We start from the raw sequence: 55,463 nt of genomic DNA on the forward strand, positions 1-55,463 counted from the left end.
GCCCCCGCCCCCGACGCCCGGTCGGCTCCTGCGCCGCGCCGGCGCCACGGCCCGAGCCCGTGGCTGATTGTGGTGGTGCTCGCGCTGGTCGCGATCGCCGTCGGGCTCGCGATCATCCTGATCGACGCTCCGCAGTCGCCTTTGCCGCAGGTCGACGGCGAGCTGGGCGACCATCTCCGCCGGCTGCGCGAGAGCATCCGCTCATGAGGGGCCTCCGATGGCGGGCCGCCGGCGCCGTGCTCGCCTCAGTCCTGGTGCTGAGCGGATGCGCCTCCACGCCGCAGGGGATCGACGAGGGCACGGCGCAGACCCTCGACAACGCGGTCGTGGCCGTCGCCGAGAAGGCGTCGGCCGACGACTACCAGGGGGCGCTCACCGAGCTGGCCAGGCTCCAGGCAGCCCTCGACTCCGCCCTCGCGGCGGGCTCGGTCAGTTCCGATCGTGCACAGACCGTGCAGGTCCAGGTCGATGTTGTCCGCAGTGATCTCGAGGCCCTGATCGCCGGAGCTGCCGAGCCGACGCCGGTCGAGACGACCAGCCCGACGCCCGAGGAGTCGACGCCGGTCGAGGAGGAGCCGGAGGACACTCCCTCGTCCGTCGGGCCGGAGGACGACCTCGTCCCCTCGCCGGACGAGTCGGAGCCGGAGGAGACGCCGACCGAGCCGGCCGAGCCGACGCAGGGAACTTCTTCTGCCCCGAGCAGCGACACCCCCGGCACCGGCGGCAACGCTCCGGGGAACGGGGGGAACGACGGGACTGCCCCGGGGAACAGCGGGAACAGCGGGAACGCCCCCGGGAACAGCGGGAACGCCCCGGGAAACAGCGGGAATGCTCCCGGAAACAGCGGGAACGGCCGGGGGAACAACGGGAACGCTGGAGGGAATAGCGGCAATGCTCGGGGGAACAGCGGTAACGCCCCCGGAGCCGGTGGCGGCCGCTGACCCACGACTCCCGCGTCGAGAGCATCACGGACGCGGCATCCACGTGTGTGCCGCGTCCGGGGGAGGCGCCCTCCCGGGCTCGACGAGCGGGCTCCCCCGCAGTCCCCGCGGGTATCCGGGGCGGCGTTGAAGCCCGCCTGAAGCGCTCACTCCGCCCGGAGGGGAGGGGCGCTCATTCGTCGCGGTCCGTGTACTCCCCCTCGTCCTCGCCCTCAGTGCTGGCCGTGCCCGTGTCGACGTAGCTGCCCTTCACCGAGGTGTCCTCGTCGTTGCGGGATGTGTCGATATAGCTGCCCTCTTCGCTTGTCGAGGTGTGCGAGACGCCCCCGGTCGAGGTGTACTCGCCGCCGGTGCTCTCCTCGGTGCTCGTCCCCTCGGTGCTCGTCCCCGCGGTGCTCGTGCCCGCGGCGATGTGGCGGCCGCTCCCGGCGGCGTGCTCGTCGTGACCCTCGTGCTGCTCGTGACCCTCGTGCTGGTCGTGGTCGTGGTGGGCCATTGCGGCCTCCTCGCTTCGTCGCGTCGGTGCGCGGTCGGATCGGCCGCGCTCGATCCGAGACTTCTGCATCCCGGGCGGCGGTGCAAGACGTGGCGCCTGCACATCCGTGCCGCGCAACTCCTATCGCCGCCCGTTCCGCCCGCCTACCGTGTCGGAGATGAGCAGCTCCCCTCGTACCCGCTGGAGCGTCATCGGCCAGCTCGGACCGGTCTTCGACGACGGCGGACCGATGCTGCTGGTCGAGGCGCGGTCGTCGTTCGGACGCCGCCCGATGCACCGCGCGAAGGCGCAGCTGCTGCTCTCGGCGCTGCGTCACCGCGCCCGCGAGCTCGGCGACCGCGCCGAGTACGTCCGCGCAGAGACCTTCGGCCAGGCCCTGGCCGGACGCGACGACCTCGAGGTGATCGACCCGCCCACCCGGGGCGGCCGCCGCCTCGCCCGTCGGCTCGGCATGAGCATCCTGCCCAGCCGCGGCTTCATCACTGCGGAGGAGGACTTCCGCGAGTGGGCCCTCGCCCGCTCCGGTAAGCGCCTGCTACTGGAGGACTTCTACCGCTGGAGCCGCGAGCGCACCGGCGTGCTCATGCGCGGCGACCAGCCAGAGGGCGGCCGCTGGAACTACGACCACGACAATCGCCAGCCGCCGCCCAAGGGTGCCTCCCGTCTCGGCCTGCCCGATCCGTGGTGGCCCGAGGAGGACGACATCGACGAGGAGGTGCGCGCCGATCTCATGCGATGGGAGGCGGAGGGAGCGGTCCGTCTGGTCGGCGCCGACGGCCCGCGCCGCTTCGCCGCGACTCCGGCGGAAGCGGAGGCGGCGCTCGCCGATTTCGTCTCGTCGCGCCTGTCCGACTTCGGCACCTATGAGGACGCGATGCTCTCGGGCGACTGGACGATGGCGCACTCGCTCCTCAGCGCCCCGATGAACCTCGGCGTGCTCGATCCGCGTGCCGTCATCGACGCGGCCGCGGCCGAGTACGCCGCCGGCGGCGCGCCGATCGCAGCGACGGAGGGATTCGTCCGTCAGATCCTCGGCTGGCGCGACTACGTCTGGAACCTGTTCTGGCACCTCGGCCCGGAGTACCGCGACCGCAGTCGGGCGCTGGGCGCCTCGACCCCGCTGCCCGCCGAGCTGCTCGCCCTGGATCCGAGCGGCATCGAGGCGAACTGCCTGCACGAGACCCTCGACGACGTCCACCGGCACGGCTGGGCGCACCACATCCAGCGGCTGATGGTGCTCGGCAACTGGGGGCTGCAGCGGGGGTGGGATCCGGCGCAGCTCACTGACTGGTTCGTGGACGTCTTCGTCGACGGCACGGAGTGGGTGATGCCGGCGAACGTGATCGGGATGTCGCAGCACGCCGACGGCGGCGTCGTCGCGACCAAGCCGTACGCCTCGGGCGGCGCCTATATCAACCGGATGTCCGACTACTGCGGCGGCTGCCGCTTCGACCCGAAGGTGCGCCTGGGCGAGAATGCCTGCCCGGTGACCGCGGGTTATTGGGCCTTCCTCGACCGCGCCGAGCCGGTCCTGCGCGGCAACCACCGGATGGCCCAGCCCCTCGCGGGCCTGCGCAGGCTCGCCGATCGGGCCGCCGTCGTCGACCAGGAGCGCCTGCGCGAGACGTACTGACGCCGGGGCTGCACGGGGCGTCCGCCGCGCGGGCTACCCGGTCCGCACGAACCGCGACACCGTCACCGCGACTGTCACCGCCGTCGTTCCCGTCACCCCCGCGAGCTGCGCGTCGAGCACGTCCGGATCCACGTGGTGCGCGCTCGGCCCCATCAGAACCTCCGCGCGCAGCTCATCGGCGCTCATCCGCACCGTGCTCTCGAGCTCGTCCCGCCCCCGGAGCGAGAGCCCGGCCAGCTGCTCGTCGAGCCGCTCCGCCTTGCCCGCGTCGATGCTCAGCATCCCGAACCGCTCCCGGATCTCGTGCAGGTGCCGCTCGCGCGGGGTGACGACGACCGCGACGCCGCCCGGCCGCAGCACCCGCCGCATGTCGGGGGCGTTGCGCGGAGCGAAGACAGTGAGCAGCGCGTCGGCGCAGGAGTCCGCAAGCGGGAGTGGCTGCCACAGATCGGCGGTCGCCACCACCGCGCGCGGATGAGCGCGGGCGGCGCGGCGAGCGGCCGGAGCCGAGAGGTCCAGGCCCAGTCCGTCCGCCTCGGGGTGCGCGTCGAGCACCGCTGCGAGGTAGGCGCCGGTGCCGCAGCCCAGGTCGACCACGAGCCGCGCGCCCACGGGCACGGCCGCCGCCACCGCGTCCTGAATCGTCCGGTAGTGGCCCGAGCCGAGCAGGTCGGCGCGGGCCTGCACCATCGCCGCCGTGTCGCCCGAGGTCGCGTGGCGCCCGCGTAGCAGCGAGGCGTAGCCCTGGCGCGCGATGTCGGCGCTGTGCCCCAGAGAACAGCGGAGCGAGGAGGGGCGCGGCAGCGCGTCGGGCGCCAGTCCACCGCCGCAGACCGGGCAGGCGAGCGCGGCAAGTACCGTCGATCCGGGTCGAGCGGCCGGATCGAACGCGCTCACTCCGCGCCGGGCGCGCGCGCCCGCATGGCCGTGATCGCCGCATTGAGCGTCGCGATCGTCGGCACCGCGAACAGCGCCCCGGCGAGCCCCGCCACCTCGAGCCCGGTCGCAACTCCGAGCACCACGGCGAGCGGATGCACCTTCACGGCGGTCCCCAGGATGAGGGGCTGGAGGACGTGCCCCTCAAGCAGGTGCACCACGATCACGACGCCGATCATCGCCAGCGCGGCCACCGGCCCACTGAACAGCAGCGCCACGAGGGCAGCCAGCGCTCCCGTCACGATCGCGCCCAGGATCGGCACGAACGAGCCGAGGAACACCACGATCGCGATCGGCACGACCAGCGGCAACTGCAGGGCGAGCGCCCCGATCCCGATGCCGACGGCGTTGATCCCGGCGACGCCGAGCTGCGCGCGCACGAACTGGCTCAGCGTCTGCCAGCCGGCGGCGCCGCCGCGCTCCATCCCGGGCCGGGCACGGCGGGGGAGGAGACGGAGGAACCATTGCCAGATCCGGCGGCCGTCCAGCAGCAGGAAGATCAGCGAGAAGAGCGTGAGCAGCGTCCCGGCGAATACCTCGGCGAGCTGCGAGCCGACGGCGAGAGCACCGGACGCGATGGTCGAGGCCTGCGTGTCGGCCCAGGTGATCGCCCGCTGCGCCCAGTCGCCGAGCTGGACGTCCGAGAAGGACAGCGGCGGTCCCTGGAGCCAGGCCTCGACCTTATCGACCGCGTCGAGAGCACGCTGACCCACTCCGCTGAAGCCGGAGCGCGACTGCACGATCACCAGAGCGATGAGCCCGGACAGCAGCAGGAGCATCGCCAGGATCGAGACCAGGACCGCGAGCGGGCGGGGCAGCCGCAGGCGCTCGAGCCGGTTCCGCAGCGGAGTCAGGAGCGCGGTGAGCAGCAAAGCGATCAGCACCGGCACCACGATCAGGGGCAGCAGCGAGACGAGACGGACGAGGAGGTAGAGCAGCGCCGCCACGGCAAGGAAGCGCCACGACCAGGCGGCGGCGATCCGCATCCCGATCGAGACGTCGCCCGACGCGTCGTGGGGTGAGTCGGAGGGGACCGGAGCGATGTCGGCCGGCGGGGTCACCGGACTCCCGTGCCGCTGCTCGCGCACTCGCCGTCCCCGCATGACCCCTCCGATCTTCTCGCAGTGTACGGCGAGGCGGGCGTCCGAGGCCGGGAGGATGCGCGGGCAGGGGTACCGCCTGTTCAGTCCCGGCTTGTCACGATCCTGTGGAGTACCGGCCTGTCATGATCTTGTGCTGCCCCGCGCCCGAGCGTCTCGGATCGCGCCGCCTCCGCATCGTTCCCCGCCTGCGTCGTGTCCGGCCGATCCGCGCCGGTAGCGTCCTGCGGGCAGGAGCCGAACGAGGAGGCGATGGATGCTGGACGTGATTCTCGCGGTCGCCGGGTGGTGCGCGGGTGCAGTGCTCGTCATCAGCGGAGCCCTCAAGCTCGGCCGCACGGCGGAGTTCCGCGCGAGTCTCGCGGCTCTCGGCGTCCCGCTCGTGCTCCGGCGCCGCGGCTGGTTCGCCACCGCTTTCCCCGTCGTCGAGATCGTGCTGGGTGCCGCGGTCGTGCTGTCGCCCGCCCCACTGCACCGCGCCGCGCTCGTGCCGGTGGTGCTCCTCGACATCGTGTTCCTGGTCGTTGCCGTCCGTGCGGTCCGTGCGAGGGAGGACGTCGACTGCGAATGCTTCGGCGGGCTGGGCTCGGCGCGGATGACCGGGCGCACCGTCGCGCGCAACGCCGTGCTGCTCGTGCTGGCGCTCGCCGGAGTCCTCGGCGGGCTCGCCCCCTCGGCCCTGCTCGCGGGCGGAGGCGGAGTCGCGGCGGTCGCCGCATCCGGCCTCGCAGCGGCTCTCGCCGCGGTCTCGCTGGTGCTGGTGCGCGATCGTCGTGCCGGATCCTCCGTCGCCCACGCCACCTCCGCGGCCCAGGCCACCTCCGCGGCCCCCTCGCCCTTCGCGTCCCCGGCGGACCCGAACCTCGCCCTTGTCACCGCCGCAGGGGAGCGTCTGACGCTCGAGGAGCTCTCCCGCCCCGCGACCCATCTCGTCTTCTTCTCGCCCTCGTGCACCTCCTGCCACCACCTCGTCGAGCGCTTCCGCTGGTGGCCGAACGGATTGCGCGAGGGGGAGGAGCTGCTGCCGGTTTTCCTCGGGAACCGCGACGAGTTCGCCGCGTACGAGGTGTACGCGCCCCTGGTCGATCACGCCCTCTACGACCCCGTCGGACAGGTCGCCGCGGTCCTGGGCCGATCCGCCACTCCCGGCCACGTCCTGATCACCCCCGAGCGCCCGCTCGGCGACGGCTGGACTTCGGGGGGCCTCGCCATCGAGGCCCGCGTCCTGCGACCGGACTTCATCGCGGATGTGGAAGCAGGCGTGCTGATCCCGGCGTCGCGCATCGGTTGATCGATCGCCCTGCGGCTCCCCCTCGTGACCGGTGCAGGCGTGCAGTGACCGGGTCAGTCGTGTAGTGACCAGGTCAGTCGTGCAGTGACCAGGAGTGAGCGGCCACCTCGATGCCGCCGACGGTCGCGGTCTCGTCGCTCAGGTTCAGGGCGAGCCGCGCGGTGCGTCCCTCCGGCCCCTCCGCTACGAGCAGCGCGGCCGTGTTGGACAAGTCGACGGTGCGGATGCTCGCGCCGACCAGCCAGGGATTCCGGCGGCGGAAGGCGATCACCTCCTGGTGCGCGCGGTAGGCCTCCCCGCCCGGCCACTGGGCGGGGTCGGCCGGAAACTCGGGGCGGATCGCGTCGTCGCCGCCGGCTCGCTCCTCCTTGACTCCGCGCAGGCCCCGTTCGTCACCCGAGTAGATGCTCGGGACGCCCGCGACGAATCCGAGGAGTGCGGTGGCGTGGCCGTGGTGGCGCTCGTCGCGGATTGCGCTGGCGATCCGGGTCACATCGTGGTTGCCGACGAACGTGAGCGGGAGGAACTCGCGGACGAAGCCGTCGTGGCGTTCCAGTGACCAGGCCAGCTCGAAGAGGTTCGCCTCCTCGATCGAGTTGCGGACCGCCTTCCAGAGCTCGTACTGCGTCACGGAGTCGAGCCCCGACTCGCGCACATAGGCCGCGTAGTTGCCGTGAATGACTTCGCCGACGAACCACGCCTCGGGGAAGCGCTGCCGCACCGGATCGATCGCCGCGTGCCAGTCGGCCGGTGCGACCGCGTATGCCGCGTCGAGGCGCCAGCCGTCGATGCCTCGCTCCAGCCAGTGCGCGAGCACGGACGAGACGTACTCCGCCACCTCCGGCTGCGCGTTGTCGAGTTCGACCAGGGCGTCGTGGCCCTCGAACACGTCCACGCGGAGTCCATCGACCTCCCGGGAGCCTTCGCTCCGGGAGAAGCGCGCCGCCTCGCGCGAACCCTCTCCCGCCGCCACCGCTGCACGCCACCAGGGGTGCTCGCGGCCCACGTGGTTGAAGACACCGTCGAACAGCACCCTGATGCCGCGCTCGCGGCAGGCCGCGATCAGCGCGTCGAGGTCGGCCTCGTCGCCGAGGCGCGGGTCGACACGGAAGTGGTCGACCGTGTCGTACCCGTGCGTCGAGGAGGCGAAGACCGGCCCGAGTAGGAGCCCGTTGCAGCCCAGCGCCAGCAGGTCGTCGAGCCAGGGCAGCAGCGCACGGAGGCGGTGCGTCGGCTCGTCCTGCGGACCGGGGCCCTCCGCGGCGCTCGCTTCGGCCCCCGTGAAGCCGAGCGGGTAGACGTGCCACCAGATCGCCGTCGAGATCCACCTGTCCGCCTGCGCCATCGTGGCCGTCCCTCCGGCGCGCTCGGGCACGCGCCCTCGCCACTGTAGCGACGTGGCCTGGGCCGCGCCCGCTCACGGACCCGGCCGCGAATCGGCGATCCAGGCCAGGACCGCGAGTCCCGCCCGTGCAGCGGCGGGCGCGGTGACGGAGCAGACGAGTAGCGCGAGAGCCGCGCAGGCGAGACCGACGACCGCGTTCCTGCGCTCGCCCGCCCAGCGCAGCGCCCGTGCCGACAGGGCCGCGGCCACCGCCGCCACGGCGACCGCGGGCAGGGCCCAGAGCGGATGCACGGAGGATGCCAGCGCGAGCAGGCCCAGCGCCAGCGCGGTGAGTCCGGGTTCTTGGTGCCGGCGGGCCGGACGGCGTCGCCGCGGGCTTCGGGGGAGGGCCTCGGCGGGCCGAACGGAAGAAGGAGGAAGGAGTGTCGTCGTCATCATGAGCCGATCCTCGCCACAGGGCGGAGGCGGTGGGGAGGACATCAGCTGATCGGTGGAGAGACGCGCCAGGCACCTCCTGTGGAGGGACCACGGGGCGCGATCGGCGTCGTTCCGGGCATCCCGGGGCCGAAATCGCCGGAAATCCGGGACGGGGCTGGTAGGTTACCGACGGTCCGATCGGTCGAGGACGTCCGTCCCCTACCGAGGACGATCCACCACAACCAGCTGTTCCGACAGCGAGAACGTCCTGGGAGGACACTCCATGGCTGACAAGTCGCTCAACCGCACCGAGCTCGTCGCGAAGATCGCCGCCGACTCCGGCCAGAGCCAGGCCGCCGTCAACGGCGTCCTCGACTCGCTCTTCACCACCCTCGCCGACTCCGTGTCGAACGACGTGAAGGTCACCATCCCCGGCTGGATCGCCGTCGAGCGCACCTCCCGCGCCGCGCGCACCGGCCGCAACCCGCAGACCGGCGAGACCATCCAGATCGCCGCCGGCCACTCGGTCAAGGTCTCCGCGGGCACCAAGCTCAAGGCCGCCGCGAAGTAGTCGCTACCTCCGACACGGCCCCGGCACTGCGCCGGGGCCGTCGTCGTCCGCGGACGCGGCTGCCGACCAGCCGCGGAACGTAGGCTGACAGGGTGAATCGAACCGTCCGGATCGTCGGCCCTGCGCTCGTGCTCGTCGCCGCAGCGCTCGTCGCCCTCCTCGCGGCGCTGGCCTTCGGTGGAGGTGCCGCAGCTCAGCTGCTCAACGACCCCGGCCCCGTGGTCCGCTACGGTCTTCCGATCGCCAAGCTCGCCGTCAATCTGGGCGCCGCGGGCATGATCGGCTCGCTCGTGCTGACGCTCTTCGCGCTGAGCCCCCGCGCCGCCGCCGCGCGCGAGGCCCGCTCTGCGCCTCGCGCCTCCGCGCCTCGCACCTCCACCTCCGCGCCTCGCACCGTCGCCGCCCCCGCGCGCACGGCGGTCGCCGAGCCCGCCGCCGAGCCGCGCACCGAGTTCTCGGTGGCCCTCGACGTCGCCGCAGCCAGCGCTGCTTTCTTCGCCGCTGCCAGCGCGGTGACCGGCTTCCTGACCTTCCTCAACGTCACGCAGACACCGCTGAGCCTCGACCGCGACTTCGGCACCAAGCTCAGCTACTTCATCGGCAGCATCCCGGTCGGGCAGGCTTGGCTTGCCACGACACTGCTCGCCGCCGTCGTCACCGTCCTCTGCTTCGCCGTACGCAATCAGACCGCCCTCGTTTTCGTGACGGCCCTCGCCCTGCTCACGCTGTTGCCGATGGCGCAGCAGGGGCACGCGGCAGGAGCGAGCGGCCACGACGCCGCGGTCACCGCGCTGGGCCTGCACCTCGTCTTCGCGGCGATCTGGTTGGGCGGCCTGATCACGATGGTCGCCCTCCGGCCGCTGCTCGGTGGAGCGCGTCTGCTGCCCGTGATCGAGCGCTACTCCAGTCTCGCGCTCGTGAGCTTCGTCGCGGTCGCCGCCTCCGGATACGTCAGCGCGGAGCTGCGGCTCGCCACCCTCGACAACCTGCTCACCGGCTACGGGATCCTCGTGCTGGTCAAGGTCGCGGTGCTGGTCGCGCTGGGGCTGTTCGGTGTCCTGCAGCGCCGGTTCCTCATCGAGCGGATGAGACGGGCCGGCGGTGTCGGCGGCCGCAGCTTCTGGTGGCTGGTCTGTGCCGAGCTCGCCTTCATGGGCATCGCCTCCGGAGTCGCCGCGGCGCTCGCCCGCACCGCAACTCCCGTCGATCAGGTCGTCGCCAGCCAGCTCACCGACCCGACCCCGGCCCAGTTGCTCACCGGTGAACCGCTGCCCCCGCCCGCGAGCGCGATGAACGTCCTCACGCTGTGGAACGTCGACCTGGTCTGGCTCCTGATCTGCGGCTTCGCCATCGCCTTCTACATCGCCGGAGTCGTGCGGCTGCACCGCCGCGGCGACCGTTGGCCGCTGCACCGCACGATCCTCTGGATCGCGGGCATGCTGCTGCTGGCCTACATGACGAACGGCGGCGTCAACGCCTACGAGAAGTATCTGTTCAGCGCCCACATGCTCTCGCACATGGTTCTGACGATGGCGGTGCCGCTGCTGCTCGTCCCGGCGGCCCCGGTCACCCTGATCGCCCGAGCGGCCACCCGACGCACCGACGGCTCCCGCGGCGCGCGCGAGTGGGTGCTGCTCGCCGTGCACTCCCGCTTCGCTACCGCGATCTCGCATCCGATCGTCGCCGCGCTGTTATTCGTCGGTTCGCTCTGGGGTTTCTACTATTCGCCGCTGTTCCGCTGGGCGACCACCGACCACATCGGCCACGAGTGGATGATCGTCCACTTCCTGATCACCGGCTACCTCTTCGTCAGTGTGCTGATCGGAGTCGACCCGAGCGTGCACCGCGTGCCCTACCCGATGCGCCTGCTGCTGCTGCTGGGCACGATGGCGTTCCACGCCTTCTTCGGCCTCGCCCTGATGACGGGGGAGGGCCTCTTGCTTGCCGACTGGTACGGAGCGATGGGCTGGGGCACCTCCGCTCTCGCCGATCAACAGGCGGCCGGCGGCATCGCCTGGAGCATCGGCGAGATCCCGACCCTCGCCCTGGCGATCGTGGTCGCGATGATGTGGAGCCGCTCCGACGCCCGCGAGACCAAGCGCCGCGACCGCCAGGCCGACCGCACCGACGAGGCCGAGCTGACCGCCTACAACGACCGACTCGCCGCGCTCGAGAAGCGCGGCTGACCCGCGCCGTCCGCGGTGGACCTCGCGCAGGCCGCGGGTACAGTGGACCGGTGACCCAGCCCACCCTCTCCGACGAGCAGCAGCGGGTGTTCGAGCTCATCGAGAACACCCGCGAGCACCTGTTCGTCACCGGCCGCGCGGGCACCGGCAAGTCCACCCTGCTCAACCACCTGAGCTGGAACACCGACAAGCAGATCGTCATCTGCGCGCCGACCGGGGTCGCGGCGCTGAACGTCGGCGGCCAGACCATCCACTCGCTGTTCCGGTTGCCCATCGGCGTGATCGCCGACTCCGACCTCGACCAGCCGCCCGAGCTGCGCAAGCTCCTGAACACCATCGACACCCTCGTGATCGACGAGATCTCGATGGTCAACGCCGACCTCCTCGATGGCATCGACCGCAGCCTGCGTCAGGCGCGGCAGCGGCGCTCCGAACCGTTCGGAGGCGTGCAGGTCGTGCTCTTCGGCGACCCGTTCCAGCTCGCGCCCGTCCCCGGCGACCCGGAGGAGCGCGCCTACTTCGCCGACCGTTACCGCTCGCTGTGGTTCTTCGACGCGCTGGTCTGGCAGGAGGCGCCGCTGCGGATCGTCGAGCTCGGCCGGATCCATCGGCAGAGCGATGAGCGCTTTAAATGGATGCTCAATGCGGTCCGCTTCGGCATGGTGACGAAGGACATTGCCGACGTGCTCAACGCGGCCGGTGCCCGCACGCCCCCGGCCGACGACGCGATCACGCTCGCCACCCGCAACGACACCGTCAACCGGATCAACCAGGCGGCGCTCGCCCGGCTGAAAGGTCCGCTCAAGACGGCATCGGCCGAGATCAGCGGGGACTTCGGCGGGCGCGCCTACCCGGCGGATCAGAAGCTCGAGCTCAAGCTCGGCGCGCACGTGATGTTCCTGCGCAACGACTCCGATCAGCGCTGGGTGAACGGCACCATCGGCCGGGTGACGAAGGTCGCGGGCACGGTCTGGGTCGAGGTGGACGGGGAGGTGCACGAGGTCGCGCCCGCGACCTGGGAGCGCTACCGCTACTCCTACTCCGCGGCCACGAAGAAGCTGACCCGCGAGATCGTCGCGGAGTTCGCTCAGTTCCCACTCCGTCTGGCGTGGGCGGTCACGATCCACAAGTCGCAGGGCAAGACCTACGACTCGGCCGTGGTCGACCTCGGTCAGCGCGCCTTCGCGCCCGGCCAGACGTACGTGGCACTCAGCCGCATCACGAGCCTCGAGGGGCTCTACCTCACCCGCCCGCTGCGCCCGAGCGACATCATCGTCGACAAGGACGTGCTGCGCTTCATGTCGGAGCGGCGAGCGGAGCCGGCCGCCGTCGCCGAGGCGTCCGCGGACTGATGCCCGCCCGGCACGGGCGCGGTGTCAGGCCGCCGCGCAGGTGCGCGCGAGGTCGCGGAACAGCTCCGTCGTCAGCCGGTACGCCTCCGCGACTTCCGCGATGACCCGCTCGCGCTCCTGGTCGTCCCAGCCCGCCGCATCGAGCTGCTCGCGGTAGGTGGCGCGGAAGGCCGAGGGGGCGGCGATCTCGCCGTACAGGAAGAAGCCCACGCCGTTGGTCTCGAAGCCGAAGCGCCGCTGCAGCAGGGCCCTCACGATCGCGCAGCCGGAGAGGTCGCCGAGGTAGCGCGTGTAGTGGTGCGCGACGAATCCACCGCTCCAGCCTGCGGCAACGGTGCGGATCCGGTCGACGTACGCGCTGGTCGAGGGCAGCGGGCGGATGCGCTCGCGCCAGTCCTCGCCGACGAGGAAGCGCAGGTCCTCCGCGATCGCGGGGAGGCGGGTGAGCTTGGCCGAGAGGAAGGGCTGCGCGACCGGATCGCCGGCCATGTCTTCAGCGACGGCCTCGAGCGCTTCGTAGACGAAGTAGTGCTGCGAGATGAGCGCGATGTAGTCGTCGCGGCTGCCGGAGCCGGTCATCAGCGAGGTCATGAAGGCGGCGCCCTCGTCGTCGGCACCGGACTGGCCGATGCGCAGGCGCAGGGCCTCGGAGAACGGTACGACGTTCGACACGGTGGCCTCCCTCGACGACTTAGGTTGGCCTTACCTTAGCCGAGCGACGCCGCCGGGACCAGGGGGCACCGTGGGCCAGCGGGCCTGCGACCCAGTGTGCCTGCGTGTCAGTGCTGGTGGCCACCGTCGACGACCGAGTGCATCCCACCCCTCTCGCCGGAACCCCCTGAGGAGGCGGCCAACGCCGGAGTCGCCAGGGCCGAAACGGCCAGTGCGCCGGCCAGCAGGCCGATCAGGGCGCGCGTGGGCGAAACGGTGCGCTCCTCGGTCCGCGACGAGCGGAGCGAGACGGCGACCACGGCGGTGGCGGTCAGCTCGAGGACCGCTGCGGCGAGCGCGGGCATCGGCTCGGCGAGAGCGCCGGTCGCCAGGGCCAGCACGAAGGCGGCGAGAGCGGCGACCGCGACGACGAGTGCGGTTCGCGGCAGAAGGATCCGCCCGCGTGACAGAACGAGGACGCTCCAGAGGATCTCGACGGCGCCGAGCACACCGATCACGGGGGCCGGCACTCCCTCGCCACCGGCGGCGATCGAGAGGTGGACGAGGCCCGCACCCAGTCCGGAGAAGGCGGCGTTGCAGCGTGCCACGGTCGTCATGACTGCTCCGATCATGCGGTCTGGGACGGGTGGGGAAAGAAAGGAGGCCCCGGATCGACACACCGCATCGTGTCGTCCGGGGCCGTTCGGTCCGTCCGCCGCGGAAAACGGCGGGCCCGCGGCGGACGGAGTCTGGAGGGGCGGCGATGCCGCCCGGGTTCAGGCGGTCGCGGCGGTACGCGTCCTCGCCGCTTTCTCGGTACCGAGTCCGACTCCCAGGAGCACCAGCGCGCTGGCCAGGTGCAGGAAGTGGTCGGCGGTATTCAGCGCCAGCACATTCAGAGCGGTATCGACCAAGAAGAAGCCGACGATGCCCAGCAACAGGTACACCGCTCCGACCGTCGCGTTCACGCTCTTCGCCGCGGCAACGGTCGACAGGCCCGCGATCAGCAGCGCGCCTCCGATGAGCAGATGAGCGATGTTGTGCAACGGATTCACTTCGAAGATGCCGAGCAGGAGCCCGCCTTCGGTCGAGAGGAACTGCACGCCTCCGGTGACGACGAAGCCGAGAAGCCCGACGACGACGTAGACGGCTCCGAAGAGAGTCGCCAGCAGTCGATTAGGGGATCTACGCATGGTCTCTTACCTCCTTCGAGCAGCGCCTCTGCGCTGTACTCCCCCTCTTCGTAACCCGCGGCCTGCCGGTTTGGGAACGGGGTGGACCGCGCCGCCCATGAGGTGGATCGCGCCGATCACGATCAGGGCTGCGCCGGTCACTGGCAGCCACCGGTCACGGTCGGGACACGAATCGCGCCGGTGCGCAGACCGGCCGTCGCGGCCCGCCGACGCCCCCGTACAGTGGTGCCGTTCTCAGACGACCAGGGGAGTCGCACGGCATGGGGTTTCGCACACTGACGCGGACGGGGCTGCTCGTCGTCCCGGTCCTGGTGCTCGCACTGGCCGGATGCACGCCCGCCGCCGCCCGCGTCGCCGATGCTCCCGCGCAGCCCGCGTCGGAGGAACTCTCCGCCGCGCTGACCGGGCTCCTCGAAGAGACGCTCGGCATCGCCGGTGCGACCGGAGCGGTCGCCGGAGTGTGGTCGCCGTGGGGCGGCAGTTGGGAGGGCGCAGTCGGCTGGGAGTCGGACGAACGCACCACTCCGCTCACCACGGACGTCCACCTGAGGCTGGGGACCGGCGGCACCGAGGCGATGACGTGCGACGTGGTCGTCGCGCTGGCCGAGTCCGGCCGCGTCGATCTCGACGCCATCGGCGAGACCCTGCGCTCCCTTCCCGGCGTCGACGGCCTCACCCTGCGCCAACTCTGCGCGCACACCTCGGGCCTCGCCGATTTCCGTTCGCCGCTCTGGCCGACCGTGCTGCGGAACCCGGCGCGGCAGTGGCCGACGCTGGAGCTACTCGCCTCAGCCCAGGTGCGCGGGGCCTCGACGGCCCCCGGGGCGGTCTGGTCCGACTCTTCGACCGGGCCCCTGCTCGCCGGCCTCGTCGCCACGCAGGTCACCGGGCGCAGCATCGGCGAACTGTACGACCAGTACGTGGTGTCGCGGTACGGCCTGCGCAGCACGAAGCTGCCGGGCGGCTCCGAGGTCGATCTCCCCGCCCCGTCCCCGCGCGGCTACGCTGTCGCGCTCGACCCGGTCACCGGAGAGAGGCGCTGCGACGTGCGGCTCGACGTCACCGCCGCATCCCCGTCCGCACTCGGCGCGGCCGGTGGCGCCCTGACGGATCTCGAGGATCTGCGGCGCCTGGCCTCGGGCCTCGCCGCCGACCCCGCAGGTGACGCCGTGTGGCAGGACCCGATCGCGCAGGGCCAGGGCCGCGCCGACTATCTCCGCGCTGGACTCGGTGGACACGAGGCCGGTCCCCTCCGCGGCTTCTCCGGGGTGGCGCCGGGCTTCGTCACCGCCGCCTACTCCGACCCGGTCTCGGGACTGACGGTGGCCGTCTCGATCAACAGCTCGACGCCCGGCGGCGACTTCGCCGCGACCGTCGCACGGGCCCTGGCCGCGATCGCAGTCGAGCAGGGCGCGGCGGCCGGAGGGGACGGTCTCCCGCAGCTCCCGTGGACGGCCGACGGCGAACGCAGCGCGGTGCAGGAGACCTCGGCGCGCTGCTGAGCCCGGGGCGTTCTACTCTGGTGCCATGCCGATCACTCCCGACACCAAGGACTGGACCTGGGTCCTCGAGCGGCCCTGCCTCGAGTGCGGCTTCGACGCCTCGCTCGTCGACGCCGACGAGGTCGCCGGGCTCATCCGAGAGAACGCCGCCGCCTGGCCGTACGTGCTCGAGCGCGACGACGCCGCGGGTCGGCCGGACGATGAGACCTGGTCGCCCCTGGAGTACGCGGCGCACGTGCGCGACGTGCACCGGATCTACCGCACTCGGGTGCAGCTGATGCTCACGGGCGACGACCCGCTCTATCCCAACTGGGACCAGGACGTCACCGCCGTTGAGGAGCGCTACGACCAGCAGGATCCGGGCACGGTCGGCCGCGACCTGGTCGACGCGGCCGAGCGGATCGCCGAGATCGTCGACTCCGTCACCGGCGTCCAGTGGCAGCGCCCCGGCCGCCGCAGCGACGGCGCCTCCTTCACCGTCGAGACGATCGCCCGCTACTACCTGCACGACATCCAGCACCACCTGCACGATGTGCAGGGCTGAGGCTCAGGTGTCGATGAGCTGCGGATTCAGGAACGAGAGCGTCCGCGCGTAGGCGAGGGCCGCGGAGGCCGGGCTCACGGCGTCGCGCAGGGTGCCGTTCGCGAAGTGGCGCCGGGTATCCGGGTAGGTGTGCGTCGTGACCGGAGTCCCCGACTCCTTCAGCCGACCGACGAACGACTCCGGGTCATCGCCCGCGGGCCATTCGTCGTGCTGCGCGTAGTGCAGGAGTGTCGGGCACGGTACGAGCACGTGCTCCTCGGCGCCGAGGGTGGCGTAGTAGGCGACGACCGCGTCGACGAGGCCCGTGCCCGCCGCGAGCAGCCCGAGCCGACCGCCGAACCCGAAGCCGATGACGGCGCTGCGCTGCGCTCCTACCGCGACTCCGGTGTGCACCGCCTCGGCGACGACGGCGAGGTTTCGGTCCTGCGCCGCCATCGCGGCGAGGTCGCGCGCGTCCTCCGGAGTGAGGGTGGCCCAGCCGTCGTAGAGGTCCGGCACGAGCACGTGGTAGCCGTGCTTCGCCACTGCCTCGGCGAACGGCTCCAGCCACGGGAGGCGCCCGAACACGTCGTGCAGCACGACCACCACGGGCCGGCCGGGCTGCCCGTACTCGAGGGCGACGCCCGGTGACGGGATCTGCACGAGCTCGCTCACCCCTCCACCCTGCCCTCTGCGCTCCCCGATCCGGCGCCCTACCGCGGATCCGCCCGGCGTGTCGCGACGGAAGAGGGTCCGACGCCGCCCGTCCACCCGGTTACGACGCCGGTGAGGCCGTGCAGCACCCCGGGGTTGAGGAAGAGGTGGCCCCGGAGCAGAGAGCGGTCCCGCTCGGGCACGCGAGCCTGATCGACCGCGTCGTCGAATCCGTCGAGGACGGCCTCGACGATCCTCTCGACGACAGCGCGACCCTCCCGGAGGTCGAGTCCGTAGATGGGCGCGGTCTGGAGGAGGGCGGCGACGTTTGCGCGCCTCTCGCCGAATCGGCCGTACGCGAGCGCCTGGCTCGCCGTCTCACCCGAGCGGTTGCCCGGGGCGAGGTCGTACGCCGGGGTCAGGCTGAGGTGACGGCCGTCCCAGAACGCAGCGTGGTTCCTGGGGTGGTCATCGGAGTTGCTGATCGCCATGTTGAAGGCGATTCGCGCGAACAGCTCGGGACCCGGATCCACCCCCGCCGGTCCGTGCCGCCGCAGCACGTCCAGCACGTCGGGATAGGTGACGTAGCGTGCGGTCAATTCGCTCTCCCCGCTCAGGGTGAGCGCCGACACGACGTGGCGGCGTCGGCGGCCTCCGCGTTCACGACCTGGAAGGTCCGGTCGCTGCTCGAGCAGAACTTCGCGATGTGCTCCACCCCTGCGTCATCGACGAGGGTCGCCTTCGGCCTGGCGCCGCCGATGCTGGTGCCGCGCAGGAGCGCGGCGTCCAGCGCGGGCGAGAGGGCGAGTCCCGCCTCGAGCCGGTCGGCCGCCTCGTGCAGCTCGTCGAGGGAGGAACGGTCCTCCCGGGGGACGTAGTTCGTCGGAGACTCCTGGAAGTCGAGAGCTCCGAATCGTGAGGACCCCGACGCGATCAGGTACTGCAGCTCGGTCAGCCCGCGGTCTCCGGCTCCCCAGCGCTCGTCGATCACCGTGCGCCCCCAGCCGTCGGGGCTCCCGTCGCGCAGTGCGCCGGCGAGGACGAGTCCGTCGCGCGGCTCGATCGTGCCGTCGCGGAGCGGGAGCTCGGGTGTGTAGAGACTGATCGCGTCAGGGCGCGCGCGGTAGGAGGAGGCGTAGACGAAGGGGAAGCGGTCGCCGCGCTGCTCGAGCGCCCCGGCGACGACCGGCGTCTGGGCTCCGGGGAGCCAGGTCCAGACGTAGACGCGATCAGAAGTCATCGTCGAGATCGTCGCTTGTGCGGTGGCGGACACGCGAGGGGAGGAGCGCGAGCTTCTCCTCACCGCTCCTGCGGCGGCGGGCCAGCTCGAGCGGGTCGTCGATCCCGAAGATCGGAACGCCGACCAGCTCGGCGACGCTGAAAACCGTGGCGACGGCCGTGCCGGGGGCGCCGACCTCGATGGCGGCGACAGTGGGTGTCGAGACACCGGCACGCACGGCCAGTTCGTCCCGTGTCCATCGGCGGCCGAGTCGCGCTTCGCGGACGAGCTGGCCCAGGAGGAGCAGTGCGTCCGCGACGGCAGGGCGGGGCGGAGCGGAGCGCTGCGCCATCAGGGCCTCGTATTCTTTAGGTGAAGGCGGCTGAGTTAAACATTATCTTATGTGTCCGTTCTTCTCCACGGAGGTGACGCGCGGCCCCAGCGGCAGGACGACCTGCTCGCGCAGGTGCTCGTAGACGACGGAGGTGCGGACGTCGGCGACCTCGCGGCGCTGGGTCAGCTCGTCGATGACGAAGGCGTAGAGGTCCCGGTTGTCGCGGACGGCGACGTGGACGATGAAGTCCTCGGAGCCGAAGGTGACGAAGACACCGACGGTCTCGTCGAGGCCGGCGACCCCGTCGCGGAATGCCTCGATGATCTCGCGTCCTTCGTGGACGAGACCCGGGGCGAAGGGGCTGCGAAGAAGCAGCTCGGCCCGGTCTACGGCGCAATGGCGTGTCGCCGCTACGTCGAGCGAGCGAAAAGGAGTCTCGACGTCTCCGCCGGACTTCAGGTGTCCGCAGGGTGAGCAGCGAAGAGAGAGCGAGCTGTAGGAAGCTCTTCCCGCAGACGAGATCGTGCTCGAGTGGCACTCTGGCCGCTGAGCAGGTGTGGAGCGAGTGACGGGAATCGAACCCGCGCCATCTGCTTGGGAAGCAGAAGTTCTACCATTGAACTACACTCGCGCGGCGCCGCTCGGGCGCACCAGGACATCGTAGCAAGGGTCGCGCCTGCCCCAGGTCCGAGGTCGCCTCACGCCCTAGGATCGCAGCGTGCTCCTCTCCGACCGCGACATTTCGTTCGAACTCGCCTCCGGACGCGTGGGGCTCACCCCGCACGATCCGTCGATGCTGCAGCCGTCGTCCGTCGATGTGCGCCTGGACCGCTTCTTCCGGCTGTTCGACAATCACCGCTACCCCTATATCGATCCGGCCGAGGATCAACCTGAGCTGACCCACCTGGTCGAGACGCCGCAGGGCGAGCCGTTCATCCTGCACCCGGGCGAGTTCGTGCTCGGGTCGACCTACGAGGAGGTGTCGCTGCCGGACGACATCGCGGCGCGCTTGGAGGGCAAGAGCTCGCTGGGCCGGCTCGGCCTGCTGACGCACTCGACTGCCGGGTTCATCGACCCGGGATTCATCGGCCACATCACTCTCGAGCTGAGCAACGTGGCGACTCTGCCCATCACCCTCTGGCCGGGGATGAAGATCGGCCAGATGTGCTTCTTCCGCCTCAGCTCGCCCGCCGAGAAGCCCTACGGCTCGGCCGAGTACAGCTCGCGCTATCAGGGCCAGCGCGGCCCGACCGCCTCGCGCTCGTCCCTGAACTTCCACCGCACCGACGTCTACTCGGCCTAACGCCCGCCGCGAGATGCCACTTGAGTGCGCGACACGCCGACGAACGCCTACCTTTGTGGCATCTCGCGGAGGGGAGAGGGCGGGGGTCAGCCGAGCAGGCGGGGGAGCTGCAGGACGAGCCAGGGTGAGAAGGCCCACGGAGTCGCGCGCACGGCGGCCACCGTCGCCTCCGGGTCGACCCACTCGTAGTCCATGACCTCGTCTCGGCGCGGATCGAGCGCCTCCCGGCTCTCGAGGGTCGCCGTGTACACCGGGCAGATCTCGTTCTCGACGATTCCGGAGGCGTCGACCGCGCGGTAGCGGAAGTCCGGCAGAGCGACCTCCGGCGTCGCCAGCCGGGCACCGAGCTCGCGCTCGGCACGGCGCACGACGGCGTCCTCGATCCGCTCGTTCGGGGCGGGATGGCCGCAGAAGGAGTTCGTCCAGACGCCGGGCCAGGTGCGCTTCTGCAGAGCTCGGCGAGTGACCAGGAGGGCGCCGTCCGGGGCGAAGACATGGCAGGAGAACGCGAGGTGCAGGGGAGTCGCGGTGCTGTGCACGGTCGCTTTGTCGGCGACGCCGACGGCGTTCCCGGCCTCGTCGAGGAGGACCACCTGCTCGATGTGGTCCACCTGCTCGATGCGGTCCACTTGCTCGATCTGGTCCGTCTGCACGGCGGTGCCTGGCGAAGTCATAGCTGCAAGTCAAGCACGCCGCAACACTCCAATCGGCTCATCCTTCACGATCACTGCTTTGTTAGCCTTCCGACGTGGATACGCGCGACCCCGTGGTTCTGTCCCGGTTGAGGCAGGAGCACGTCGATGCCGTCCTGGACAGATTCTTCTCGCTGGCGAGGTCCCGGGCAGTGCGGCTGGGACCTCGCTATCTCACTCTCTGGCAGACGCTGGAGGCCAATACCCGCGGCGGCAAGCGATTCCGCCCACTGATGGTCATCTCGGCCTACGAGGCCCACGGCGGTCAGGATCCGGAGGCCGCCGCGCACCTCGGCGCCGCCTTCGAGCTCCTGCACACCGCACTGATCGTGCACGACGATGTGATCGACCACGACTTCGTGCGCCGCGGCGGCCCGAACGTCTCGGGCAGCTATCGCGACGAGGCCACCACCGCGGGCCTGTCCATCCCGATCGCCGAGCACCGCGGCACCTCGGTCGCCGTGATCGCGGGCGACCTCGCCCTCACCGGCGCTCACCGCCTCGTCGAGGGCGTCGGTGCCTCGGATGAAGTGCGTGCCCGCCTGCTCACTCTGCTCGACGAGGCCGTCTTCGCTTCCGCCGCCGGCGAGCTCGCCGATGTCGACTTCTCGCTGATGCCCGGCCTGCCCTCGGTCGAGGAGGTGCTCGACATGGAGCGCCTGAAGACGGCGGTGTACTCGTTCGAGGCGCCGCTGCAAGCCGGAGCGATCCTCGCCGGCGCCTCAGACGCGGCGGTGGACGCGCTGGGCGAGTTCGGGCGCTGGATCGGTATCGCCTACCAGATCGTCGACGACCTGCTCGGTGTCTTCGGCGTGGAGGGGCAGACCGGCAAGACCACCCTGGGCGACCTGCGCGAGGGCAAACGCACCGTTCTCATCGCGCACGCGGCCGGCACCGACTGCTGGCCCGACATCGAGGCCCTGATCGGCGACGAGTACCTCGCTCCCGAGACTGCCGAGCGGGTGCGCGGCATTCTCGAGGACTGCGGTGCCCGCAGCTATGCCGAGGGTCTCGCGAACCAGTTCGTCGACCGTGCCTGGGCGGCGCTGGAAACCCCGGCGGTCCCGGAGGCGTTCCGCAATGAGGTCCGCCCGCTCGTGGCCAGCGTGGTCGGGCGCACCCGATGAGCGCGTCCCGCCACGCGCGGATGCGCAGCGCGATGCCGTTCCTGCGCCTGTGTCCCCGTACGGTGGCACGATGAGCCGCCAGAGCGAACTGTACGATCGCGTCGCGCACGAGTCGTCCGCGCAGGTGATCCGTCGCTACTCCACCTCCTTCGGTCTGGCCACGCGCCTGCTCGCACCCGGCGTGCGCAAGCGCGTGGAGGATGTCTACGCCCTCGTCCGCGTCGCCGACGAGATCGTGGATGGTGTCGCCGAGGAGGCGCAACTCGACCGCGCGGCCGTGGAGGAGTCGCTGGACGCCTTCGAGGCCGAAACCGAGCGCGCGCTCGCCTCCGGCTACAGCTCCAATCTGGTGATTCACGCCTTCGCCCGGACAGCGCGGGCCACCGGGTTCGGCACCGAGCTGACCCGCCCGTTCTTCGCGTCGATGCGGGCCGACCTGCGCGAGACCGCGCACACTCCCGAGTCGTTCGAGGCCTACGTCTACGGCTCCGCCGAGGTCGTCGGGCTGATGTGCCTGCACGTGTTCCTCGCGGCTCCGGACGCCGGGCTCGTCTCGGCGGTCGCGCGCGAGCGCCTCGTCGCCGGTGCCCGCCGCCTGGGTGCCGCGTTCCAGAAGGTCAACTTCCTCCGCGACCTCGACGCCGATGTCGACGGCCTCGGCCGCAGCTACTTCCCCGGAGTCGATCCGCACGCCTTCTCGGAGCGCGACAAGGCCGCCCTGCTCGCCGACCTCGACGCCGACCTCGCCGAGGCAGCCGCCATCGTCCCGGAACTCCCGCGCTCGAGCCGGCGCGCGGTGCGGCTGGCCCACTCCCTCTTCGCCGCGCTGGCCGACCGGATCCGCGCGACGCCCGCCGAGGAACTGCTCCGCGCCCGCGTCAGTGTGCCCACGGCCACCAAGGCGGCGCTCGCCGCGAAGGCCGCCGTCTCGACGCTCGGCCCGCGGCTGGGTCCCGGTCCGGTCCGCGCGACCCGTTCGAAGACCGGACCGCACCGAGCGGTCGTCATCGGCGGCGGAATCGGCGGCCTCGCCTCCGCCGCGCTGCTCGCCCGCGACGGCTACGACGTGACCCTGCTGGAGGCGCGCGAGGTCGTCGGTGGCCGCGCCGGCTCGTGGGAGCACGAGGGCTTCCGCTTCGACACCGGCCCTTCCTGGTACCTGATGCCCGAGGTGTTCGACCACTTCTTCCGCCTGATGGGCACCAGCGCCGCCGAGCGGCTCGACCTGGTCACCCTCGACCCCGGCTACCGCGTCTACAGTGAGGGCGTCAAGGAGCCGATCGACGTGCTCGCGGACCTGGAGTCGAACCTCGCGCTCTTCGAGAGCATCGAGCCCGGGGCGGGCGAGCGGATGCGCGTGTACCTCGACTCCGCGCGCGACACCTACGAGATGGCGAAGCGCCGCTTCCTCTATACGAGCTTCTCCTCCTTCCTCCCGCTGCTGCGCCGCGACGTGCTCAGCCGCACCGGGACGCTCGGCCGCCTGCTGCTCACCCCGCTCGACACGTTCGCGGCGAAGGCGGTCACCGACAACCGGCTGCGTCAGATCCTCGGCTACCCGGCCGTGTTCCTGGGGTCCTCGCCGTTCAACGCGCCGAGCATGTACCACCTGATGAGCCACCTCGACCTCGCCGACGGCGTGCTCTACCCGATGGGCGGATTCACGACGCTGATCGAGGCGGTCGCCGACGTCGCCGAGGAGGCGGGCGTACGCATCCGCACCTCCTCGCCCGCGACGCGCATCCTCACCGCCCGCTCCCCGCGCGGCGGGCGCCGCGGGGCCGAGGTCGTCGGAGTCGAGTTCACGGGCCCCGAGGGCACGGAGCGGATTCCCGCGGACCTGGTCGTCAACGCATCCGACCTCTTCACCACTGAGCAGTCGCTCCTCCCCGAGGAGCTGCGGACCTACCCGCCGGCCTACTGGGAGACGCGCGAGCCCGGCCCGAGCGCCGTCCTCGTGCTGCTCGGCGTGCGCGGCAAGCTCCCCGAGCTCGAGCACCACACCCTGCTCTTCACGCGGGACTGGCGCGACAACTTCGACAAGATCTTCGGCGAGCACCCGACCGTTCCCGATCCGGCCTCGATCTACGTCTGCCGCCCGAGCGCGACCGATGCGAGCGTGGCGCCGGAGGGGCACGAGAACCTGTTCGTGCTCGTCCCGATCCCCGCCGACCCCTCGATCGGGCACGGCGGGGTGGACGGAGCGGGCGACGCGCGCGTCGAGGCGATCGCCGACTCCGTGATCAAGCAGATCGCGACCTGGACCGGCGCGACCGACCTCGCCGAGCGGATCGTCGTGCGCCGCACCATCGGCCCGGCCGACTTCGAGAGCGATCTCGGCGCCTGGCGCGGCTCGATGCTCGGCCCCGCGCACGTGCTCTCGCAGAGCGCGTTCTTCCGCGCCGGGAACGTCAGCAAGCACGTCGACGGCCTGCTCTTCGCGGGCAGCTCCACCATCCCCGGGATCGGCCTGCCGATGTGTATCATCAGCGCCGAGGTCATGCTCAAGCGCGTCCGCGGCGACGTCACGACCGAGCCGCTGCCCGTGCGCGAGGCGCCCTCGGCGCCGGTCGCGCCCGTTCCCGCGGGGGAGTAGGCGTGGGGATCCTCTACCTGCTCGCGCTCCTCGTCTCGATCACCGGGATGGTCGTGCTCGACCGGCGGTTCCGGCTGTTCTTCTGGGCGGATGCGCGCCGCGCGGCGATCGTGCTGCCGGTAGGAGTCGCGTTCTTCCTGGTGTGGGACCTCGTGGGGATCGGCCTGGGCATCTTCTTCCGCGGCGAGACGTCCTCCATGACCGGGCTCCAGCTCGCACCGGAGCTGCCGGTCGAGGAGGTCCTCTTCCTCACGCTGCTCTGCTACCTGACGATGGATGTGCACGGCTTCCTGTCCCGGTACGCCGCTCGGCGGGCGGGGGCTCGGGCGTGACCTACCTCCTCCTCAACGCCGTGTTCCTCGCGGTGGTGCTGGTGCTGCTGCTGGCCGCGCTGCGCCGGCGGATCCTCCGTCCGGCCGCCGTGCTCGGCACGCTCGCCGTGCTGCTGGTGATGACCGCCGTCTTCGACAACATCATGATCGGAGTGGGCCTGCTGGTCGCCTACGACGACGACCTCATCTCGGGCATCCGGATCGGTGTCGCTCCGATCGAGGACTTCGCCTACGCGATCGCCGCCGCCCTCGCGCTCCCGGCGCTCTGGGTCCTCCTGCCCGCGCGACGTCGGAGCGAGCCGTGAACCGGCTGAGCGCGCTGTTCGTCTCGAGCCGCCCGCTGAGCTGGGTCAACACGGCCTACCCCTTCGCGGCGGCGTATCTGCTGACCACGCGCGAGATCGACCTCGCCTTCGTGCTCGGCACGATCTACTTCCTCATCCCCTACAACCTGGCGATGTACGGGATCAACGACGTCTTCGACTACGAGTCCGACCTGCGCAACCCCCGCAAGGGCGGTGTCGAGGGCGCCGTGCTCGACCGGAGTCAGCACCGCGCGACCCTGATCGCCGCGGTGGCGACGAACGTACCGTTCCTGGTGGCCCTCGTGGTGCTGGGGTCCCCGGTCTCGTGGCTCGTCCTCGCGATCAGCGTTTTTGCTGTGATCGCCTACAGTGCTCCGGGACTGCGATTCAAGGAGCGGCCTTTCATCGACTCGCTGACCTCGGCGACACACTTCGTCAGCCCGGCCGTCTATGGGATCGCCCTCGCGGGCACCGTCGTCACCGGCCCGCTGGTGGCGTTGCTGGTGGCGTTCTTCCTCTGGGGGATCGCCAGCCATGCCTTCGGAGCGGTGCAGGACATCCTGGCCGACCGCGCGGGCGGCATCGGCTCGATCGCGACGGTGATCGGAGCGAGGGCGACCACGCGCCTCGCCATCGCCGCCTACGTCGCGAGCGGGCTGCTCCTGCTTCTGCTGCCGTGGCCGGGGACCCTCGCGGCGATCCTCGCGGTGCCCTACGCGGTGAGCATCTGGCAGTACCGGTCGCTCGGCGATGCGGAGGCGGAGCGCGCGAACGCCGGCTGGAAGCGTTTCCTCGCGCTGAATTTCCTGACCGGCTTCCTGGTCACGCTGCTGCTGATCGTCTTCTGGATCGCCACGGCCTGAGCCGCACTGTCTGCGTGCCGCACTGTCTGCGTGCCGCACTGTCTGCGTGCAGGCGTCGGGCGCTCAGAAGAGCTGGTGCGGCGCGAGGATCAGCGCGACGACGCCGACGAGCGCAACGAGGAGTACCACCGCGAGGGCCGTCAGCCCCACACGCCGGAGGATGCGCCGAGCGCGGGTGCCTCGCGACTCCCGCCGCTTCTTCCGCACCCGCACCTTCGCGGGGCGAGCGGGGTGCTCAGGACTCTCGGGGGCGACCGGTGCGCCGGGCACCGTCGGCCACTCGGAGACCGGAGCCGTCTGCGGCCGCTCGACCGCGGGCACCGCCTCGTCCGTGTGCCGCTCCGGTCCTGGTGTGCGCTGATCCGCGGGGCGTGACGACATCCCCGACCTCCTTCACGCCGCTTCGGCGCGGCCCGGTCACTCTAGGCGAATCGACGGCGTGTGGCGGGTCTGTGGCGCGAGAGGGGCGCTCGACGGCGGGCGGCGCACCGGCAGGAGGAGCATCAGCCCGACCGCGAGAACCAGGACGAGGCCGAGGATGCCCCAGTACTGCACGTTCGACTCCGCGCTCCCCGAGACCGAGGCGGCGATCGAGACGGCGGCCGCGAAGGCTGCGGGAGCAAGGAACGAGGCGGCCCGTCCGGTCGTCGCGTACAGGCCGAAGATCTCGCCCTCGCGTCCCTCCGGAATGAGGCGCGCGAGGTAGCTGCGGCTCGCCGACTGCGCCGGTCCAACGAACAGGCACAGCAGTAGCCCGAAGATCCAGAACACCGTCTTCCCGCCGTCGTGCAGCGCGAAGACGGTCGCGCCGCAGATCACCAGGCCGGTCAGCGAGGCGACGATCACCGCCTTCGGGCCGATGCGGTCGTCGAGCGCACCGACCGAGATGGTCGCCACTCCGGCCACGAGGTTCGCCGCGATCGCGAACAGGATCACCTCGCCGACGCTGAAGCCGAAGGTGCCCTGTGCCAGCACGCCGCCGAAGGTGAAGACGCCGGTGAGCCCGTCGCGGAACACCGCGCTGGCGATGAGGAAGGTCACGGTGCTGCGGCTCTCGCGCCAGAGAGCCGCGACCTGCGCGAACAGCGCCCGGTAGGAGGCGATCACCCCGACCCGCTCCCACCGGCCCGCGCGCGCGGGCGCCTCCGGAACCGCGAAGAGGACGGGCAGGGCGAAGGCCGCGAACCAGACACCGGCGAGCAAGAGTGAGACCCGCACGTCGAGGCCGTCGTCGCCGGTCACTCCGAAGAGGCCGACCTCGGGAGCGATGAAGCCGACGTAGACGATCAGCAGCAGCACGATGCCGCCCACGTAGCCCAGACCCCAGCCGAACCCGGAGACGCGGCCGATGCTCGCCCGCGTCGAGATCTGGGTGAGCATCGCGTTGTAGTTGACGCTCGCGAACTCGAAGAAGACCGTGCCGACCGCGAGCAGTCCGAGCCCCAGCCAGAGGAAGGCCGGCTCGGGGCGGACGAAGAACATCAGCAGGATGCAGAGAACGACGACTCCCGAGTGGACCCCCAGCCAGAGTCGGCGGCGGCCGCCGAGGTCGGCTCGCCGGCCGGTGATCGGGGCGATGACGGCGACGACCACTCCTGCGGCCGCGAGCGACCAGCCCAGCGCGGCGGAGACTCCGCTCGGCGTGCCGAAGAGCCCGTCGGTGGTGAGGTAGACGGTGAAGACGAAGGTCGTCACGACGGCGTTGAAGGCCGAGCCGCCCCAGTCCCACAGGCCCCAGGCGAGGACGGGCCAGCGGCCGGTGCGCGTCGTCATGGCCCCACCGTAAGGGGAGGAGGTGAACGCCCGGAAGCGCCGGGAGGGCGGGTCCCGCTCAGCGCGGAGACTGCTGCAGCGCCCCGGCGCCACTCTTCCTGCTCGCATCGATCACGAACTGCAACCGCCCCATCGATCGGGGGTGCACGGCGAGGAACGCCGGGAGCGTCAGGCGGGGCTGGATCGCCGCGATCGAGATGCCCTCGTAGACGTGCTCGGTCTCGTACGCGGCGAACACCGGCGTCCACATCGCCGTGGGGTGAGCCACCAGTTCGGCGAAGGTCGCCTCAACGGTGCTGAAGCGCATGCCGACTTCGACGCTGAGGCCGAGCGCAGCTAAGCCGCCGGAGAGGATGTCGTGCAGCGCCGGGTTCTCCTCCCGCGGGACGAGCGCGGCGGGGGACTGGGCCAGGTCGGCGAGCTGCACAGACTCCTGAGTGGCGAGGGGATGGTGCTCGGGCAGCGCGGCGACGAGTTCGTCGTCCCAGACGTGATGCGCGATCAGCGGGCCGCGGCGCACGCGCCCGCGGATGAACGCGGCGTCGAGTTCGCCTGCGGTGAGGAGAGCGCAGCGTTCCGCCGGCGGCACGGAGACGGTCCGCACGGAGTGACCGGCGCTCGCCAACAGGCGCAGGATGAAGGCGAGCCGGCGCCCCATGCCGAGACCGATACCCAGGCGCAGGACGCGACCCGGGTGCTCGTTCGCCCGCGCAGTCCCGACGAAGGATTCGGCGTCGTGCAGCAGGGCGCGCCCCGGAGCCACCAGCTCGCTCCCGGCGGCGGTGAGGCTGATCGCCCGACGGCTGCGATCGAACAGCTCGACTCCGATCAACTGCTCCAGGCGCTTGATCTGCTCGCTGACCACCGACGGCGGGAGCCGCAGGTGCGCGGCGGCGCGGCCGAAATGCAGCTCGTCGGCGACGGTCACGAAGATCCGGAGCTGACGCAGTTCCAGCGACATCCCGCCCCTCTCCGCGATCGTCCAGCGCCGACCGTTCGGCTGCGACGATAGCTCACTTCGCGGATCAGGTCTCGATCGCGGCGCGATGCGACTCCATGATCGTGACGTTCCAGTCAGTCACGAGAACGGGAGTTCAATCTATGAGTGTTGTAGCGATCATCGGAGACGGAAACGTCGGGGGTGCGCTGGCACGCGCGGCGCGTCGCAGCGGCAACGACGTCCAGCAGGTCACGCGGAAGACACCGAAAGAGGAGTCGGTCGCAGCGCTGGCGGGAGCGGATCTGGTGGTCCTCGCGCTGCCGTACGAGGCGGCCCTCGAGCTCGCGCCGGAGCAGGTCGCAGCACTCGCCGGGAAGACCGTTCTCGACGCCACCAACCCGCTCTCCGCGGACTTCGCTCGCCTCACCGTCGGCTTCAGCACCTCCGGTGGTGAGCAGATCGCGGCGCACCTGGGTCGGTCCAAGGTCGTCAAGGCGCTCAACGCCGTGCTCGCTCCCAACCACGACCCGGCGTCCTTCGAGGCCGGCTCGCTGTTCGTGCCGGTGGCGGGGGACGACGAGGACGCCAAGGCGCAGGTGCTCGGGTTCCTCGTCTCTCTGGGCTTCGACGCGGTCGACGCGGGTCCGCTCGGGAATGCCCGGTACATCGAGCCGCTCGCCGAGCTTCTGGTCCAGCTCGCCTACTTCCAAGGCAAGGGAACGGCTCTCGGCGTCTCCCTGCTCTGCGCCTGATCTCTCCGACGACGAGAGGCGGTGATGAGCGCGATCGATGCCCAGCCGCAGTCACCGAGGGCCGGCGTCGCGTCGGGCACGGGTGCCGTGTCCCGTGCGGCGCGGCTCCCGTCGCTCACTGCCGCTCGCTTCCCCGCCGCGCTGGCTGTGTTCGTCTTCCACGCGGCACTCCCGCAAGCGCCGTTCCTCGGCGGTTCACCAGAGATCGCGGATCCACTCTGGCGGGTCGCGGAGCACATCGGGGCGGCCGGGGTGAGCTTCTTCTTCCTGCTCAGCGGCTTCGTCATCGCCTGGTCGGTGCGGCCCGACGATACAGCCGCGGGCTTTTGGAGACGGCGCTTCGTCAAGATCCTCCCGGTGTACTGGGTCTGCGGTGTCGTGGCGCTCCTCGTGAGCCCGGGCGCCGCGCACCTGCTGCCGGGCTACCTCCTGATGACGCAGGCGTGGTCGCCCGACCCCGCTGTCTACTTCGGCCTCGATGCGCCGGGCTGGTCGCTCTGCGTCGAGGCGCTCTTCTACGTGCTGTTCCCGCTCGCCGCGCGAGCGATCGTGGGACGCCCGCCCCGCCGGGTCGTCCTGGCTGTCGCCGGCCTGGCGCTCCTCGTGATCGTCGGCACCGTGCTCCTCGCGCAGCTGCTTCCGATCGGCGAGCCGATGGCGCACGACTCCTCCGTGCGGAGTGTCCAGTACTGGCTCCTCTACGTTCTCCCGGTGGGGAGGCTGCCGGAGTTCGTCCTCGGGATCTGCGCGGCGATCGCGGTGCGGGACGGCTGGTTCCGGCCCGCGTCGCGCGCGCTCCCGGCGGTGGTTCTGGTGCTCGCGTACATCGGCGCGCTGTTCCTGCCCGCGCTCTGGTCGCAGAAGGCGGTCATCGTCCTCCCGTGTCTGTGGCTGATCGCGGCGTTGGCCGCGCACGACGCCCGCGGACCGCGCGGAGACGGTTCGCCCTGGTGGCGGCGGCTCGGGGAGTGGTCCTTCGCGTTCTACCTCATCCACCAGCCCGTGCTCGTTCTCCTCTCCGGCGCTGCCCGTTCCTCGGGGCCAGGGGAGTCGCTGCTCCTGCTCGCAGTGGCGGCGCTCACCTCCGCGGCCTCCGCGGCCGCTCTGTACTACGGACTCGAGCGGCCGCTGATGCGCCGCTGGGCCACCGGGCGCGCGAGGTGAGCACCCGGGCCCGTGAGCACCCGGGCCCGACACCATCCCGACCCACACCACTCCACCCGAGAAAACCAAGAAGGAATCATGGCACTCACCCTCTCCCGTCCCGCGCTCGATGACCGACGCCCTCCCCTCGTCGGCACCGATCGGATGCAGGTCGTCGAACTCGCCGGTCCCGGCGACCTCCGCTCGTCCACTCGACCGATCCCGTCGACCCCGTCCGACGGAGTCCTCCTGCGCACCCGCGCTGTCTCGCTCTGCTCCACCGACGTCTCCTTCTTCGAGGGGCACCTCTTCCCCGACGACTATCCCGTCGTCCTCGGCCACGAGTACGTGGGCGACGTCATCGATGTGGGACCGGAGATCGCCGCGGCCGAGACTGTCCGCGTCGGGGACCGCCTCGTGTACTGGGGTCAGACGGACTTCGACGGGCTCGCCGAGTACCGCAGCGTGCGGCCCGTCTTCGCGGGCGAGCGCAAGACGGATCCCTTCCCGGCCGAGCGGTCCTTCGTCGACGACCGGCGCGCCGCGGCGGTCGTGGTCCCGTCCTCACTGCCGGACATCGGCGCGTCCCTGATCGAGCCGACGACGGGAGTGCTCCGCTCCATCCTCGGCAATCCGCCGGCCGTGGGTGACCGGGTGCTGATTCTGGGTGCCGGACCGATCGGCATCATCGCCGGGAGCATCCTCCAGAAGACGTTCGCGGTCAGTGAGGTCGTGGTCCTCGATCAGAATCCCGCCCGGAATGCGCAGGCGGCCGCGATCTTCGCCGACCGTGCGGTCACGCCCGGCGAGCTCACCGAGATCCCCGACGACCACTTCGACTACGTCTTCGACGGCCTCCCGACGATCCGCGTCGACGACGACGAGCACGATCCTCGACGTCAGGCCATGCGGCGCCTGCGCCCGAATGGGCGGTACGTCCTCTACGGTGCGTCGCAGGAGTTGCAGAAGTTCGACACCTGGCTCGTGCTGGCCAAGGGCATCAGGATCGTGTCCGTCCCCTTCGATGTCCGCGCTTTCCCGATGCATCGCAGCGCCGTCGTCATCCGCACGGCACTCGCGGCGATCACCTCCGGAGTCGTGGACGTCGACTCGCTCGTCACTCGCGTCCATCCGTTCGCCGATTTCGAGGGGCTGCGGACGATTTTCGCCGAGTACCGTATGACGTCGGAGATGAAGATCGTCATCGACTTCTCCGGTTGATCCCTCTGCCGCGCTCCGCTCGCCGTGACGCGGACGTTCCACCTCGACAGCACTGGAAGGGCTGCACGTGTCGTCGTCCTACGAATGGCTCCTGCGCGACGTCCGGCTCAACGGCAGTCGCCGGTCGGACCGCACCGGCACCGGAACCCTCAGCGTCTTCGGTCGGCACCTGCGCTACGACCTTGGCTCAGGCTTTCCGCTGGTGACGACCAAGCGGGTGCACTTCCCGTCCATTGCGCAGGAGCTGTTCTGGTTCCTGCGCGGCGAGACGAATGTCGGCTGGCTGCGGGAACGGGGTGTGTCGATCTGGGACGAGTGGGCCGATGAGAGCGGAGACCTCGGGCCGATCTACGGTGCGCAGTGGCGACGATGGGGGACGAAGACGGGGGAGTCGATCGATCAGATCGCTCGGGCCGTCGAACAGATCCGTTTCGATCCGAGCTCGAGGAGGATCGTGGTCTCGGCGTGGAACGTCGGCGAGATCGACGACATGGCTCTGGCGCCCTGCCATGTCCTTTTCCAGTTCTACGTCGACGATGACCGCCTCTCCTGTCACGTCTACCAGCGCAGCGCCGATCTGTTCCTCGGCGTGCCGTTCAATCTCGCCAGCTACGCCCTCCTCACTCACCTGATCGCCGACCACTGCGCGCTCACGGTCGGCGAGCTGGTGTGGAGCGCCGGCGACTGCCACATCTACCTCAACCACCTCGACCAGGTCGATGAGCAGTTGTCCCGGCGGCCTTTCCCGTTCCCGACCCTCTCGCTGCGTCGGCATCTGCTCGAACTCGATCAGTACGGGCTCGACGACGTGGAACTCGCGAACTACCGCGCTCACGGCGTGCTCCGGGCGCCGGTCGCGCGGTGATCGCCAGGACGGGGAGGAGGGGGCCGGGTTGCGGGACGGGGAGGAGGGGCCGGGTTGCGGTCGAAGTTGAGTTCTCCAGGCTCAGGTTCGTGAGGGTGAACTTGACGCTCGGGCGAGGATGGCTAAACTTGAGCGTGCGGGACTCAACTCCCGCAGAGGACTCCCCACCACCCGTGACTTGATCGGCCGTCGCCTGAGCGACGCCGATCGCGAAGGAGAACAACGCATATGTCCCGTGCCGTAGGCATCGACCTGGGAACCACCAACTCTGTCGTGGCCGTCCTCGAGGGAGGCGAGCCCACCGTCATCGCCAACGCCGAGGGCTTCCGCACCACCCCGTCGGTCGTGGCGTTCACCAAGGACGGCGAGGTGCTGGTCGGTGAGACCGCGAAGCGCCAGGCCGTCACCAACGTCGACCGCACCATCGCCTCGGTCAAGCGCCACATGGGCACGGACTGGACGTTCGGCGTGGAGGAGAAGAAGTACACGCCGCAGGAGATCTCGGCCCGCATCCTGGGCAAGCTCAAGCGCGATGCGGAGCAGTACCTCGGCGACAAGGTGAGTGACGCGGTCATCACCGTCCCGGCCTACTTCAATGACGCCGAGCGCCAGGCGACGAAAGACGCCGGCGAGATCGCGGGCCTCAACGTTCTGCGCATCATCAACGAGCCCACCGCGGCCGCCCTCGCCTACGGCCTGGACAAGGGCAAGGAGGACGAGCTCATCCTCGTCTTCGACCTCGGCGGCGGGACGTTCGACGTCTCCCTCCTCGAGGTGGGCAAGGACGACGACTTCTCCACCATCCAGGTCCGCGCGACCTCCGGCGACAACCGTCTCGGCGGCGATGACTGGGATCAGCGCGTCGTCGACCACCTGGTCAAGCGCTTCAAGGACTCGACCGGCGTCGACGTCTCCAAGGACAAGATCGCTCGTCAGCGCCTCAAGGAGGCCGCGGAGCAGGCGAAGAAGGAGCTGTCCTCGAGCACCTCGACCAGCATCCAGCTGCCCTACCTCTCGCTCACCGAGAACGGCCCGGCGAACCTCGACGAGACGCTCACCCGCGCCAAGTTCGAGGAGCTCACCAGCGACCTGATCGAGCGCACTCGCAAGCCCTTCACCGACGTCATTGCCGAGGCGGGCGTCAAGGTCGAGGACATCGCGCACGTCGTCCTCGTCGGCGGCTCGACCCGCATGCCGGCCGTGGCCGAGCTCGTGAAGAAGCTCACCGGCGGCAAGGAGCCGAACAAGGGCGTCAACCCGGACGAGGTCGTTGCCGTGGGCGCCGCGCTGCAGGCCGGTGTCCTCAAGGGAGAGCGCAAGGACGTCCTTCTGATCGACGTGACTCCGCTCTCGCTGGGCATCGAGACCAAGGGCGGAATCATGACCAAGCTCATCGAGCGCAACACAGCGATCCCGACCAAGCGCTCCGAGACCTTCACCACGGCCGACGACAACCAGCCGTCCGTCGCCATCCAGGTCTTCCAGGGCGAGCGCGAGTTCACCCGCGACAACAAGAACCTGGGCACCTTCGAGCTGACCGGGATCGCGCCGGCCCCGCGCGGTATCCCGCAGGTCGAGGTCACCTTCGACATCGACGCCAACGGCATCGTGCACGTGTCCGCGAAGGACAAGGGCACCGGCAAGGAGCAGTCGATGACGATCACGGGCGGCTCCTCGCTGCCCAAGGACGACATCGACCGCATGGTCCGCGAGGCCGAGGAGCACGCTGCCGAGGACAAGGCCCGCCGTGAGGCCGCCGAGATCCGCAACAACGCCGAGACCCTCGCGTACTCGATCGACAAGCTGATCAAGGACAACGAGGAGAAGCTGCCGGAGGACGTCACGTCCGAGGTGCAGGGCGATGTCGACGCGCTGAAGACCGCGCTCGCCGGCGACGACGACGCGGCCGTCAAGACCGCGTTCGACGCGCTCAACGCCTCGCAGACCAAGATCGGTCAGGCGATCTACTCCCAGGACCAGGCTGCGCAGAGCGCCCCCGCGGACGCTCCGGCCGACGGTGACAAGAAGGCCGACGAGGACATCGTCGACGCCGAGGTCATCGACGAGGACGAGCCGAAGGACAAGAAGTAGTCATGGCAGCCCAGAGCCACCCCGAGAACGAGCCCCAGGACGAGCCCCGCGACCTCCCCGAGGAGCAGTCGGTCACTGGCGGCGAGGCGGGAGCCGAGGCGGCGCAGGACGCGCAAGACCAGGAGGGCCTCATCGAGGCCGAAGGGCCGGACGTCGAGACCAGCCTCTCGGACGCCGACCTCTCCTTCCTCTCCGGTCAGTCCAGCGCCGAGACGCTCGCCGCGGAGCACCTCGCCGACCTTCAGCGGGTCACCGCCGAGTACGCGAACTACCGCAAGCGCACCGAGTCGAACCGCCAGGTCGACAAGGAGCGGGCGATCGGCGACGCGGTGAAGGTCATCCTCCCCGTGCTTGACGACCTCGACCGCGCCGAGAAACACGGCGACCTCGCCGAGGGCGGCCCGTTCACGGCCATCGCGCAGAAGTTGCGCGGCGGAGTGGAGAAGCTCGGCCTGGTGAAGACCGGCGCCGCGGGGGACCTGTTCGACCCGACCATTCACGAGGCGATCTTCCAGCAGCCCACCCCCGGAGCCGAGACCTCCACGGTCGCGGACGTCGTCGAGTCGGGCTACTACCTCGGAGGCTCGCTGCTGCGGGCCGCCAAGGTGGTCGTGGCCGTCCCCGCGGACTGACCCGATCACCCGCACCACCACCGCGGAGGACCCCGCCCCGCTCGGCAGAACGCTGCCGCCCCGGGCGGGGTCCCTCGCCGCATTCGACACAGGAAGAGGCACATGGCCAGCCAGGATTGGTTCGACAAGGACTTCTACACAGTCCTCGGCGTGTCCAAGGACGTCTCCGCGGCGGACCTGAAGAAGACGTACCGCAAGCTCGCCCGCCAGTTCCACCCGGATTCCAACCCCGGCGACGCGAAGGCCGAGGCGCGCTTCAAGGAGATCAGCGAGGCGTACACCGTGCTCTCGGACGCCGATCAGCGCAAAGAATACGACCAGATCCGCGCGATGGGCGGCGGGGCGCGCTTCACCGCCGGCGGCCAGCCCGGAGGATTCGACGACGTCTTCGGCGGCATGTTCGGCCAGGGTGGGCGCAACACCTACAGCACGCAGCAGGGCCCACCGCCCGGATTCGAGGACATCCTCGGCGGCATGTTCGGCGGCGGAGGCAGTCGCTTCGGCCAGCCCAGCGGCGGCTACCGCGGATATGGCGGCCCGCAGAAGGGCGCCGATGTCACCGCCAGCACCACCATCGACTTCCGCACCGCCACGCGTGGTGACACCGTGCAGCTGCAGACCGGCGACGGGCGCACCCTCTCGGTGCGCATCCCGGCTGGCGTGGCCGACGAGCAGAAGATCCGCGTCCGTGGCAAGGGTCGCCCGAGCCCCGACGGAGGCGAGCCCGGAGACCTCGTGCTGACCGTCTCGGTGCGCAAGCACCCCGTCTTCGAGCGGGACGGAGTGAACCTGCGGGTCACAGTCCCCGTCACCTTCGTCGAGGCCGTCTTCGGCGCGACGATCGAGGTGCCGACGCTGGGCGGCGAGCCCGTCAAGCTGCGGGTCGCCGCGGGCACGCCGAGCGGTCGGGTACTGCGGGTCAAGGGCCGCGGAGTCACGACCTCGAAGGGCACGGGCGATCTGCTCGCGGTGCTCCAGGTGGCCGTCCCGGGCCATCTGTCCGCCGCCGCCCGCGAGGCCCTCGAGGCCTTCGCCGCCGCCGAGCCGGACGAGGATCCGCGCGAGGACATCCTGGAGAAGGCCCGCTACTAGTCGAGGCACTGGTCGGCGCGGCCGGTCGGAGGAGGAGGGGACATGGACGAGAACACGCCCGTCTTCGCGATCGCCGTCGCCGCCGAGCTCGCGGGGATGCACCCGCAGACGCTACGGCAGTACGACCGCCTCGGGCTTGTGAGCCCGACGCGCACCGCGGGGAAGTCGCGCCGCTACTCGATGCGCGACGTGGTGCAGTTGCGCGAGGTCGCGCGAGCGTCCTCCGAGGGCGTCTCGCTCGAGGGTATCGCCCGGATCCTGCAGCTCGAGAATCAGGTGCAGTCGCTCTCCCAGCGGGTGCGCGAGCTGGAGACGGCTCTGGCGGACGAACTGCTCAACCGGCCGGGCCGCCGCGTTTTCGCTGCCGGCCTGGAGGGCGACGTGGTCACCCTGCGCCACGGCACGCGCGCACAGCGCCGCACAGAACTGGTCATCTGGCGCCCCGCGCCGCCATCCGGCGCCACCGACGACCGCACTCCCTGAACGAGGGATAGCCTGTCCGGGCGCCGCGTCACTCCGCGGCGTCCGCTCCGCCGCGAGGAGCGGAGAGCAGGAGGATCACCGTGGACCACGACAGCACTGACCCGCGCGACGAGCGCGACGCCCCCCAGGAGCAGGCGGCGGAGGCGGATCCCGCGGAGGCGGAACCCGCGGACGTGGATCCCGTGGAGGCGGAACCCGTGGACGTGGAACCCCTGGAGGCGGACCCCGCGGACGGAGACCCCGCTCCGGCAGAAGCCGCACCGGCCCGTGGTCGCGACCCGGTTGTCCCCGACAACGGCTTCACCCGCGAGTCCTACGCGATCCACGCCACACGCAGCGAGCTACCGCTGTTCACGACGGCGCTGAATGGTCGACGTGATGACGTCGGCTGGCTGTCGTCGCTCTCGAGCGTGCTCGCGGGCCCGGGCGGACCCGTCGGCTCTGCGGACTCGACCGCCGCCGCGGCGCAAGCGGCCATCGATCGCCGCACCCCTCGCCAGCGCGACGACTCCTGAGCGCGAGCGGGTTCTGGTCGCGCGGGGCTCTAGTCGCGCGTGCGCGTGCTGGCGAGCCGGGCGTCGCCCAGGCGGCCACCGCTGAAGCGCGCGAGGAGCTCGGAGCCGAACGGCAGGGCGCGTGCCAGGGGCGGGCCTTCGACGCGCTCCTCGTCGGTGTAGCCGAGGAGGGTGTACATCCCTACTACGGCGATCGCGGCGATAGTGGCCACTCGACCCGGGATCTGGTCCATCGTGCCGCCCCCGCCATCGACCGGCTCCGCCAGCGTGACGCACATCAGGAAGATCGACGCGTACACCGCCAGGTGCACGTGAGCGCCGCGCCAGGGCCGCGCGAGTGCAGCGATCGGCAATATCCATAGGACGTACCACGGGTGGACGGCCGTCGAGGCCGTCACGAATGCCAGAAGCGCTCCGGACAGGCGGGCGAGCGGATCGATCGACCGGCGCGAGAGCATCAGGCGCGCGGCGATCAGACCGGCGAGGCCCAGCGCGAGGACCTTCGCCACGGCGATGGCCGCGGCAGGGTCGTGGCCCGTGAACTCGACGGTGCGGGAGAGGGCGACCGTGACGAACGACATCGGCGCGTACCAGTGCAAAATCGAACCGGGCACGACCATCGCCGCGACCCAGCCGACTCCGACACCCGCGAGCAGCCCCACCGCGACTACGAGGCCCAGCGCCCCGGCGCCGGTCCACAGCCAGCCGCGGGCGCGCTCACGCCAGGTCGCGTCGTGACGCAGCCACAGCAGCGCGAGCACGGGCAGGGCGAGGACAGCGATCGGCTTGATCGCGATCGCGCCGGCCATCAGCACGACGGCAGCGATGCGGCGGTCGGTCTGCGCGTAGTAGAGCGAGGCGAGAATGAGCGCCAGCATCACGGAGTCGTTGTGACCCGCGACGATGAACAGCACCAGCGTGAGCGGATTGGCGACAAGTGTCCATGCCGTGAGCGACACGGAGAGGCCGCGCAGGCGCGCCAGGCGCAGTGCGTAGACCGCCATCACGACCACTCCCGCTGCCGAGACGGCGCGGAGCATCGCGATGGAGAGCTCGGGCGAGCCGTAGCCCGCGAGCTGCACAGCGGTGCGTTCGACCAGGAGGTACAACGGCCCGTACGGCGTGGGGGTGTCCGCCCAGAGCGGATCGACGCCGAGGCTGAACCAGCCGGGCAGGGTCGCGACGCCGTTCGTGTAAGGGTCGATCCCCTGCGTCATCAGGCGGCCCTGCGCGACGTAGGAGAACATGTCGTGGCTGAACAGCGGTACCGTGACCAGCAGCGGTGCGGCCCAGGCGAGGGCGGCGACCAGGATCGTGCGGACGGAGCCGGGTCCGGCGGCGAGTGCGACTGAGCGCAGGCGCAGCCAGGCGATCAGCAGCAGCATCCCGCCGCCGACCACAAGGGCGGCACTCCACTCCGTCAGCCAGCCGGTGGCGCGGATCGACGCGACGACAGGCCAGTCGCGGATCGGCGAGTCGGCCGGGAGGTAGCCCACGCCGAGTGAACCGAAGAGGATGGAGAGCGAGCCGAGCAGGCCCGTCGCCAGCGGAGCGGCGTCGAGAAAGAGGGGCCGCGGTCGACGTCGCCGTGTCGCTGCCCCTGCCGTGACCGGCCGTTCGATCGTCCCCCGTGAAACCATTGTTCCCACGGTAGGGGATCCGACTCCGAAGCGCATGGACGGGCGATGAATGGTTGACCAGTTGGCGTTCGCGTCGTGTCACCGGCCGGAGGGCCTCCGCTCAGGTCGCCTGCGGCACCGGGACCGGCTCGGCGAAGCGGAGCTGGTTGCCGAACGGGTCGATCACCTCGAGTGCGAAGCCGAACGGCGTGCGGGTGATGCGGGGGTTGAGGTACGGGTAGGCCTTCGCATCGAGCTCGGCGTGCAGCTCGCGGACACCGCGGAGCGCGACGTGCACGGCCGCACCCGGGCTGCCGTCGCGGTGATGCTCGCTGAGGTGCAGGCGCAGACCCGAGCGCGAGACCTGGAGGTAGAGGGGCGCGTCGAGCGAGGCACGGTGCTCCCAATCCACCTCGAAGCCGAGGTAGTCGACGTAGAACTCGCCCGCCTTGGCGACCGAGAAGATCCGCAGGATCGGCACCGCGGCCTCCAGGCGCACCGCCTCGAGCCGGCCCGGCTCCTGCGCCGTCGTCCGGTCCCGCGCTCGTCGTCTCGTCTCCACGCCACGAGGGTAGCCGCCCCGCACTCGACGCGGAGCCGACTGCGTCAGTTCACCAGGCCCAGGGCGCGAAGCAGCCGGAGAGTCTCGACCCCGGCGGGCGGGCAGCGATCAGCGTCGGAGCTGTCGACCCAGTGCAGCGAGTCGATCTCGCCGCTCGGGCGCGCCTCGCGATCGAGCTGGGCGGCGAAGACACTCATGTGCACGTCGCCCCCCTCCGGCTCGCCGTGCGCCTGGGTGCGAACGGTGAACAGCGGCTCGAGCCCGAGCGCGTCGGCGCCGAGCTCCTCGCGGGTCTCCCGCGCCGCCGCGTCGATCGCACTCTCGCCCTCGTCGACCTTGCCGCCGGGGAGATAGAGGACGTCGCGGCCGCGAGCGGTGACCATGAGGACGCGCCGCTCGCGCACGACGGCGACAGCGGACACGACGATCGGCGGGAGAGCGCTCATCCGTTCATCATGCCCGTCACGGGCGGGCCGGCGCCGCGAGCCCGCGGCTAGCATGGGGGCACACCAGAAGGACGCGCGCAGCCGGCGCGCGCCGGGGCCCCGTGCGCCCGAACAGCTGAGGAGCAACCCGTGGCAGAACCCACCACCCTCGACACAGTCATCACCCTCGCGCAGCACAGGGGATTCGTCTTCCCCTCGGGTGAGATCTACGGGGGCACCCGCTCCGCGTGGGACTACGGGCCGCTCGGCGTGGAGTTCAAGGAGAACATCAAGCGCCAGTGGTGGAAGACCTTCGTGCAGGGTCGTGGCGATGTGGTCGGCCTCGACTCCGCGGTCATCCTGCCCACGGCGATCTGGCACGCCTCCGGCCATGTCGGCGTCTTCTCGGACCCGCTGACGGAGTCGCTGATCACCCACAAGCGGTACCGCGCCGACCACCTCTTCGAGAAGTACGAGGAGGTCAACGGCCACCCGCCCGCGAACGGCCTCGATGACATCCCCGATCCGGAGCACCCAGACAAGGTCGGTCAGTGGACCGAGATCAAGCAGTTCTCGGGATTGATGAAGACCTACCTAGGCGTCGTCGACGACGAGTCCGGACTGCACTACCTCCGCCCCGAGACCGCGCAGGGCATCTTCACCAACTTCGCGAACGTGCTGCAGAGCGCCCGGCGGAAGCCGCCGTTCGGCATCGGCCAGATCGGCAAGGCGTTCCGCAACGAGATCACGCCGGGAAACTTCATCTTCCGTACCCGCGAGTTCGAGCAGATGGAGCTCGAGTTCTTCGTCGAGCCCGGCACCGACGAGGAGTGGCAGGAGACCTGGATGCAGCTCGCCTGGGACTGGTTCGTCGGCCTCGGGATGAACCCCGAGAACATCCGTCAGTACGAGCACCCCAAGGACAAGCTCTCCCACTACTCCAAGCGCACTGTCGACATCGAGTACCGCTTTGACTTCGCCTCGGGCGAGTGGGGTGAGCTGATGGGAGTCGCGAATCGCACCGACTACGACCTGAAGACGCACATCGAGCACTCGGGCAAAGACCTCTCGTTCTTCGACCAGAACAAGAACGAGCGCTACGTGCCGTTCGTGATCGAACCGTCGTTCGGTCTGACCCGCGCGCTGATGGCATTCCTCGTCGACGCCTACGAGGAGCAGGAGCTGCCGCCGAACGCCAAGGGCAAGGTCGAGACGCGCACCGTGCTGCACCTCGACCCGCGCCTGGCGCCGGTGAAGGTCGCCGTCCTTCCGCTCTCGCGCAACGAGGCCCTCTCGCCGCTCGCCCGCCGCGTCGCCGACCAGCTGCGCCAGCTCTGGAACGTCGACTTCGACGACTCCGGAGCGATCGGCCGCCGCTACCGCCGCCAGGACGAGATCGGCACCCCGTACTGCGTGACCGTCGATTTCGACTCCCTCGAGGACGACGCGGTGACTGTCCGTGACCGCGACACGATGAAGCAGGAGCGCATCCCGCTCACCGAGCTGGAGGCATACCTGTTCGCTGGTCTACGCGGCGCCTAACTCGCTGGGCGAGATGCCACTTGTGACGCGCCGTAGCGGCGTGTCGGCCTCATAAGTGGCATCTCGCGGGGAGGGCGGGGAGGCGGGAGGGCAGCGGAGAGGAGGGGTGCGTAGCGGTTACGCGTTGAACGGGAGTCGCAGGCTCACGCGGTGGCCGCACCCGAGTCGGGGCGGGCGGTGGCGGCGGGCTCGGCCGGGACCTCGATGCCGAACAGCGCCTCGAGTCCGGTGAGGTACGCCTCCTGAGCCCCGGCTCGCGCGTAGTCGCGGGCCCGGACGCTGGGGGTGTGCAGCAGGACGCCCGCGAGGTGGCGGAGGGCCTGCTCTGTGCGGCCGTCCTCGTCGCCGCGGGAGCGGGCGCGCTCGATCTCGGCGTCGAGCGCGTCGAAGACGTGCGAGCGCAGCGCGACAACAGCCGGGGTCAGGCTCTTCTCGTCGGCGACGTCCGAGAACTTCCGGACCGCCCTGTCGACCAGGGCGCGCGCCTGCTGCGACGCGTCGAGCACGTCGAGCGGGGCGTGCAGGCTGATGGTCTCGAGGTCGAGCAGCTCGACACCGGTGACCGAGGTCACGTCAGCGGCGACATTGCGGGGCAGGCCCAGGTCGATCACGAGTTGGCGCTCGCGGGAGAAGCCCTGCAGGCGGCCCTCGGCGAGCAGCGCCGCATCGAGCACCGGCTCCGGTGTGGTGGTGCAGGTGATGACGATGTCGGCCGAGACGGCCTCGAGCGCGAGGTCGGTCGCGTCGATGGGGCGGAGCGATCGGCGGGCGGCGAAGCCTTCGGCGCGGCCGGAGGGGGAGTGCACGGCGATGTCGACGACTCCGCGGTCGCGCAGGGCGGCGACGGTGGCCCGCGCGTAGCTGCCGGTGCCGACGAGCAGGACGCGGGCGGCGCGCCAGTCGGTGATGCGGCTCGCCGCCAGATCGAGGGCGAGGCGCACGATCGAGCGGCCGGCACTGCCGAGTCCGGTGCGGTTCTTGATGCCGCGGGAGGTCTGCGAGGCGCGCTGGAACAGCCGCTCGAGCTCGGAGGAGGTGGTGCCGAGGCGTCGCGCCTCCTCGAGGGATCGGCGGACCTGGCCCGCGATCTCGCCCTCGCCGACGACAACGGACTCGAGCCCGCTGGAAACGGCGAACAGGTGCTCGGCCACTTGGTCGCCCGAGACGACGTCGACGCTGCCGCGCAGCTCGTCCTGCTCCACGCCCGTCGCAGCGCTGACGGCGGCGGTCGCGGCTTCGACCGCGACGGCCCGCGCGGCGGTCAGCGGCTCCTCGATGTCGAGGTAGGCCTCGAAGCGGTTGCAGGTCGCGACGACGACGGCTCCGGAGACGAAGTCGATCCCCCCGGACAGGGCCGCGGTCACGGCGGCGGAGTCGACGGAGAGCTTCTCGAGGAGATCGAAGCTGGCGTTCTTGTGCGACGCCGTCAGACACAGAAGCACCACGTCAGTGTACCCGCGCTCCCCGAAGGCGGGGCGCGGGGCGGGGGAGGAATGCACGGATGCGCCGGGAATCACGGATGCGCCTGAAATAATGCCGCGGTGACCTCCTCCACCGACGGCCTGCTCGATCCGCTGCACCCCCTCTCCGCCGGTCGCACCGCCGATTCGGCGCTGCTCCGCGCCTATCGCTCGGAGCGGACCGAGACGACGCCCGTCTGGTTCATGCGCCAGGCCGGCCGCAGCCTCCCCGAGTACCGGGCACTGCGGACCGACACGAAGATGCTCGACGCCTGCCTCGATCCGGCCCTCGCGAGCGAGATCACGCTGCAGCCGGTACGCCGGCACGGAGTGGACGCGGGCATCTTCTTCAGCGACATCGTCATCCCGCTGCGGCTGGCGGGGGTCGGCGTCGACATTGTCCCCGGGCGGGGGCCGGTGCTGGACAAGCCGGTGCGCACGGCCGCCGACGTCGCCGAGCTGGCGTCGATCGACCCGTCCGTGCTCGATGAGACGCTCGAGCCGATCCGCGAGGGCGTTCGCCGCACGGTCGCCGGTCTCGGCGATACCCCGCTGATCGGATTCGCGGGCGCTCCCTTCACTCTCGCCGCGTACCTGGTCGAGGGCGGGCCGTCCAAGGATCACCTGCGCGCCCGCACGATGATGCACGCCGACCCCGCCGCCTGGGCGCAGCTGATGGAGTGGACGGCCGAGGTGACCGGCCGGTTCCTGCGCGCGCAGGTGCTCGCCGGAGCGAGTGCGGCGCAGCTCTTCGACTCCTGGGCTGGCGCGCTCTCCCTCTCGGACTACACGGCGCACGTCGCGCCCGCCTCCGCCCGCGCCCTCGCGCACGTGCGCGACCTCGCCTTCGACCACGGCGAGACGCGCCGCAACGTGCCGATCGTGCACTTCGGCGTCGGCACGGGGGAACTGCTCGGGGCGATGCACGGCATCGGCGCCGACGTGGTGGGGGTCGACTACCGGATCCCCCTGGATGAGGCGAACCACCGCCTCGGCGGCTTCGTGCCGGTGCAGGGCAATGTGGATCCCGCGTTGCTGACCGCGCCGTGGGAGGTCCTCCAGGCGCACGTCGACGACGTCCTGCGCCGCGGCCTCAGCGCCCCCGCGCACGTGCTCAACCTCGGGCACGGCGTGCCGCCCGAGTCCGACCCCGACGTGCTGACGCGCCTCGTCGCGTTCGCGCACGCCTGGCGGCCGTGAGCGAGGAGCGTCGGCGAGACGCCGCGCAGTACGACGTCGCGGTGGTCGGCGGAGGAGTGGCGGGCCTCGCCGCCGCCGCCGAGTGTTTGCGCATCGGCCTCCGGGTCGTGGTGCTGGAGGCGGGGGAGCGGGTCGGCGGCTCGGTCGCACCGTTCACGATCGCCGGAGTCGAGCTCGACGCGGGCGCCGAGAGCTTCGCCACCCGGGGCGGGCACGTCGAGCAGGCTCTCGCCGCGTTGACCCTCGACGGCGTCCCGCTCGCCGAGTCGATCGTGGAGCCGCGCACGCACGGCTCATGGCTGCACCTCTCGGGTGGCCGCTGCGTTCCATCGCCGCGGGCCGGCATCCTCGGCATCCCCGGGACTCCGCTCGCGCCCGATGTCGTGCGGGCGCTCGGACGCCGCGGCGCCTGGCGGGCCTGGCTCGACACCCTGATGCCGGTGCTGCGGATCGGCCGCGCCCACTCCCTCGCCGAGCTGGTGCGCACCCGGATGGGCGTGCGCGTGCTCGAGGACCTGATCGCGCCGGTCGTGTCCGGCGTTTACTCCAGCCGGCCCGAGGACATCGACGTCGACCTCGCCGCGCCCGGCCTGAACGGCGCCCTCACCCGTGCGGGGTCGCTCGCCCGGGCCGTGGCCGCCCTGCGCGCGAACCTCCCGGCCGGAGTCGCGGTCCGCGGGCTCGAGGGCGGGATGCACCGCCTCGTCGCGGCGCTGGTCCAGCGGATCGACTACCTCTCCGGCGAGATCCGCACCGGAGCCTCCGTCGAGAGGCTCGAGGGCTCCGACGGTGATGTCGTCCTGACTCTCGCCGACGGAACGCTGACCGCCCGCTCGCTCATCGTCGCCACGCCCGAGCGCGATGCCCGAGCGCTGCTCGCCGGCCTCGCGCCCGCGGTCGCGGAGAGCGCGGACGAGGCGCCCGACGACTCCGTCGAGCTGGTGACCCTGGTGGTGGACGATGCACGCCTGGACGCGGCACCTCGTGGATCCGGGGTACTCGTGGCGCCCACCGCGACCGACGTGACCGCCAAGGCGATCACCCACGCGACCGCCAAGTGGGACTGGCTGGCCGCCTCCCTCCCGCCCGGGCGCCACGTGCTGCGCCTCTCCTACGGGCGACCGGGCGAGCGGCCGCCGCTCCAGGGGCGCCCCGACGCGGAGGCGGCCGCGATCGCGCTGCTGGACGCCTCGACGCTGCTGGGCGTCGCCCTCGACCCGGCGTCGGTCGTCGCTTCCGCCCGGGTGAGCTGGGCGAACGTCCGCCCCGCCGCAGCGCTGGGCCGCCGGGCGCACCTGGAGGCGTTCCGCGAGGCGGTGGCCCCGCTCGAGGAAGTCGCTGTGACCGGCACCTGGATCGCGGGCACCGGTCTGGCCTCGGTACTCCCGCACGCCGCCGAGACGGCCGCCCTTATCCGGCGCCGACTGGTGCGTCAAGGCGTCGGACTCCCGAGCGAGAACCGCGACGCCGACGGCTACTCTTAGGCCCAGGCATCCGCGCGAGCGTGTGGCGTGCCCCGGCACGAGTGGTCACCGACCCCGTGGACGATCGCGAGAGCGACCCAGGACGAGGAGTAGGCGTGAAGGGCAAGATTCTTTTCGTGGCAGGAGCCGCAGCCGGGTATGTGCTGGGAGCACGCGCCGGCCGCAAGCGGTACGAGCAGATCGCCTCGGCGGCGTCGAAGTTCTGGCAGACGCAGCCCGTGCAGGACGTCGCGGGTGCCGTCGGTGGAGCGGCGAAGACGCAGCTGAGCAGCGTCTCCGACAAGGCGTACGAGGTCGTGCGCTCGGTGGTCGTCAAGGCCGTGTCCGGTGGCAAGAAGGCCCAGGGGGCGAGCGACGCGGAGGCATCGGCCGCCGCTCGCACGGCCGCCTCGAAGGTCGACGAGGCCGCGGCATCGGGCGGCTCCGGAGGATCGGCGACGTCCACCTCCACCAGCAAGGCCTAGTGCTCATCCCTCCGGCCGTGCCAGGCACGCGCCGGCCGGCACGTCCCACCCTCGAGGAGCTCCCGTGGTGAATGAACGCAATCCGAAGAACGCCCGATCACTGGGGGAGTTGGTCGGTGACCTGCCCGGTCTTGTGATCGAGCTCGTCAAGGCCGAGGTCGCGTCGCTCAAGAGTGAGCTCGCGGGTAAGGCGAAGAGCGCAGGTCTCGCGGTCGCCCTGTTCGCGGTCGCGGCCTTCCTGCTTCTGACCGCCTGGGCGACGCTGGTCGCCTTCGCGATCATCGGCATCGCCTCCTGGGTTCCTGCGTGGCTGTCGGCGCTCATCGTGACCGTGTTCTTCCTCCTGGTGGCCGTGATCCTCGCCCTCGTGGGCGTGCGCACCATCAAGAAGGCCGTGCCGCCGGTTCCGCAGGAGTCGATCGACAGCATCAAGAAGGACGTCCAGGCGTTCAAGGGAGTGGGCAGCTATGACAACTGAGCGATCCGTCAGCAGCAGTACGCCCCGCTTCGTCGATCCGGCGGAGCTCACTCCCGGCCAGCTGAAGGCCGACATCGAGCGTGCGCGCTCCGAGCTGGCCGCAACTCTCGACGCGATCGAGTACAAGGTCAACGTCCCGCGCAAGCTGCGCATGGCCCAGCGGAACCTCGGGCGCAAGCTCCGGGTCGTCCGTCGCGAGAACCCCTCCGCGCTGATCGCGGGAGCGGTCGGTGCCGCCGCCGCCGTGGGCCTGGTCGCCTGGGGTATCGCGAAGCAGATCATCGAGGAGTGAGCGCCACGAGGGCCCGGAGCGCTAGCGTCCCGGGCCCTTCGGCGCCAGAGCCACCGCCGCTTTTGTGCATCGGCACGAGCGGAGGGATGATGGATCAATGATTGATCAGACCGCCGGCACGGCGGATCCCGTTCAGTCCGCCCCCGACACGAGCGCCGCCGTTGCGGCGCCACAGCTCCCCGCCGATCAGGATCACTCCGATCAGGCCCTGGGGTACACGCTCTGGGCGGTTCTCCGCAGGGATCCCGCACGTCCGTTCACCCTCTCCAGCGATGCCGTCGCTCCCGCGGTGAAGCAGTACGAGCACCTCGTCGCCCAGCTGGACGGAGGGGGCGTAACCGTCCGCGGCACCTACGACGTCTCGGCCCTGCGCGCCGACGCCGACATCATGCTGTGGCTCACCGGATCCGCCCCGGAGGAGCTGCAGCGCGCGTACCGAGAAGTGCGGCGCTCGGAGCTGCTGGTCGGCCTCCTGCCGACCTGGAACGCGATGGGTGTGCACCGCGACGCCGAGTTCAGCGCGAACCACCTCCCCGCGTACATGCGCGGCAAGGCGCCGGCTCGCTGGCTGACCGTCTACCCCTTCGTCCGCTCCTACGAGTGGTACATCCTCCCCGAGGAGGAGCGCCGCGCGATGCTCGCCCAGCACGGGCGCCAGGGCTCGCGATTCCGCTCCGTCCTGACGAACACGGTCGCCTCGTTCTCGCTCGGCGACTACGAGTGGATCCTCGCCCTCGAGGACGAGGAGCTCGTCAACCTCGTGGACCTCATGCGCGACCTGCGCGCCACCGAGGCCCGCCGCCACGTGCGCGAGGAAGTCCCCTTCTACACAGGCCGGCGCATCGAGGCCGACCAGATCGCCGAGGTGCTCCGATGAGTGACACGACCAGCGACCAGATCCTCGTCCGCGGTGCCACACCCGCGGCGGCATCCGGTCCCGAGCATGTCGAGATCCCCGTGGCCTACGACGCCATCCTCCTCGCCGGCTTCGGCGGACCGGAGGGACAGGACGACGTGATCCCGTTCCTGCGCAACGTCACGCGCGGTCGCGGCATCCCCGAGGAGCGCCTCGAGGAGGTCGCCCACCACTACCGCCACTTCGGCGGCGTCAGCCCGATCAACGCGCAGAACCGCGCGCTGAAGAAGGCGCTCGAGGCCGAGCTCGCCGACCGCGGCATCGACCTCCCCGTGCTCTGGGGCAACCGCAACTGGGCGCCCTACCTGAGTGAGGCAGTCGCGGAGGCGAAGGAGCGCGGGTTCACGAACCTGCTCGCGATCGCGACCAGCGCCTACTCCTCCTTCTCGTCCTGCCGCCAGTACCGCGAGGACTTCGCGGCCGCGCTGGACGCGACCGGGCTCGAGGGGCACCTCCGGATCGATAAGGTGCGCCAGTTCTTCGACCACCCGGGCTTCGTGATGCCGTTCGTGAAGGCCGTGCACGACGGTCTCGACGAGCTGCGCGAGCGGATGCCCGACCTCGACGTCACGACCGAGGTCGAGGTGCTCTTCGCCACCCACTCGATCCCCAGCTCGGACGCGGCGCGCAGCGGACCCCACGAGCGTCACGAGGACGGCACTGTCGTCGACGTGCACGAGTTCGGCCCGGGCGGCGCCTACGAGGCGCAGCACCTCGCGGTCGCGGAGGTCGTCATGGCCGCCGCCACGGAGGAGGACGTGCCCTGGCAGCTCGTCTACCAGTCGCGCTCCGGTCCGCCCACCCAGCCCTGGCTCGAGCCGGACATCAACGACGCCATCGCTGAGCTGCCGGCGCGGGGCCGCCGCGCGCTGCTGATCGTCCCCCTCGGCTTCGTGTCCGACCACATGGAGGTGATGTGGGACCTCGACAACGAGGCACTCGAGACCTCCCAGGAGCACGGTCTCGTCGCGCTCCGCGTCGCAACCCCCGGCACGGACCCGGTCTACGTCTCCGGCCTGATCGACCTCGTGCTCGAGCGCGTCAACGGTGTGCCGACCGAGGAGCGTCCGTCGATGACGGCGCTCGGCCCCTGGTACGACGTCTGCCGCCCCGGCTGCTGCGAGAACGTGCGAGCGGGGTTCAAGCCCGCCCTCGCCGGAGTGGCGCCGTGATCGCCGCAGTGGCGCTGTGATCGGGAGCCCTCGGTCGTGAGTATCCGCGTCGGCACTCGCGCGAGCGCGCTCGCCGTGGCGCAGACCAGGATGACGGCGGATGCGATGTCGGCCGCGGCGGGGGTGCCCGTCGAGCTGGTGCGTATCGAGTCCGACGGTGACCGCATGCGCGGCTCGCTCGCCTCCCTCGGCGGCACCGGCGTGTTCGTCAGTGCGCTGCGCGGCGCGCTGCTCGCGGGGCACTGCGATGCGATCGTGCACTCGCTGAAGGACCTGCCCACCGCCCCGGTGCAGGGCCTGCTGCTCGGCGCAGTGCCCGAGCGCGAGGATCCGCGCGACGCGCTGTGCGCGCGCGACGGCCTCACCCTGGCGACCCTGCCCGTTGGCGCGCGCGTGGGAACGGGCTCGCCCCGCCGCCGCGCGGCACTGCTGGCTGCGCGTGCAGACCTCGAGATCGTGGACATCCGCGGGAACATCGACACGCGGCTGCGGCGGGTGCTGCCCGGCAGCGCCTCACCGCTGGACGCGATCGTGCTCGCCCTGTCGGGCCTGCGCCGCCTGGGACGGGTCGACGCGATCACCGAGGTGCTCGGCTTCGATGTGTCGCCGCACGCGCCCGGACAGGGCGCATTGGCGATCGAGGTGCGCGACGAGGAGCCGTCGGAGGAGCTGCGCGCCGCGCTCGCCGCCGTCGAGCACCTGCCCACCCGTGCCGCGATCACGGCCGAGCGCTCCCTCCTCGCCGCGCTCGAGGCGGGCTGCGCCGCTCCGATCGGAGCCTCCGCCGTCGTGGAGGCCGACCGCGTGGTGCTGCACGGTGTGGTCTTCGCCACGGACGGCGCCGCATCCCTGGCGCGGGAGCTGGCGGAGCCGGTGGATAACGGTTCGGTCGGCGGTGGTCGACACTGGGCGGATTCGCAGTATGGTGGTCGCGAACTGCCCGTCGTCGAAGCCGCGTTCCGCTGCGGCTCTCTGCTCGCTGACGCGCTTCTCGGTGCGGGTGCCGCCGAACTCGCACCCCTGGGAGCCCCGTCGTGATCGTCCCCGCCGCCTACTCCCAGTGGGAGAAGCCGCTGCAGGGCTGGCGCATCCTCGTCCCCCGCGGAGGCCCGTGGGGGGACGGTGTCGCCGCCGCCCTCCGAGCCAAGGGCGCCTCGCCCGTCGTTGCTCCGATGATCAATTTCGCGCCGACCGATGACTTCCCCGCGCTCGAACAGGCTCTCGCCGATCTCGAGGCGGGCGCCTTCGACTGGATGACGGTCACGAGCGCTACGACGGTCGATGTCCTCTCTCTCCTGCGCACCACCGTGCCCGAGACCACCAAGGTCGCCGCGGTCGGCGAGACCACGGCTGCCGCGCTCGTCGCCGCGGGCTACTCCGTCGACCTGGTCCCCTCCGAGGACAACTCCGCCCGCGGCCTGCTCGCCGAGTGGGAGGAAGCGACGGGCGGCAGGCACCCCCTGCGCGTGCTGACGCTGCGCTCCGAGATCGCCAAGCCGCTGCTGACCGAGGGGCTGACCCGTATCGGGCACGACGTGCGCTCGGTGGTCGCGTACCGCACGGTCGGGGTCCCGGTGGAGGAGCGCGTCGTCGCCGACGTCGCCAGCGGCGCGGTGCACGCGATCCTCGTCACGTCGGGCAGCGTCGCGGAGCAGGTGCAGAAGCAGCTCGGCCCGGTCCCCGAGTCCATCCTCGTTGCGGCGATCGGGCCGCAGACCGCGAAGGACGCCCGCGCCTTCGGCCTGCGCGTGGACGTGGTCGCCGACGAGAGGTCGGCCTCCTCCCTCATCGACGCGGTCGCCGGTGTCGCCACCGAGCGCGCCCCCCGCTGATTCGCCCAACGCAACGTCAGCTGAGACACCATCTCATCCACCATCGTGGATGAGATGGTGTCTCAGCTGATGTTGTGTCGTCGCCTCTGCGCCGGCGTCCACAGATGCTCCCGATTTCGGATCAGTGTGAGCAAGACGTCCTCGGTCCGAGCCCAGTCGTCCATGATCTGGTGGTTGTCCAGCCGGAGGCAGAGGTAGCCGCGCCGGGCGAGCTCAAGGTCCCGCCGCCGGTCCTCGCGGAACTGCGCCAGCGACGAGTGATAGCGGTATCCGTCGCTCTCGACGACGAGGCGCTCGCCGATGATGTCGTCGACGTGTCCGACGCCGGGGATGAAGACCTGAGCGCGTACCTGGACTCCGTGTCGCCTCATGCTCACTCGGGTCTTGGTCTCCAGGCCCGACTGGCTCCGGCCATCCACGAGGTCGAAGAGCGCTCTCTTCCCGATCGGTGCGAGCGCTCGGAGTGCGTCGAGCTCCTCCTTGGCCAGCAGACCCGTGTTCAGCGCGGAGTCGACGGTGACGATCGCGTCCATCTCGCTGACGCAGGTCAGCAGGTGCAGGATCGCGGCACCGATCCCGTCCTGCGCGAACGAGCGCTGCCCCTGTCCCGGCCAGCGGCGCCAGTGCCCGACGGTTCCCGCGCGCACCGCCCGAACCGATGAGGCACCGAGGGCGACGTGCAGGGCGGGGCGCTCCACCGTCCACAGCCCGAGGTGCCGCAGAAGGGAGACACAGGTGAGCAGGCCGCCGGATCGGACAGCGGCGAGCTCGAGGGCGGGAGCATCGGCGAGTGCGTACCACCCACGACGGACACGGATGACCCGGCCGGTCGACAGCGCGTGCTCGAGCGCGGCGCGTCGTATGCCAGCGCTCGTGAGTGCGCTCGAGGGGGCGATGCCGCCGGCGGCGGAAAGGAGAGCGAGGAGGTCGGTCACGCGATGAGGATCGACGATCCGGCGCGGGCGCGGGCGCCGATCGGTCTGGACTGTGGAGAGTGCCTGGCGCCGTGCGCTGGGGAGGAGCACTGCCGGGAGGTGCGCTGCCGGGAGGAGCGCTGCCGGGCGGGATTACGCTGGAGAGCATGACTGCCATCCGCCCGCGCCGCCTCCGCACGACTCCCGCACTCCGCCGACTCGTGCAGGAGACGCGCATCCACCCGGCGCAGCTGATCCTGCCCCTTTTCGTGGCCGAGGGGATCACCGACGCGCGGCCGATCGGCTCGATGCCGGGGGTGATGCACCACTCGCTCGAGAGCGTGCGCGGCGCGGTGACCGAGGCGGCCGAGGCGGGTCTGGGCGGTGTGATGCTGTTCGGCGTGCCCACCACGCGCGACGCGGTCGGCTCCGGAGCGACGGACCCCGACGGTGTGCTCAACGCGGCGACGCGGGTCGTCGTCGAGGAGGTCGGCGACGCTCTGGTCGTGCAGACCGATCTGTGCCTGGACGAGTTCACCGACCACGGCCACTGCGGCGTGCTCGATGACCGCGGGCGCGTCGACAACGACGCCACGCTCCTCCGGTACGAGGAGATGGCGCTCGCGCAGGCCGCGGCCGGCTCGCACTTGCTCGGGCTGTCCGGGATGATGGACGGCCAGGTCGGAGCGATTCGCGCCGCCCTGGACAGGGCCGGACACCTCGACACCGCGATCCTCGCCTACTCGGCGAAGTACGCCTCCAGCTTCTACGGCCCGTTCCGCGAAGCGGTGCAGTCGACGCTCGAGGGCGATCGGCGCACCTATCAGCAGGACCCGGCGAACCGCCGAGAGGGCCTGCGCGAGGCGACGCTCGACCTGGCGGAGGGCGCCGACGTGGTGATGGTCAAGCCGGCGATGAGCTACCTCGACGTGCTCTCGGACGTCGCGGCCGTCTCGGACGTGCCGGTCTGGGCGTATCAGGTCTCGGGCGAATACGCGATGATCGAGGCCGCAGCCGCCAACGGGTGGATCTCGCGCGAGCCGGCGATCCTCGAGTCGGTGACCGCCATCCTCCGCGCCGGGGCCGACGCGGTGCTCACCTATTGGGCGGTCGAGATCGCCCGCGACCTGCTGCGGTAGCGCCGGGCAAGGCTCGGCCGGTCCGAAACCGCCCCTCGCGGGGAGGGAGCCGGGCAGCGCGCGTACCCTGGGGACGTGACCATCTCGGCGAACGACACCCTGTACGAGCGTGCCCGGCACGCGATCCCCGGAGGCGTCAACTCGCCCGTGCGAGCCTTCCGCTCGGTCGGCGGGACCCCGCGCTTCATGGTCTCCGCGAGAGGCCCGTACATCACGGATGCGGACGGCCGCGAGTACGTCGACCTGGTCTGCTCCTGGGGCCCCGCCGTCCTCGGGCACGCGCACCCGGAGGTGGTCGCCGCCGTGCAGGAGGCGGCAGCTCGCGGCCTCTCGTTCGGCGCGTCCACTCCTGCCGAGACCGATCTCGCCGAGCTGGTCGAGGCGCGCATCACGGCCGGCGGGGTGTCGCCGATCGAGAAGCTCCGTCTGGTCTCCACGGGCACTGAGGCGACGATGACGGCGATCCGCCTCGCCCGCGGCGTCACGGGCCGCGACCTGCTGATCAAGTTCTCCGGCCACTACCACGGCCACTCCGACGGACTGCTCGCCGACGCCGGATCCGGGCTGGCGACCCTCTCCCTCCCCGCCTCCGCCGGCGTTACCGCGGCGACCGCGGCACAGACGATCGTGCTGCCCTACAACGATCTCGACGCCGTGCGCGCGGTGCTCGCCGAGCGCGGCCCCGACATCGCGGCGGTGATCACCGAGGCGGCCGCCGCCAATATGGGCGTCGTTGCGCCCGATCCGGGGTTCAACGCGGCCCTCGCCGAGCTCGTGCATGCGAACGGGTCGCTCCTGATCATGGACGAGGTGCTGACCGGCTTCCGCGTGAGCGCCGACGGCTGGTGGGGGCTCGAGAACCGCGACGCCGAGGCTCCGTATCGAGCCGACCTCTTCACCTTCGGCAAGGTCATCGGCGGAGGGATGCCGGTCGCGGCGCTCGGCGGTCGCGCGGACGTGATGGACCATCTCGCCCCGCTGGGGCCGGTCTATCAGGCGGGCACGCTCTCCGGGAACCCGGTCGCCGTGGCGGCGGGTATCAGGACTCTGCACCTGGCCGACGACGAGGTCTACGCCGCTCTCGACGCCACGGCGCGGACGCTGCAGCGCGAGGTCTCGGCGGCGCTGACCGCCGAGGGCGTCGCGCACACCGTGCAGACGGCGGGGAACCTTTTCAGCTTCATGTTCACAGACCTGGGCCACCCCGTGCGCAACTACGCGCAGGTGCAGGCGCAGGAGTCGTTCCGGTATCCGGCGTTCTTCCACGCGATGCTGGACGCGGGCGTCTCGCTGCCGCCGTCGGTGTTCGAAGCCTGGTTCGTCTCGGCCGCGCACGACGACGCGGCGATCGGACGCATCGTGGACGCGCTGCCGGCGGCGGCCAGGGCCGCTGCCGCCGCTCGGGCGTAGAGGAGACGCTCGTTCCGTCGTGCCCGGCCGTGTGCGGGGGCCGGGCACGCGGCGTCACCCCCGGCGCGAGACCGACTTCGGCAGCACGAACACCAGGGCGAAGGCGGCGAGTGCCATCAGGGTGCTCAGGAGCATCGCGGGAGCCGCGGCATCGAGGAAGCCGGAGGCCACCGTATCCGGCCCCGTGATGACCAGGCCCCCGAACAGGACGCTGCCGATGACCGCGATGCCCACGGCCGAGCCGATGCGCTGGATCGCCGAGATCACTCCGCTCGCCGCGCCCGCGTCCTGCGGGTCGACGGTCGAGACGATGAACTGCACATTCGGGGCGATGAAGAAACCGTTGCCCAGGCCCGCGATCAGCAGCGGCGGCAGGAGCTGCCAGTTGCTGATCGAGTCGGGCGTCGCGGTGAGCAGCACCAGCCACACCCAGCCCAGGCCGATCGCCAGCAGACCGCTGCCCATCACCAGGACGGTGCGGCCCAGGCGCGCGGTCATCCGGTTGCTCTGGGACGAGCTGATGATGCTGCCGATCGCGAAGGGGATCGAGACGAGGCCCGACTCGAGCGCGGTGTGGCCCAGGCCCGACTGCCAGAGCAGCGAGATGGTGAAGAAGATGCTCGTGAAGGCGGCGAAGTAGACCAGCGCGAGGATCACGCCTCCGGTGAAGGCGGGGTGGCGGAACAGCGACGGCGGCACCAGCGGAGCGCGACCGCGGCGGACGTGGAGGACCTCCCAGGCGCCGAAGGCGGCGAGGAGGAGGACTCCGCCGGCGATCGAGAGGAAGGTCCAGAGCGGCCAGCCCTCGTCCTCGCCCTGGATGAGCGGGACGAGCAACGCGACCAGGCCGCCCGAGACGAGTACCAGTCCGAGCCAGTCGACACCTCCGCTCGGGGCGCGCTCGCCGGTCTCGAGGTCGCGGCGGGCGGGGAGGAGGATCGCGGCGGCGATCAGGGTCGCGATGCCGATGGGTACGTTCACCCAGAAGACGAGGCGCCAGCCGTTCTCGTCGCCGAAGGCCTGGATGATCAGGCCACCGATGATCGGACCGAGCGCCGAAGACACTCCAAGGACCGCGCCCATCACGGCGAACGCCTTGCCGCGCGAGGGTCCGCGGAACAGCAGCTGGATGTAGGCATTGACCGCGGGAACGAAGATGCCGCCGGCGAGGCCCTGGACGACGCGGGCGACGACCAACTGGGCATCGTCGGCCGCGAGACCGCAGGCGATGCTCGCGAGGGTGAAGAGTGCGACTCCGCTGACGAAGATCCACTTGTGCCCGAAGCGGTCGCCGAGGCGGCCGGCGGGGATCAGCGCGAGGCCGAACGCGAGGGCGTAGCCGGAGATGATCCAGGAGAGCGTCGACTCCGACGCGTCGAGCGTGGTGCGGATGGTGGGCAGCGCGACGTTGACGATGGTCGTGTCGAGCAGGGCGATGAACATCCCCGCGAGCAGAACGATCAGCGAGCGCCAGGCGCGCTTGTC

At 71.0% G+C, this 55,463-nt stretch carries 58 protein-coding genes, 1 tRNA gene and 1 pseudogene (1 of these 60 running past the window's edge); 36 read left to right on the forward strand and 24 right to left on the reverse strand.

The window, feature by feature from the left end; genetic code table 11:
- Both C5D07_RS15695 and C5D07_RS05270 read left to right on the forward strand, forming a co-directional pair.
- Positions 1-207, forward strand: a pseudogene (locus tag C5D07_RS15695) (hypothetical protein); the annotation flags it as partial.
- The gene (locus tag C5D07_RS05270; protein ID WP_146076756.1) at positions 204-941 is read left to right on the forward strand and encodes an outer membrane protein assembly factor BamD; all 738 of its coding nucleotides are present in this window, start codon (positions 204-206) and stop codon (positions 939-941) included. The pseudogene C5D07_RS15695 and the gene C5D07_RS05270, both read left to right, overlap by 4 nt.
- 172 nt (positions 942-1,113) lie before the next feature.
- Here the strand turns inward: C5D07_RS05270 and C5D07_RS05275 are convergent, their stop codons facing one another.
- Positions 1,114-1,437 carry a hypothetical protein gene (locus C5D07_RS05275; protein WP_104258867.1) on the reverse strand — a complete coding sequence of 108 codons (324 nt, stop codon included), beginning with the start codon at positions 1,435-1,437 and terminating at the stop codon, positions 1,114-1,116.
- Positions 1,438-1,594: 157 nt separating this feature from the next.
- Here C5D07_RS05275 and C5D07_RS05280 point away from each other — a divergent pair, with 157 nt between their 5' ends.
- Positions 1,595-3,070, forward strand: coding sequence for a cryptochrome/photolyase family protein (locus C5D07_RS05280; protein ID WP_104258868.1), 1,476 nt, complete (start codon positions 1,595-1,597; stop codon positions 3,068-3,070).
- A gap of 33 nt (positions 3,071-3,103) precedes the next feature.
- On the opposite strand, the gene C5D07_RS05285 is transcribed toward C5D07_RS05280, so the two are convergent.
- Together C5D07_RS05285 and C5D07_RS05290 are read right to left on the reverse strand one after the other, a co-directional pair.
- The gene (locus C5D07_RS05285; RefSeq protein ID WP_104258869.1) at positions 3,104-3,967 is read right to left on the reverse strand and encodes a methyltransferase domain-containing protein; all 864 of its coding nucleotides are present in this window, start codon (positions 3,965-3,967) and stop codon (positions 3,104-3,106) included.
- On the reverse strand, positions 3,964-5,109 hold the full coding sequence (locus C5D07_RS05290; RefSeq protein ID WP_104258870.1) for an AI-2E family transporter: 1,146 nt from the start codon (positions 5,107-5,109) through the stop codon (positions 3,964-3,966). Before C5D07_RS05290 ends, C5D07_RS05285 begins: the two co-directional genes overlap by 4 nt.
- Before the next feature lie 253 nt (positions 5,110-5,362).
- On the opposite strand from C5D07_RS05290, the gene C5D07_RS05295 reads away from it, so the two are divergent.
- A complete protein-coding gene (locus C5D07_RS05295; RefSeq protein ID WP_104258871.1) occupies positions 5,363-6,397 on the forward strand; it encodes a MauE/DoxX family redox-associated membrane protein in 1,035 nt (344 codons plus the stop codon).
- Between the two features lie 73 nt (positions 6,398-6,470).
- Here C5D07_RS05295 and C5D07_RS05300 read toward each other — a convergent pair whose 3' ends face one another.
- Entirely contained in the window at positions 6,471-7,772 is a 1,302-nt protein-coding gene (locus C5D07_RS05300) for an alpha-amylase family glycosyl hydrolase (protein WP_249028175.1), read from the reverse strand.
- A gap of 42 nt (positions 7,773-7,814) precedes the next feature.
- Positions 7,815-8,180: a hypothetical protein gene (locus C5D07_RS05305; RefSeq protein WP_104258873.1), complete on the reverse strand. Its 366-nt coding sequence runs from the start codon at positions 8,178-8,180 to the stop codon at positions 7,815-7,817.
- 262 nt (positions 8,181-8,442) lie between these two features.
- On the opposite strand from C5D07_RS05305, the gene C5D07_RS05310 reads away from it, so the two are divergent.
- From C5D07_RS05310 to C5D07_RS05320, 3 genes are all read left to right on the forward strand, one after another.
- A complete protein-coding gene (locus tag C5D07_RS05310) occupies positions 8,443-8,730 on the forward strand; it encodes an HU family DNA-binding protein (protein ID WP_056037903.1) in 288 nt (95 codons plus the stop codon).
- A 92-nt stretch (positions 8,731-8,822) separates the two neighbouring features.
- Positions 8,823-10,916 (forward strand): bifunctional copper resistance protein CopD/cytochrome c oxidase assembly protein, encoded by a 2,094-nt coding sequence (locus C5D07_RS05315; RefSeq protein ID WP_249028176.1) that lies wholly within the window; start codon positions 8,823-8,825, stop codon positions 10,914-10,916.
- 50 nt (positions 10,917-10,966) lie between these two features.
- Positions 10,967-12,268, forward strand: coding sequence for an ATP-dependent DNA helicase (locus C5D07_RS05320; RefSeq protein ID WP_068250923.1), 1,302 nt, complete (start codon positions 10,967-10,969; stop codon positions 12,266-12,268).
- A 24-nt stretch (positions 12,269-12,292) separates the two neighbouring features.
- On the opposite strand, the gene C5D07_RS05325 is transcribed toward C5D07_RS05320, so the two are convergent.
- The 3 genes from C5D07_RS05325 to C5D07_RS05335 form a co-directional block, all read right to left on the reverse strand.
- On the reverse strand, positions 12,293-12,940 hold the full coding sequence (locus C5D07_RS05325; protein WP_068250924.1) for a biliverdin-producing heme oxygenase: 648 nt from the start codon (positions 12,938-12,940) through the stop codon (positions 12,293-12,295).
- A gap of 107 nt (positions 12,941-13,047) precedes the next feature.
- Positions 13,048-13,536 (reverse strand): hypothetical protein, encoded by a 489-nt coding sequence (locus C5D07_RS05330; protein WP_104258874.1) that lies wholly within the window; start codon positions 13,534-13,536, stop codon positions 13,048-13,050.
- Positions 13,537-13,695: 159 nt separating this feature from the next.
- A complete protein-coding gene (locus tag C5D07_RS05335) occupies positions 13,696-14,112 on the reverse strand; it encodes a DUF4383 domain-containing protein (protein WP_104258875.1) in 417 nt (138 codons plus the stop codon).
- Positions 14,113-14,372: 260 nt separating this feature from the next.
- Here C5D07_RS05335 and C5D07_RS05340 point away from each other — a divergent pair, with 260 nt between their 5' ends.
- Both C5D07_RS05340 and C5D07_RS05345 read left to right on the forward strand, forming a co-directional pair.
- Positions 14,373-15,614, forward strand: a complete 1,242-nt coding sequence (locus C5D07_RS05340) for a serine hydrolase domain-containing protein (protein WP_104258876.1) — start codon at positions 14,373-14,375, stop codon at positions 15,612-15,614.
- A 25-nt stretch (positions 15,615-15,639) separates the two neighbouring features.
- Entirely contained in the window at positions 15,640-16,158 is a 519-nt protein-coding gene (locus C5D07_RS05345; protein ID WP_104258877.1) for a DinB family protein, read from the forward strand.
- 3 nt (positions 16,159-16,161) lie between these two features.
- Here C5D07_RS05345 and C5D07_RS05350 read toward each other — a convergent pair whose 3' ends face one another.
- The 6 genes from C5D07_RS05350 to C5D07_RS05370 form a co-directional block, all read right to left on the reverse strand.
- Complete coding sequence (locus C5D07_RS05350; RefSeq protein ID WP_068250935.1) at positions 16,162-16,812, reverse strand: dienelactone hydrolase family protein; 651 nt, start codon at positions 16,810-16,812, stop codon at positions 16,162-16,164.
- Positions 16,813-16,850: 38 nt separating this feature from the next.
- A complete protein-coding gene (locus C5D07_RS15920; RefSeq protein ID WP_249028177.1) occupies positions 16,851-17,390 on the reverse strand; it encodes a HipA domain-containing protein in 540 nt (179 codons plus the stop codon).
- Positions 17,391-17,404: 14 nt separating this feature from the next.
- Entirely contained in the window at positions 17,405-18,031 is a 627-nt protein-coding gene (locus C5D07_RS15925; RefSeq protein ID WP_211286346.1) for a HipA N-terminal domain-containing protein, read from the reverse strand.
- A complete protein-coding gene (locus tag C5D07_RS05360) occupies positions 18,021-18,362 on the reverse strand; it encodes a helix-turn-helix transcriptional regulator (protein WP_104258878.1) in 342 nt (113 codons plus the stop codon). Before C5D07_RS05360 ends, C5D07_RS15925 begins: the two co-directional genes overlap by 11 nt.
- A gap of 42 nt (positions 18,363-18,404) precedes the next feature.
- Positions 18,405-18,920, reverse strand: a complete 516-nt coding sequence (locus C5D07_RS16305; protein WP_308470997.1) for an Lrp/AsnC ligand binding domain-containing protein — start codon at positions 18,918-18,920, stop codon at positions 18,405-18,407.
- Positions 18,902-18,975: transfer RNA gene (locus C5D07_RS05370), tRNA-Gly, on the reverse strand. Before C5D07_RS05370 ends, C5D07_RS16305 begins: the two co-directional genes overlap by 19 nt.
- 87 nt (positions 18,976-19,062) lie before the next feature.
- Between C5D07_RS05370 and dcd the strand changes: the two genes are divergently transcribed.
- Positions 19,063-19,647: a dCTP deaminase gene (gene dcd, locus C5D07_RS05375; RefSeq protein WP_068250951.1), complete on the forward strand. Its 585-nt coding sequence runs from the start codon at positions 19,063-19,065 to the stop codon at positions 19,645-19,647.
- Positions 19,648-19,733: 86 nt separating this feature from the next.
- Here the strand turns inward: dcd and idi are convergent, their stop codons facing one another.
- Positions 19,734-20,321, reverse strand: coding sequence for an isopentenyl-diphosphate Delta-isomerase (gene idi / locus C5D07_RS05380; protein WP_104258879.1), 588 nt, complete (start codon positions 20,319-20,321; stop codon positions 19,734-19,736).
- Between the two features lie 170 nt (positions 20,322-20,491).
- Between idi and C5D07_RS05385 the strand changes: the two genes are divergently transcribed.
- From C5D07_RS05385 to C5D07_RS05400, 5 genes are all read left to right on the forward strand, one after another.
- Complete coding sequence (locus tag C5D07_RS05385; protein WP_249028178.1) at positions 20,492-21,466, forward strand: polyprenyl synthetase family protein; 975 nt, start codon at positions 20,492-20,494, stop codon at positions 21,464-21,466.
- A 70-nt stretch (positions 21,467-21,536) separates the two neighbouring features.
- Complete coding sequence (gene crtI, locus C5D07_RS05390) at positions 21,537-24,062, forward strand: phytoene desaturase family protein (protein ID WP_104258895.1); 2,526 nt, start codon at positions 21,537-21,539, stop codon at positions 24,060-24,062.
- Positions 24,063-24,064: 2 nt separating this feature from the next.
- Positions 24,065-24,394, forward strand: coding sequence for a lycopene cyclase domain-containing protein (locus C5D07_RS05395; protein WP_084415750.1), 330 nt, complete (start codon positions 24,065-24,067; stop codon positions 24,392-24,394).
- Complete coding sequence (locus tag C5D07_RS16085; RefSeq protein ID WP_068250954.1) at positions 24,391-24,699, forward strand: lycopene cyclase domain-containing protein; 309 nt, start codon at positions 24,391-24,393, stop codon at positions 24,697-24,699. Before C5D07_RS05395 ends, C5D07_RS16085 begins: the two co-directional genes overlap by 4 nt.
- Entirely contained in the window at positions 24,696-25,562 is an 867-nt protein-coding gene (locus C5D07_RS05400) for a prenyltransferase (RefSeq protein WP_068250957.1), read from the forward strand. Before C5D07_RS16085 ends, C5D07_RS05400 begins: the two co-directional genes overlap by 4 nt.
- A 63-nt stretch (positions 25,563-25,625) precedes the next feature.
- Here the strand turns inward: C5D07_RS05400 and C5D07_RS05405 are convergent, their stop codons facing one another.
- Genes C5D07_RS05405 through C5D07_RS05415 form a run of 3 tightly spaced genes read right to left on the reverse strand, consistent with a single transcriptional unit; the run spans position 25,626 to position 28,296 of the window.
- Complete coding sequence (locus C5D07_RS05405; protein WP_068250959.1) at positions 25,626-25,943, reverse strand: hypothetical protein; 318 nt, start codon at positions 25,941-25,943, stop codon at positions 25,626-25,628.
- Between the two features lie 36 nt (positions 25,944-25,979).
- A complete protein-coding gene (locus tag C5D07_RS05410; protein WP_104258896.1) occupies positions 25,980-27,335 on the reverse strand; it encodes an MFS transporter in 1,356 nt (451 codons plus the stop codon).
- A 58-nt stretch (positions 27,336-27,393) separates the two neighbouring features.
- Positions 27,394-28,296: a LysR family transcriptional regulator gene (locus C5D07_RS05415; protein WP_068250964.1), complete on the reverse strand. Its 903-nt coding sequence runs from the start codon at positions 28,294-28,296 to the stop codon at positions 27,394-27,396.
- A gap of 140 nt (positions 28,297-28,436) precedes the next feature.
- Here C5D07_RS05415 and C5D07_RS05420 point away from each other — a divergent pair, with 140 nt between their 5' ends.
- The 9 genes from C5D07_RS05420 to C5D07_RS05460 all read left to right on the forward strand — a co-directional run bounded on the left by C5D07_RS05420 (position 28,437) and on the right by C5D07_RS05460 (position 37,069).
- Positions 28,437-29,027, forward strand: coding sequence for an NADPH-dependent F420 reductase (locus C5D07_RS05420; protein WP_104258880.1), 591 nt, complete (start codon positions 28,437-28,439; stop codon positions 29,025-29,027).
- A gap of 24 nt (positions 29,028-29,051) precedes the next feature.
- Complete coding sequence (locus C5D07_RS05425) at positions 29,052-30,191, forward strand: acyltransferase family protein (protein ID WP_068250972.1); 1,140 nt, start codon at positions 29,052-29,054, stop codon at positions 30,189-30,191.
- A 78-nt stretch (positions 30,192-30,269) separates the two neighbouring features.
- Complete coding sequence (locus tag C5D07_RS05430) at positions 30,270-31,391, forward strand: zinc-dependent alcohol dehydrogenase (RefSeq protein ID WP_084415752.1); 1,122 nt, start codon at positions 30,270-30,272, stop codon at positions 31,389-31,391.
- Between the two features lie 61 nt (positions 31,392-31,452).
- Positions 31,453-32,256, forward strand: coding sequence for a thymidylate synthase (locus C5D07_RS05435; RefSeq protein ID WP_208855062.1), 804 nt, complete (start codon positions 31,453-31,455; stop codon positions 32,254-32,256).
- A gap of 228 nt (positions 32,257-32,484) precedes the next feature.
- Positions 32,485-34,347, forward strand: a complete 1,863-nt coding sequence (gene dnaK, locus C5D07_RS05440) for a molecular chaperone DnaK (protein WP_068250976.1) — start codon at positions 32,485-32,487, stop codon at positions 34,345-34,347.
- Positions 34,348-34,349: 2 nt separating this feature from the next.
- The gene (locus tag C5D07_RS05445; protein WP_068250978.1) at positions 34,350-34,979 is read left to right on the forward strand and encodes a nucleotide exchange factor GrpE; all 630 of its coding nucleotides are present in this window, start codon (positions 34,350-34,352) and stop codon (positions 34,977-34,979) included.
- 102 nt (positions 34,980-35,081) lie between these two features.
- Positions 35,082-36,071, forward strand: coding sequence for a DnaJ C-terminal domain-containing protein (locus C5D07_RS05450; protein WP_068250980.1), 990 nt, complete (start codon positions 35,082-35,084; stop codon positions 36,069-36,071).
- A gap of 42 nt (positions 36,072-36,113) precedes the next feature.
- On the forward strand, positions 36,114-36,554 hold the full coding sequence (locus tag C5D07_RS05455; RefSeq protein ID WP_068250985.1) for a heat shock protein transcriptional repressor HspR: 441 nt from the start codon (positions 36,114-36,116) through the stop codon (positions 36,552-36,554).
- 80 nt (positions 36,555-36,634) lie between these two features.
- The gene (locus C5D07_RS05460; RefSeq protein ID WP_104258881.1) at positions 36,635-37,069 is read left to right on the forward strand and encodes a hypothetical protein; all 435 of its coding nucleotides are present in this window, start codon (positions 36,635-36,637) and stop codon (positions 37,067-37,069) included.
- Positions 37,070-37,098: 29 nt separating this feature from the next.
- On the opposite strand, the gene mptB is transcribed toward C5D07_RS05460, so the two are convergent.
- From mptB to C5D07_RS05475, 3 genes are all read right to left on the reverse strand, one after another.
- Positions 37,099-38,709, reverse strand: coding sequence for a polyprenol phosphomannose-dependent alpha 1,6 mannosyltransferase MptB (gene mptB / locus C5D07_RS05465; RefSeq protein WP_068250991.1), 1,611 nt, complete (start codon positions 38,707-38,709; stop codon positions 37,099-37,101).
- A 100-nt stretch (positions 38,710-38,809) separates the two neighbouring features.
- The gene (locus C5D07_RS05470) at positions 38,810-39,250 is read right to left on the reverse strand and encodes a glyoxalase superfamily protein (protein WP_208855041.1); all 441 of its coding nucleotides are present in this window, start codon (positions 39,248-39,250) and stop codon (positions 38,810-38,812) included.
- Between the two features lie 44 nt (positions 39,251-39,294).
- Positions 39,295-39,696, reverse strand: a complete 402-nt coding sequence (locus tag C5D07_RS05475; protein ID WP_068250997.1) for an NUDIX hydrolase — start codon at positions 39,694-39,696, stop codon at positions 39,295-39,297.
- Positions 39,697-39,825: 129 nt separating this feature from the next.
- Here C5D07_RS05475 and C5D07_RS05480 point away from each other — a divergent pair, with 129 nt between their 5' ends.
- Entirely contained in the window at positions 39,826-41,217 is a 1,392-nt protein-coding gene (locus tag C5D07_RS05480) for a glycine--tRNA ligase (RefSeq protein ID WP_104258882.1), read from the forward strand.
- Positions 41,218-41,360: 143 nt separating this feature from the next.
- Here the strand turns inward: C5D07_RS05480 and C5D07_RS05485 are convergent, their stop codons facing one another.
- The gene (locus C5D07_RS05485) at positions 41,361-42,659 is read right to left on the reverse strand and encodes a glutamyl-tRNA reductase (protein ID WP_068256849.1); all 1,299 of its coding nucleotides are present in this window, start codon (positions 42,657-42,659) and stop codon (positions 41,361-41,363) included.
- Between the two features lie 99 nt (positions 42,660-42,758).
- Here C5D07_RS05485 and hemE point away from each other — a divergent pair, with 99 nt between their 5' ends.
- From hemE to C5D07_RS05530, 9 genes are all read left to right on the forward strand, one after another.
- Complete coding sequence (gene hemE, locus C5D07_RS05490) at positions 42,759-43,877, forward strand: uroporphyrinogen decarboxylase (protein WP_068251003.1); 1,119 nt, start codon at positions 42,759-42,761, stop codon at positions 43,875-43,877.
- Entirely contained in the window at positions 43,874-45,361 is a 1,488-nt protein-coding gene (locus C5D07_RS05495; protein ID WP_249028179.1) for a protoporphyrinogen/coproporphyrinogen oxidase, read from the forward strand. The genes hemE and C5D07_RS05495 overlap by 4 nt, the downstream gene beginning before the upstream one ends.
- Before the next feature lie 95 nt (positions 45,362-45,456).
- Positions 45,457-45,825 (forward strand): hypothetical protein, encoded by a 369-nt coding sequence (locus tag C5D07_RS05500; protein ID WP_068251005.1) that lies wholly within the window; start codon positions 45,457-45,459, stop codon positions 45,823-45,825.
- A 64-nt stretch (positions 45,826-45,889) separates the two neighbouring features.
- Complete coding sequence (locus C5D07_RS05505) at positions 45,890-46,303, forward strand: phage holin family protein (RefSeq protein ID WP_068251009.1); 414 nt, start codon at positions 45,890-45,892, stop codon at positions 46,301-46,303.
- On the forward strand, positions 46,293-46,595 hold the full coding sequence (locus C5D07_RS05510; RefSeq protein WP_084415754.1) for a DUF3618 domain-containing protein: 303 nt from the start codon (positions 46,293-46,295) through the stop codon (positions 46,593-46,595). Before C5D07_RS05505 ends, C5D07_RS05510 begins: the two co-directional genes overlap by 11 nt.
- A gap of 97 nt (positions 46,596-46,692) precedes the next feature.
- Entirely contained in the window at positions 46,693-47,472 is a 780-nt protein-coding gene (hemQ, locus tag C5D07_RS05515; protein WP_084415755.1) for a hydrogen peroxide-dependent heme synthase, read from the forward strand.
- Positions 47,469-48,683 carry a ferrochelatase gene (locus C5D07_RS05520; RefSeq protein ID WP_068251011.1) on the forward strand — a complete coding sequence of 405 codons (1,215 nt, stop codon included), beginning with the start codon at positions 47,469-47,471 and terminating at the stop codon, positions 48,681-48,683. The genes hemQ and C5D07_RS05520 overlap by 4 nt, the downstream gene beginning before the upstream one ends.
- Before the next feature lie 36 nt (positions 48,684-48,719).
- Positions 48,720-49,721 carry a hydroxymethylbilane synthase gene (gene hemC / locus C5D07_RS05525; protein WP_104258883.1) on the forward strand — a complete coding sequence of 334 codons (1,002 nt, stop codon included), beginning with the start codon at positions 48,720-48,722 and terminating at the stop codon, positions 49,719-49,721.
- Positions 49,721-50,515 (forward strand): uroporphyrinogen-III synthase, encoded by a 795-nt coding sequence (locus tag C5D07_RS05530; RefSeq protein WP_104258898.1) that lies wholly within the window; start codon positions 49,721-49,723, stop codon positions 50,513-50,515. Before hemC ends, C5D07_RS05530 begins: the two co-directional genes overlap by 1 nt.
- A gap of 62 nt (positions 50,516-50,577) precedes the next feature.
- Here the strand turns inward: C5D07_RS05530 and C5D07_RS05535 are convergent, their stop codons facing one another.
- A complete protein-coding gene (locus C5D07_RS05535; protein ID WP_068251017.1) occupies positions 50,578-51,450 on the reverse strand; it encodes a DUF559 domain-containing protein in 873 nt (290 codons plus the stop codon).
- 146 nt (positions 51,451-51,596) lie between these two features.
- Between C5D07_RS05535 and hemB the strand changes: the two genes are divergently transcribed.
- Positions 51,597-52,568 carry a porphobilinogen synthase gene (gene hemB / locus C5D07_RS05540; protein ID WP_068251020.1) on the forward strand — a complete coding sequence of 324 codons (972 nt, stop codon included), beginning with the start codon at positions 51,597-51,599 and terminating at the stop codon, positions 52,566-52,568.
- Positions 52,569-52,649: 81 nt separating this feature from the next.
- Entirely contained in the window at positions 52,650-53,978 is a 1,329-nt protein-coding gene (gene hemL / locus C5D07_RS05545) for a glutamate-1-semialdehyde 2,1-aminomutase (protein ID WP_104258899.1), read from the forward strand.
- A 54-nt stretch (positions 53,979-54,032) separates the two neighbouring features.
- On the opposite strand, the gene C5D07_RS05550 is transcribed toward hemL, so the two are convergent.
- On the reverse strand, positions 54,033-55,463 hold the 3' portion of the coding sequence (locus C5D07_RS05550; protein ID WP_104258884.1) for an MFS transporter. 48 nt of this gene lie beyond the right edge of the window; the window shows 1,431 of its 1,479 coding nt (coding positions 49-1,479); its start codon lies off the right edge, out of view; the stop codon is at positions 54,033-54,035.

Source organism: Rathayibacter tritici (assembly GCF_002932875.1).
Lineage (GTDB): Bacteria > Actinomycetota > Actinomycetes > Actinomycetales > Microbacteriaceae > Rathayibacter > Rathayibacter tritici.

What these genes read in the sequence shown, in the direction of transcription:
- C5D07_RS05270 (WP_146076756.1), top strand. Translation starts at nt 204, where the DNA reads ATGAGGGGCCTCCGATGGCGGGCCGCCGGCGCCGTGCTCGCCTCAGTC.
- C5D07_RS05275 (WP_104258867.1), bottom strand. Translation starts at nt 1,437, where the DNA reads ATGGCCCACCACGACCACGACCAGCACGAGGGTCACGAGCAGCACGAG.
- C5D07_RS05280 (WP_104258868.1), top strand. Translation starts at nt 1,595, where the DNA reads ATGAGCAGCTCCCCTCGTACCCGCTGGAGCGTCATCGGCCAGCTCGGA.
- C5D07_RS05290 (WP_104258870.1), bottom strand. Translation starts at nt 5,109, where the DNA reads ATGCGGGGACGGCGAGTGCGCGAGCAGCGGCACGGGAGTCCGGTGACC.
- C5D07_RS05295 (WP_104258871.1), top strand. Translation starts at nt 5,363, where the DNA reads ATGCTGGACGTGATTCTCGCGGTCGCCGGGTGGTGCGCGGGTGCAGTG.
- C5D07_RS05305 (WP_104258873.1), bottom strand. Translation starts at nt 8,180, where the DNA reads ATGATGACGACGACACTCCTTCCTCCTTCTTCCGTTCGGCCCGCCGAG.
- C5D07_RS05310 (WP_056037903.1), top strand. Translation starts at nt 8,443, where the DNA reads ATGGCTGACAAGTCGCTCAACCGCACCGAGCTCGTCGCGAAGATCGCC.
- C5D07_RS05330 (WP_104258874.1), bottom strand. Translation starts at nt 13,536, where the DNA reads ATGACGACCGTGGCACGCTGCAACGCCGCCTTCTCCGGACTGGGTGCG.
- C5D07_RS05335 (WP_104258875.1), bottom strand. Translation starts at nt 14,112, where the DNA reads ATGCGTAGATCCCCTAATCGACTGCTGGCGACTCTCTTCGGAGCCGTC.
- C5D07_RS05340 (WP_104258876.1), top strand. Translation starts at nt 14,373, where the DNA reads ATGGGGTTTCGCACACTGACGCGGACGGGGCTGCTCGTCGTCCCGGTC.
- C5D07_RS05345 (WP_104258877.1), top strand. Translation starts at nt 15,640, where the DNA reads ATGCCGATCACTCCCGACACCAAGGACTGGACCTGGGTCCTCGAGCGG.
- C5D07_RS15925 (WP_211286346.1), bottom strand. Translation starts at nt 18,031, where the DNA reads ATGACTTCTGATCGCGTCTACGTCTGGACCTGGCTCCCCGGAGCCCAG.
- C5D07_RS05360 (WP_104258878.1), bottom strand. Translation starts at nt 18,362, where the DNA reads ATGGCGCAGCGCTCCGCTCCGCCCCGCCCTGCCGTCGCGGACGCACTG.
- idi (WP_104258879.1), bottom strand. Translation starts at nt 20,321, where the DNA reads ATGACTTCGCCAGGCACCGCCGTGCAGACGGACCAGATCGAGCAAGTG.
- crtI (WP_104258895.1), top strand. Translation starts at nt 21,537, where the DNA reads ATGAGCCGCCAGAGCGAACTGTACGATCGCGTCGCGCACGAGTCGTCC.
- C5D07_RS05405 (WP_068250959.1), bottom strand. Translation starts at nt 25,943, where the DNA reads ATGTCGTCACGCCCCGCGGATCAGCGCACACCAGGACCGGAGCGGCAC.
- C5D07_RS05410 (WP_104258896.1), bottom strand. Translation starts at nt 27,335, where the DNA reads ATGACGACGCGCACCGGCCGCTGGCCCGTCCTCGCCTGGGGCCTGTGG.
- C5D07_RS05415 (WP_068250964.1), bottom strand. Translation starts at nt 28,296, where the DNA reads ATGTCGCTGGAACTGCGTCAGCTCCGGATCTTCGTGACCGTCGCCGAC.
- C5D07_RS05420 (WP_104258880.1), top strand. Translation starts at nt 28,437, where the DNA reads ATGAGTGTTGTAGCGATCATCGGAGACGGAAACGTCGGGGGTGCGCTG.
- C5D07_RS05425 (WP_068250972.1), top strand. Translation starts at nt 29,052, where the DNA reads ATGAGCGCGATCGATGCCCAGCCGCAGTCACCGAGGGCCGGCGTCGCG.
- C5D07_RS05430 (WP_084415752.1), top strand. Translation starts at nt 30,270, where the DNA reads ATGGCACTCACCCTCTCCCGTCCCGCGCTCGATGACCGACGCCCTCCC.
- dnaK (WP_068250976.1), top strand. Translation starts at nt 32,485, where the DNA reads ATGTCCCGTGCCGTAGGCATCGACCTGGGAACCACCAACTCTGTCGTG.
- C5D07_RS05445 (WP_068250978.1), top strand. Translation starts at nt 34,350, where the DNA reads ATGGCAGCCCAGAGCCACCCCGAGAACGAGCCCCAGGACGAGCCCCGC.
- C5D07_RS05450 (WP_068250980.1), top strand. Translation starts at nt 35,082, where the DNA reads ATGGCCAGCCAGGATTGGTTCGACAAGGACTTCTACACAGTCCTCGGC.
- C5D07_RS05455 (WP_068250985.1), top strand. Translation starts at nt 36,114, where the DNA reads ATGGACGAGAACACGCCCGTCTTCGCGATCGCCGTCGCCGCCGAGCTC.
- mptB (WP_068250991.1), bottom strand. Translation starts at nt 38,709, where the DNA reads ATGGTTTCACGGGGGACGATCGAACGGCCGGTCACGGCAGGGGCAGCG.
- C5D07_RS05475 (WP_068250997.1), bottom strand. Translation starts at nt 39,696, where the DNA reads ATGAGCGCTCTCCCGCCGATCGTCGTGTCCGCTGTCGCCGTCGTGCGC.
- C5D07_RS05510 (WP_084415754.1), top strand. Translation starts at nt 46,293, where the DNA reads ATGACAACTGAGCGATCCGTCAGCAGCAGTACGCCCCGCTTCGTCGAT.
- hemQ (WP_084415755.1), top strand. Translation starts at nt 46,693, where the DNA reads ATGATTGATCAGACCGCCGGCACGGCGGATCCCGTTCAGTCCGCCCCC.
- C5D07_RS05520 (WP_068251011.1), top strand. Translation starts at nt 47,469, where the DNA reads ATGAGTGACACGACCAGCGACCAGATCCTCGTCCGCGGTGCCACACCC.
- hemB (WP_068251020.1), top strand. Translation starts at nt 51,597, where the DNA reads ATGACTGCCATCCGCCCGCGCCGCCTCCGCACGACTCCCGCACTCCGC.